The organism is Niallia sp. Marseille-Q9988, assembly GCF_976954375.1.
In genome coordinates, this window is the sequence record NZ_CDRJSZ010000014.1 from 1 (window position 1) to 57,671 (window position 57,671).

At 36.4% G+C, this 57,671-nt stretch carries 51 protein-coding genes and 1 pseudogene (1 of these 52 running past the window's edge); 39 read left to right on the top strand and 13 right to left on the bottom strand.

The annotated features are described in order from the left end of the window. Positions 1-356: 356 nt before the first annotated feature. Complete coding sequence (locus tag ACWNMZ_RS21075; RefSeq protein WP_031540142.1) at positions 357-683, bottom strand: general stress protein; 327 nt, start codon at positions 681-683, stop codon at positions 357-359. 198 nt (positions 684-881) lie between these two features. Here ACWNMZ_RS21075 and ACWNMZ_RS21080 point away from each other — a divergent pair, with 198 nt between their 5' ends. The 7 genes and pseudogenes from ACWNMZ_RS21080 to ACWNMZ_RS21110 all read left to right on the top strand — a co-directional run bounded on the left by ACWNMZ_RS21080 (position 882) and on the right by ACWNMZ_RS21110 (position 5,418). Next, positions 882-1,631, top strand: coding sequence for a DUF4230 domain-containing protein (locus ACWNMZ_RS21080; RefSeq protein ID WP_441132283.1), 750 nt, complete (start codon positions 882-884; stop codon positions 1,629-1,631). A 14-nt stretch (positions 1,632-1,645) separates the two neighbouring features. Beyond that, positions 1,646-2,323, top strand: a complete 678-nt coding sequence (locus ACWNMZ_RS21085) for a uracil-DNA glycosylase (RefSeq protein ID WP_251629982.1) — start codon at positions 1,646-1,648, stop codon at positions 2,321-2,323. A gap of 188 nt (positions 2,324-2,511) precedes the next feature. Continuing rightward, entirely contained in the window at positions 2,512-2,691 is a 180-nt protein-coding gene (locus ACWNMZ_RS21090) for a hypothetical protein (protein WP_031540148.1), read from the top strand. Then, the gene (locus ACWNMZ_RS21095; RefSeq protein WP_449598874.1) at positions 2,688-2,981 is read left to right on the top strand and encodes a YwdI family protein; all 294 of its coding nucleotides are present in this window, start codon (positions 2,688-2,690) and stop codon (positions 2,979-2,981) included. Before ACWNMZ_RS21090 ends, ACWNMZ_RS21095 begins: the two co-directional genes overlap by 4 nt. A gap of 66 nt (positions 2,982-3,047) precedes the next feature. After that, entirely contained in the window at positions 3,048-3,419 is a 372-nt protein-coding gene (locus tag ACWNMZ_RS21100) for a DUF423 domain-containing protein (RefSeq protein WP_441993963.1), read from the top strand. Positions 3,420-3,519: 100 nt separating this feature from the next. Further along, positions 3,520-4,657 (top strand): annotated as a pseudogene (locus tag ACWNMZ_RS21105) (YibE/F family protein). Beyond that, the gene (locus ACWNMZ_RS21110; RefSeq protein WP_441132278.1) at positions 4,654-5,418 is read left to right on the top strand and encodes a YibE/F family protein; all 765 of its coding nucleotides are present in this window, start codon (positions 4,654-4,656) and stop codon (positions 5,416-5,418) included. Before ACWNMZ_RS21105 ends, ACWNMZ_RS21110 begins: the two are co-directional and overlap by 4 nt. Positions 5,419-5,547: 129 nt before the next feature. On the opposite strand, the gene gerQ is transcribed toward ACWNMZ_RS21110, so the two are convergent. Together gerQ and hemQ are read right to left on the bottom strand one after the other, a co-directional pair. Beyond that, positions 5,548-6,015, bottom strand: coding sequence for a spore coat protein GerQ (gene gerQ / locus ACWNMZ_RS21115; RefSeq protein ID WP_441132277.1), 468 nt, complete (start codon positions 6,013-6,015; stop codon positions 5,548-5,550). A 395-nt stretch (positions 6,016-6,410) separates the two neighbouring features. Further along, on the bottom strand, positions 6,411-7,166 hold the full coding sequence (hemQ, locus tag ACWNMZ_RS21120; protein WP_031540155.1) for a hydrogen peroxide-dependent heme synthase: 756 nt from the start codon (positions 7,164-7,166) through the stop codon (positions 6,411-6,413). 346 nt (positions 7,167-7,512) lie between these two features. Here hemQ and pta point away from each other — a divergent pair, with 346 nt between their 5' ends. The 3 genes from pta (at position 7,513) to ACWNMZ_RS21135 (ending at position 10,285) form a co-directional block, all read left to right on the top strand. Then, the gene (gene pta / locus ACWNMZ_RS21125) at positions 7,513-8,490 is read left to right on the top strand and encodes a phosphate acetyltransferase (RefSeq protein WP_251629991.1); all 978 of its coding nucleotides are present in this window, start codon (positions 7,513-7,515) and stop codon (positions 8,488-8,490) included. Between the two features lie 232 nt (positions 8,491-8,722). Continuing rightward, complete coding sequence (locus tag ACWNMZ_RS21130) at positions 8,723-8,965, top strand: hypothetical protein (protein ID WP_031540341.1); 243 nt, start codon at positions 8,723-8,725, stop codon at positions 8,963-8,965. A 474-nt stretch (positions 8,966-9,439) separates the two neighbouring features. Then, entirely contained in the window at positions 9,440-10,285 is an 846-nt protein-coding gene (locus tag ACWNMZ_RS21135) for a lipoate--protein ligase family protein (protein WP_031540340.1), read from the top strand. Between the two features lie 894 nt (positions 10,286-11,179). On the opposite strand, the gene ACWNMZ_RS21140 is transcribed toward ACWNMZ_RS21135, so the two are convergent. After that, positions 11,180-12,019 (bottom strand): RsfA family transcriptional regulator, encoded by an 840-nt coding sequence (locus tag ACWNMZ_RS21140; protein WP_449598875.1) that lies wholly within the window; start codon positions 12,017-12,019, stop codon positions 11,180-11,182. A 184-nt stretch (positions 12,020-12,203) separates the two neighbouring features. Beyond that, the gene (locus tag ACWNMZ_RS21145; RefSeq protein WP_109769466.1) at positions 12,204-13,538 is read right to left on the bottom strand and encodes an MFS transporter; all 1,335 of its coding nucleotides are present in this window, start codon (positions 13,536-13,538) and stop codon (positions 12,204-12,206) included. Positions 13,539-13,823: 285 nt separating this feature from the next. On the opposite strand from ACWNMZ_RS21145, the gene ACWNMZ_RS21150 reads away from it, so the two are divergent. The 3 genes from ACWNMZ_RS21150 to ACWNMZ_RS21160 all read left to right on the top strand — a co-directional run bounded on the left by ACWNMZ_RS21150 (position 13,824) and on the right by ACWNMZ_RS21160 (position 16,129). Further along, positions 13,824-14,048, top strand: coding sequence for a DUF1450 domain-containing protein (locus tag ACWNMZ_RS21150; RefSeq protein WP_031540080.1), 225 nt, complete (start codon positions 13,824-13,826; stop codon positions 14,046-14,048). 231 nt (positions 14,049-14,279) lie between these two features. Continuing rightward, on the top strand, positions 14,280-15,581 hold the full coding sequence (locus tag ACWNMZ_RS21155) for an HD domain-containing protein (RefSeq protein ID WP_449598876.1): 1,302 nt from the start codon (positions 14,280-14,282) through the stop codon (positions 15,579-15,581). 41 nt (positions 15,582-15,622) lie between these two features. Further along, a complete protein-coding gene (locus ACWNMZ_RS21160; protein ID WP_031540078.1) occupies positions 15,623-16,129 on the top strand; it encodes a YwgA family protein in 507 nt (168 codons plus the stop codon). Positions 16,130-16,195: 66 nt separating this feature from the next. Here ACWNMZ_RS21160 and ACWNMZ_RS21165 read toward each other — a convergent pair whose 3' ends face one another. After that, positions 16,196-16,381, bottom strand: a complete 186-nt coding sequence (locus ACWNMZ_RS21165) for a 2-hydroxymuconate tautomerase (RefSeq protein WP_031540077.1) — start codon at positions 16,379-16,381, stop codon at positions 16,196-16,198. A gap of 294 nt (positions 16,382-16,675) precedes the next feature. On the opposite strand from ACWNMZ_RS21165, the gene ACWNMZ_RS21170 reads away from it, so the two are divergent. The 4 genes from ACWNMZ_RS21170 (at position 16,676) to ACWNMZ_RS21185 (ending at position 22,099) form a co-directional block, all read left to right on the top strand. Beyond that, positions 16,676-18,022 (top strand): ISLre2 family transposase, encoded by a 1,347-nt coding sequence (locus tag ACWNMZ_RS21170; protein ID WP_048717475.1) that lies wholly within the window; start codon positions 16,676-16,678, stop codon positions 18,020-18,022. Between the two features lie 462 nt (positions 18,023-18,484). Beyond that, entirely contained in the window at positions 18,485-19,123 is a 639-nt protein-coding gene (locus tag ACWNMZ_RS21175) for a site-2 protease family protein (RefSeq protein WP_031540076.1), read from the top strand. Positions 19,124-19,236: 113 nt separating this feature from the next. Beyond that, on the top strand, positions 19,237-19,746 hold the full coding sequence (locus ACWNMZ_RS21180; protein WP_031540075.1) for a YwhD family protein: 510 nt from the start codon (positions 19,237-19,239) through the stop codon (positions 19,744-19,746). A gap of 424 nt (positions 19,747-20,170) precedes the next feature. Continuing rightward, on the top strand, positions 20,171-22,099 hold the full coding sequence (locus ACWNMZ_RS21185; protein ID WP_031540074.1) for an endonuclease MutS2: 1,929 nt from the start codon (positions 20,171-20,173) through the stop codon (positions 22,097-22,099). Between the two features lie 524 nt (positions 22,100-22,623). On the opposite strand, the gene ACWNMZ_RS21190 is transcribed toward ACWNMZ_RS21185, so the two are convergent. Continuing rightward, a complete protein-coding gene (locus ACWNMZ_RS21190) occupies positions 22,624-24,084 on the bottom strand; it encodes an IS1182 family transposase (RefSeq protein WP_449598492.1) in 1,461 nt (486 codons plus the stop codon). Between the two features lie 527 nt (positions 24,085-24,611). Beyond that, positions 24,612-26,675 (bottom strand): transglycosylase domain-containing protein, encoded by a 2,064-nt coding sequence (locus ACWNMZ_RS21195; protein ID WP_284561755.1) that lies wholly within the window; start codon positions 26,673-26,675, stop codon positions 24,612-24,614. A gap of 387 nt (positions 26,676-27,062) precedes the next feature. On the opposite strand from ACWNMZ_RS21195, the gene speE reads away from it, so the two are divergent. The 6 genes from speE to argS all read left to right on the top strand — a co-directional run bounded on the left by speE (position 27,063) and on the right by argS (position 34,839). Further along, positions 27,063-27,890 carry a spermidine synthase gene (gene speE / locus ACWNMZ_RS21200; protein ID WP_031538968.1) on the top strand — a complete coding sequence of 276 codons (828 nt, stop codon included), beginning with the start codon at positions 27,063-27,065 and terminating at the stop codon, positions 27,888-27,890. 55 nt (positions 27,891-27,945) lie between these two features. Then, positions 27,946-28,818, top strand: a complete 873-nt coding sequence (gene speB / locus ACWNMZ_RS21205) for an agmatinase (RefSeq protein WP_031538966.1) — start codon at positions 27,946-27,948, stop codon at positions 28,816-28,818. A gap of 791 nt (positions 28,819-29,609) precedes the next feature. Then, complete coding sequence (locus tag ACWNMZ_RS21210; RefSeq protein WP_031538965.1) at positions 29,610-30,710, top strand: SH3 domain-containing protein; 1,101 nt, start codon at positions 29,610-29,612, stop codon at positions 30,708-30,710. Positions 30,711-30,943: 233 nt separating this feature from the next. Next, the gene (locus ACWNMZ_RS21215; protein WP_048717475.1) at positions 30,944-32,290 is read left to right on the top strand and encodes an ISLre2 family transposase; all 1,347 of its coding nucleotides are present in this window, start codon (positions 30,944-30,946) and stop codon (positions 32,288-32,290) included. A gap of 423 nt (positions 32,291-32,713) precedes the next feature. Further along, complete coding sequence (locus ACWNMZ_RS21220) at positions 32,714-33,166, top strand: DUF1934 domain-containing protein (protein WP_449598877.1); 453 nt, start codon at positions 32,714-32,716, stop codon at positions 33,164-33,166. Positions 33,167-33,168: 2 nt separating this feature from the next. Then, on the top strand, positions 33,169-34,839 hold the full coding sequence (gene argS / locus ACWNMZ_RS21225) for an arginine--tRNA ligase (protein WP_449598878.1): 1,671 nt from the start codon (positions 33,169-33,171) through the stop codon (positions 34,837-34,839). Positions 34,840-35,312: 473 nt separating this feature from the next. Here the strand turns inward: argS and ACWNMZ_RS21230 are convergent, their stop codons facing one another. Next, positions 35,313-36,470 (bottom strand): ABC transporter permease, encoded by a 1,158-nt coding sequence (locus tag ACWNMZ_RS21230; RefSeq protein ID WP_449598879.1) that lies wholly within the window; start codon positions 36,468-36,470, stop codon positions 35,313-35,315. Further along, the gene (locus tag ACWNMZ_RS21235) at positions 36,460-37,212 is read right to left on the bottom strand and encodes an ATP-binding cassette domain-containing protein (protein ID WP_449598880.1); all 753 of its coding nucleotides are present in this window, start codon (positions 37,210-37,212) and stop codon (positions 36,460-36,462) included. Before ACWNMZ_RS21235 ends, ACWNMZ_RS21230 begins: the two co-directional genes overlap by 11 nt. A 248-nt stretch (positions 37,213-37,460) precedes the next feature. Here ACWNMZ_RS21235 and ACWNMZ_RS21240 point away from each other — a divergent pair, with 248 nt between their 5' ends. The 3 genes from ACWNMZ_RS21240 (at position 37,461) to ACWNMZ_RS21250 (ending at position 39,406) form a co-directional block, all read left to right on the top strand. Beyond that, a complete protein-coding gene (locus ACWNMZ_RS21240) occupies positions 37,461-38,159 on the top strand; it encodes a LytR/AlgR family response regulator transcription factor (RefSeq protein ID WP_341194818.1) in 699 nt (232 codons plus the stop codon). 9 nt (positions 38,160-38,168) lie between these two features. Continuing rightward, the gene (locus ACWNMZ_RS21245; RefSeq protein ID WP_449598881.1) at positions 38,169-39,167 is read left to right on the top strand and encodes a sensor histidine kinase; all 999 of its coding nucleotides are present in this window, start codon (positions 38,169-38,171) and stop codon (positions 39,165-39,167) included. A gap of 62 nt (positions 39,168-39,229) precedes the next feature. After that, entirely contained in the window at positions 39,230-39,406 is a 177-nt protein-coding gene (locus ACWNMZ_RS21250; protein WP_449598882.1) for a XapX domain-containing protein, read from the top strand. A gap of 130 nt (positions 39,407-39,536) precedes the next feature. Here ACWNMZ_RS21250 and cls read toward each other — a convergent pair whose 3' ends face one another. Then, on the bottom strand, positions 39,537-40,739 hold the full coding sequence (cls, locus tag ACWNMZ_RS21255) for a cardiolipin synthase (protein WP_449598883.1): 1,203 nt from the start codon (positions 40,737-40,739) through the stop codon (positions 39,537-39,539). Between the two features lie 602 nt (positions 40,740-41,341). On the opposite strand from cls, the gene rpoE reads away from it, so the two are divergent. Further along, on the top strand, positions 41,342-41,917 hold the full coding sequence (gene rpoE / locus ACWNMZ_RS21260; protein ID WP_449598884.1) for a DNA-directed RNA polymerase subunit delta: 576 nt from the start codon (positions 41,342-41,344) through the stop codon (positions 41,915-41,917). A gap of 427 nt (positions 41,918-42,344) precedes the next feature. Next, positions 42,345-43,949, top strand: a complete 1,605-nt coding sequence (locus ACWNMZ_RS21265) for a CTP synthase (RefSeq protein ID WP_341194813.1) — start codon at positions 42,345-42,347, stop codon at positions 43,947-43,949. Positions 43,950-44,041: 92 nt separating this feature from the next. Here ACWNMZ_RS21265 and ACWNMZ_RS21270 read toward each other — a convergent pair whose 3' ends face one another. Then, positions 44,042-44,572, bottom strand: coding sequence for a DUF2529 domain-containing protein (locus ACWNMZ_RS21270; protein ID WP_449598885.1), 531 nt, complete (start codon positions 44,570-44,572; stop codon positions 44,042-44,044). A gap of 188 nt (positions 44,573-44,760) precedes the next feature. Here ACWNMZ_RS21270 and ACWNMZ_RS21275 point away from each other — a divergent pair, with 188 nt between their 5' ends. From ACWNMZ_RS21275 to ACWNMZ_RS21315, 9 genes are all read left to right on the top strand, one after another. Next, entirely contained in the window at positions 44,761-45,126 is a 366-nt protein-coding gene (locus ACWNMZ_RS21275; protein ID WP_341194811.1) for a response regulator, read from the top strand. Between the two features lie 416 nt (positions 45,127-45,542). Then, positions 45,543-46,400 (top strand): class II fructose-bisphosphate aldolase, encoded by an 858-nt coding sequence (locus ACWNMZ_RS21280; protein WP_341194810.1) that lies wholly within the window; start codon positions 45,543-45,545, stop codon positions 46,398-46,400. 393 nt (positions 46,401-46,793) lie between these two features. Further along, positions 46,794-48,080: a UDP-N-acetylglucosamine 1-carboxyvinyltransferase gene (locus ACWNMZ_RS21285; RefSeq protein WP_449598886.1), complete on the top strand. Its 1,287-nt coding sequence runs from the start codon at positions 46,794-46,796 to the stop codon at positions 48,078-48,080. 802 nt (positions 48,081-48,882) lie between these two features. Then, positions 48,883-50,157 carry a transcription termination factor Rho gene (gene rho / locus ACWNMZ_RS21290; protein ID WP_031538949.1) on the top strand — a complete coding sequence of 425 codons (1,275 nt, stop codon included), beginning with the start codon at positions 48,883-48,885 and terminating at the stop codon, positions 50,155-50,157. Positions 50,158-50,351: 194 nt separating this feature from the next. Continuing rightward, positions 50,352-50,552 carry a 50S ribosomal protein L31 gene (rpmE, locus tag ACWNMZ_RS21295; protein ID WP_031538948.1) on the top strand — a complete coding sequence of 67 codons (201 nt, stop codon included), beginning with the start codon at positions 50,352-50,354 and terminating at the stop codon, positions 50,550-50,552. Positions 50,553-50,877: 325 nt separating this feature from the next. Further along, positions 50,878-51,495 carry a thymidine kinase gene (locus ACWNMZ_RS21300; RefSeq protein ID WP_031538947.1) on the top strand — a complete coding sequence of 206 codons (618 nt, stop codon included), beginning with the start codon at positions 50,878-50,880 and terminating at the stop codon, positions 51,493-51,495. A gap of 197 nt (positions 51,496-51,692) precedes the next feature. Beyond that, the gene (locus ACWNMZ_RS21305; RefSeq protein ID WP_449598887.1) at positions 51,693-52,133 is read left to right on the top strand and encodes a MerR family transcriptional regulator; all 441 of its coding nucleotides are present in this window, start codon (positions 51,693-51,695) and stop codon (positions 52,131-52,133) included. Between the two features lie 38 nt (positions 52,134-52,171). Then, positions 52,172-53,479: a hemolysin family protein gene (locus ACWNMZ_RS21310; protein ID WP_449598888.1), complete on the top strand. Its 1,308-nt coding sequence runs from the start codon at positions 52,172-52,174 to the stop codon at positions 53,477-53,479. Positions 53,480-53,544: 65 nt separating this feature from the next. Further along, complete coding sequence (locus ACWNMZ_RS21315; protein WP_251629627.1) at positions 53,545-54,600, top strand: hemolysin family protein; 1,056 nt, start codon at positions 53,545-53,547, stop codon at positions 54,598-54,600. A gap of 160 nt (positions 54,601-54,760) precedes the next feature. Here ACWNMZ_RS21315 and ACWNMZ_RS21320 read toward each other — a convergent pair whose 3' ends face one another. Then, entirely contained in the window at positions 54,761-55,639 is an 879-nt protein-coding gene (locus tag ACWNMZ_RS21320; RefSeq protein WP_048718863.1) for an STAS domain-containing protein, read from the bottom strand. Between the two features lie 327 nt (positions 55,640-55,966). Here ACWNMZ_RS21320 and prfA point away from each other — a divergent pair, with 327 nt between their 5' ends. Then, complete coding sequence (gene prfA, locus ACWNMZ_RS21325) at positions 55,967-57,040, top strand: peptide chain release factor 1 (protein WP_031538940.1); 1,074 nt, start codon at positions 55,967-55,969, stop codon at positions 57,038-57,040. Then, positions 57,033-57,671, top strand: partial view of a peptide chain release factor N(5)-glutamine methyltransferase gene (gene prmC, locus ACWNMZ_RS21330; protein ID WP_048718865.1) — the 5' portion only. 225 nt of this gene lie beyond the right edge of the window; the window shows 639 of its 864 coding nt (coding positions 1-639); its start codon is at positions 57,033-57,035; its stop codon lies beyond the right edge, outside the window. Before prfA ends, prmC begins: the two co-directional genes overlap by 8 nt.

Here is a 57,671-nt window from a genome sequence, read left to right on the forward strand (position 1 = left end):
CAGCGAGAAAGTCCGAGACCCTGCAGGAGCGTAGCGACGAAGCGGCTCGGCGCTCGCCCCATGGAAAGCAAGTGGTCACCTCGGAAAACAATTTACACATCTAAGTTTAAAAGGCGGTTACGACCAAGCATCAATAGCTATCAGTTTTTCAGTGGTCTCCGCAGCGCAGCGAGGAGGCTCAGCTTCCTCCCCGGCGCATCGACCGTCTGTAGCGCAATGGAACGACTTAGTTTTTACACTTGAATATATTTAAAACCATAAATAACTAATATGAAAAAGTAGCATATTTAAGAGCCAAATTAGAGATTGTTCGTCTTTAAAGATTAGTTATTTAGATTTGTCCCAGCCTCTTTTTCTTATTGTTCGAGCGAACCAACAATAACTAACTTACCTGTATCCAAAACTTCCTCGTATTTAGATGCTTCTGCTTCAGTTAAGCCGACTGATTGCATTTTAGAACGCAATTCGTCTCCTCTTTTTCGGAAAACATTGCTGATAGAATCAAGTAATCCTTGTTCCTTCATGGATACATTTCCTGTTTCTGTCGCATTTGATAAATCTTCTGATCGGTCTTTATCATGTGCGAAAATATAAATATTTTCCTTTTTATAGCCTTGGTTTTCTAACGAATTAATAATATTACTTGCTTGTACACCATTTTCTACTACTTCAACTTTATACATAATGATAACCTCCTATTATAATAGTGGAATTTATCTATGTATTTTATATAGCCTTCTGTAAACAAGATGAAACACCTAATCTATTGGTAATATTTTCATCTTTCGACATTGGGAAATTGTACATAGATAAATATCCCCACAATCGACAAATTTCCTTATATAATAAAAGAAGAGATTAATAGAAACAGGAGGGGTCGAATGGTAAGCAAAAGAGAAAAAGAACAAATTAATCGAGAACTACGAGCAGGAAAAAAGGAGCAAGCAAGTGCAACAATGGAGATAAATAACAGAAGGGGGATTCGTTTTCCCTCATTTGGTTTATATAAAGTAAAGAGAAGGCTAAATAAAAAAATCATGCTTTTTTTAAGTATTTTAATCATACTTTTAATAGTTGGGATAGTTGGATTGTGGAAAATTGCTTTTCCGAAAGAGCCTGTTGTAAAAACAGGAGCGTATTTAGAACAGATGAAAGATTTATCGACATTAGCCACTTCTCAAGCCTTTGTAAAAACGATCTTAGAAAAAGAAGATAATGAGATTTTTGGAAAAGAGATTGAGACAAATATTCCTGGAACAAAAAGAAAGATATTGTTAGTTGTACCGGGAACACTTACAGCAGGAGTCGATTTATCAAAATTAACGGAAGACCAACTTAAAATCAACGAAGAAGAAAAATCGATCACCATTTTATTACCTAAAGCAGCTTTTCTTCAAGATCCTGCTATTAATTTTGATGAAGTAGAGACTTATTCTGTTTCTGGAATTTTTAGAGGAGATGTGGAATGGGAAGAAGCCTATAGTTTAATGGATGAAGCAAAGGAAGTCATGAAGGAAGAAGCAATAGACCAAGGTATTTTAGTGAAAGCGGAGGAAAATGCTGAAAAAATATTGAAGGAATTCTATGGAAGACTAGATTATTCTGTTCAAGTAAGCTTTGAAGGGGAATAAAGGAGGGAGACGGGATGGCTACATCCTGGGAACAGCTATTAGAAAAGGAGCGCCAAAAGGATTACTTTATCCAATTAGAAGCATTCTTAGAAAAGGAATATAGTGAATTCACTATTTATCCAAAAAAGGAAGACATCTTTAATAGTTTATCATACACAACTTATGAAAAGGTGAAAGTAGTCATTTTAGGACAGGATCCTTATCACGGTCCAAATCAGGCACATGGATTAAGCTTTTCTGTTAAGCCAGAAGTGAAAATACCGCCATCCTTAAAAAATATTTATAAGGAGCTATATCATGATTTGGGCTGTCCGATTCCAAATCATGGCTATTTAAAAAGCTGGGCCGAGCAAGGGGTACTATTGCTAAATACGGTTTTAACGGTTCGCACAGGTCAAGCTAATTCTCATCGTGGAAAAGGGTGGGAAAAATTTACAGATCAAGTGATACACATGTTGAATGAGAGAGAGGAGCCAGTCATTTTCGTGTTATGGGGTAATCCAGCTCAAAAAAAACTTGCTCTCATCAACCAAGAAAAGCATGGCATTATCTTATCAACACATCCAAGTCCCCTTTCAGCCCATCGAGGGTTTTTAGGAAGCAGGCCGTTTTCTACCATTAATAGAATGCTTGAAAATAGAGGGAAGACTCCTATTAATTGGTGCATAGATGATTTTTTAGTAAAAGAATAATATAATAAAGGAAATATATAGGCTGTGGATTATAGCACTAGCTTTCAAAAAAAGCTAAAAAAGCCCAAACAAAGAAAGTATGCGGATTTTTGTTGGCTACTTCGTTTTCTGGTTTATTTTAAAGCTGGGATACTTATGTCCCAGCCTCTGCTTGTGTTTTTCTTTAATGGATTAAGAAAGGGTATGGAATGGAAAAGAATAAGGTAAATTGTTATAAATGTAAGTTCTACTATGTAACATGGGATAGTCAGTTCCCTAAAGGATGTAAGGCGTTTCAATTTAAAGGAAGAACGATGCCTTCCGTTGAAGTAAAGAGAGCATCTGGACAAGAGTGCCTTCGTTTCCAGGCAAAAGGAGGGATGAAATGAATATATCTGTACAGCAATTGTTAGCTAAAATAGAGGATCAGTTACTAGAAGCAAAGACAAGCGATTCGGATGCAAGAATAAGGGAAAGAGTTTACGCTATTAAATCCTTATGCGAATTAGTACTTGAACAAGAGGGGAAAGAAAGCATAACCTACCAGCACCCTGTGCAAAAGCCATCCTTCCAAGCTATGCAAGCACCATTAACCATTCCAAAACAACAACCGATACAGACACAAACAAATAAAATAAAGATGGCTGAAGGAAATAGCGATTCTTTATTTGATTTTTAGATCGGATAGTTTTGTAAATGAAGGAATTTCATGATACCAATAATCTGCAAGAAAAAGGAGATAAAAATGAAAACTTTTATCATTATTGGAGCCATCAATGCATTATTGTCCGTTGGTTTAGGAGCCTTTGGTGCCCATGGTCTAGAAGGTAGAATTCCAGATAAATATTTGGAAACATGGAAAACGGGAGTAACATATCAAATGTTCCATAGTACAGGCTTAATACTAATTGGCTTGCTCTTAGGGAAGTTTCCAGCAAGCAGCTTGTTAAACTGGGCAGGGTGGCTAATGTTTATTGGCATTATTCTATTTGCAGGAAGCCTATACATATTGGCAGTTACCCAGATCAAAGTACTAGGAGCTATTACACCAATAGGTGGCGTAGCATTTTTGACCGCGTGGCTATTAGTTATTATCGCTGTATGGAAGTGGATGTAAGAAGATAAATAAAAAAGGATAGGTGAGCAGAAGATAAAATGTTCTTACCTATCCTTTTTTTCTTGATTGAAGGATAAAATTTTTAGTAGAGAGGATGCTCTTGAAACAAATGATTAAAAAATTTACGGAAATAAGCAAAAAAATGAAAGGCTTTATTAGTATCGTTTTACTTACCTTTATAGGCTCGATTATTTTTGTTCATAATAACTACTCTTTTTATGAAAGGCCTATAGTGGAAGTAGTAAAAACGGAACTACTAAACCAAGCTGAAATAAAGGATCATGTAAATAATAAAGATAAATTATTTACACAGCAGATTATTGGAGAAGTAAAAAACGGAGAGGAAAAAGGGAAGCAAATATACCTAACGAATGAATTTACTTCCTCCAAGGCTAATAATGATGAATATCATATTGGAAGCGAGTTATTCGTTCATATCGATTCCGAGGTAAGAGAATGGATACCTCAAAGGAAGTGTTGACGATGTAAAACGGGATAAATATTTGTTGATGATTACGTGGGTTTTTATTTTTTCCTTATTATTTGTAGGTAAATGGCAAGGACTGTTTTCTCTGTTTAGTTTAGTCATTAATGCCATTATATTATCGATTGCATTGGATGTTTATGTAAACACTTCAGAGAAAAGTCTCCTTATAATTTGTAGTATCAGTGTTATTATATTTACGATTATTTCTCTTATACTCGTAAGTGGACGAAATGAAAAAACATATGCAGCGATTATAGCAACCTTATTAGGTACTTTTCTTTCTTTAGCCATTACTTACTTCGTTTTATGGGTAACTTCAGAAAAAGGTCTTCGCTATGAGGAGCTACAATTTATTACTCGTCCTTATAAATTGGTTTTTCTAGCGGGATTATTTCTTGGGTCGCTCGGTGCTGTGATGGACGTAGCTATTACGATGTCTTCTTCCATATTTGGATTATATGAAAAGAATAACAATATATCAGTTAAAGCGCTAATAACATCAGGAAGAGAGATTGGAAAAGATATAATGGGAACCATGACGAATATTTTGCTCTTTGCCTATATTAGTGGAACAATACCAATGCTTATCCTTTATTTTAAAAATGCGTCGCCATTAGGTTTTACACTCTCGATGAATCTATCATTAGAATTGGCACGAGCGCTAGCTGGCGGTATAGGAATTGTGTTAACGATTCCGATAGGTTTATATATAACTATTTTTTTCGTTAACAGAAAGCGAGCAAGCGAATGAATGTATTAGTGGTGCTAGGTATTATTTTATTTATCTTAATGAGCATTATAGGTGGAACGAAGGGAGTAAATTCGTTTTTTGCACTATTCTTTAACTTTAGTGTGGTTATTATTATTACGATTTTCATGACTAACCCAAGCATAAATCCGATTATCCTAACCTTATTTGCAAGTATAGTAATTAGCTGTATCAACCTATTTTATATTAATGGAGTGAATATCAAAACAAAGACGGCATTCTTATCCACCATGATTACGATTATTCTTCTGCTCGTGTTTATTCTCTACCTATCGAATAAAGCAATGATTCAGGGATTTGGGGTCGAAGAATTAGAAGAACTTAGTATGTTTTCCTTTACTATCAGTGTAGATTTTATTAAAATTGGCACTTCTGTAATTATCATGAGTACAATTGGTGCCATTACAGACACAGCCATGGCCATCTCATCGCCAATGCGTGAAATTCATTTTCACAATCCTCATATTAGTAGAGGGGAATTATACAGGGCTGGATTAAGTATTGGCAAAGATATTCTAGGAACAAGTACAAATACATTATTTTTCGCTTTCTTTGGCGGATATATTGCCCTGCTAATTTGGTTTAAGGACTTATCCTATTCAATAGGAGAAATCATCAATTCAAAAATATTCAGTGCAGAAATGATTACAATTCTGAGTGCAGGAACTGGTGTTACACTTGTCATTCCTATTACTGCATGGATAACTGCTTACTTTTTGGTGAAGCATAAAATATCTAAATAGCTTGTATAACGTAAAAAAGGGACTTTTTCCATTCCCTTTTTTATAAGCTGAAAGTATTATAAAACAAAAAAGTACACCACTATATAAGTGATGCACTAATAATATTTTAATAACATAGGCGCTTTTGACTTATCTAGGCGGATATGTAGTTAGATTTGGTGCTGCAACGCCATACGGATATTCATACTCAATTTCTTCGTCAAATGTAACGTAATCCACATATAGCATTGGAATTAAATAGCGAGTTCCTGTTTGTGGATCACTTAAGATAAGATGATCTCGCCCTGCAGCTTCAATAATGCCTTTAAAGATTTTTGCATTCCATTCTCTGTTGTTTTCAAATGTTGCATATACAGTTGCTATTTTCCCTTTGTTTAGGCGTAAAATATTCTCAATATAAGACGCTTCAATTGGCAGCTGTCCTGGCAAGGTAGTAGGTGTTGCACTTGGTGTAGGTGCAGGAGTAGGTGTAGGTACTCCTTGCTGAATCGGTGCTTGTGGCTGATACATTTGCTGATTCCCGTAGGTAGGAATTTGTCCGGGGAAATTCCCGTAGCCCTGCGGATAACCATAGTTTCCATAATTAGATTGACTCATTTTCATCCCTCCATTGTCTTTTATCCAATCTTCACAACATACTTCCAAGCATCGAAGTTGACCATAAAATGTAGAAATTAGAAGTAGACGGTGAATGTTAATTCATTCATAGGTCATCGCTCACTATTTCATCCTATGAGGAAACAGAATAAGTTATGACAAGGAGTTGCAATTTAAATAGAAGAGGTTATTAAGAAGGACTAGGTGAGGAACGTATATTGCCTTTAAGAGGCTTCAAGCAATATGAATTTTAACAATTGCTTAAGGTATATGATATATAGAATGTAGGTTTAAGAAAGCTATATGCGTTAAAAAAGGAGCGTTCTCTAAAAGTTTTGCTCCGTCATAGATTAAAAACTATACAAAGTTAAATTCTTTTAGAGAACTACTCCCATTTATTCATTTACATGTAGATAGTCTGTTATTGCCTCTTGTTTAAGAATGGTTCCTACAAAGAAAGAGCCGAATTCACCATAGCGAGCGCTCACTTCATCAAAACGCATTTCATATACTAGTTTTTTGAATTGAAGAACATCATCAGAAAATAATGTTACTCCCCACTCATAATCATCAAAGCCAACAGATCCCGTAATAATCTGTTTTACTTTCCCAGCATATTGTCTACCAATCATCCCATGGCTACGCATTAAGTCTTTACGATTTTCCATCGGAAGCATATACCAGTTGTCTTCCCCTTGACGACGCTTATCCATTGGATAGAAGCATACATAATTGGATGTCGGAAGGATAGGGTATAATCTTGCTTTCACATATGGATTTTCATACGGGTCTTTATCAGAATCCGATGGTAGATAATTGCTTAATTCTACAACAGACACATAGGAATGAGCTGGAATTGTAAATTCAGCTAGCTTTGTTTTGTTGAATTCTGTTTCTAGTTGCTGTAATTCTTCCATAGTTGGGCGCAGAATCATCATCATAAAGTCTGCTTTTTGTCCAACGATTGTATATAGGGCATGGCTGCCGCTAGTATTTTCCTGAACAACGTTCCATTTTTCCAAGAGTCCTTGAAATTCGTTGATTGCTGCTTGTCTCTCTTCATCAGGTAACATTTTCCAGGTTGTCCAATCTACAGTTCGGAAGTCATGAAGACAATACCAGCCATCTAATGTTTTTGCCGCTTCACTCATTTATATGTTCACTCCTTATTTAATAACGTTTATATGATTTTAACTATATCATAGTTTCTCCAGATACAAACGGAATAAACCTTGAGTAAATTGTGAACAAATTGTGACTGATATAAAAAGAAGTTTGAAATAGCACAATAAAGTATAAGGAAGATAATTATAGGGAAATATCAGATTGTATAAAGGGAGCATTTCATCCATATTTACTTTTATCTCATATGTATGAGGAACGTGAACTAATCGTGTTTTTGGGGGATAAAATTAGAAAAAAGTAAGGAATATTCCTTGAATTTTTACCATGGTAGAGTATCCTAATAAGTGTACATAAAAAGGAGGAAGAAATTTAATGAGTGATTTATTTACAAGTTTAAAAGAAAAAGTAACTGGTCAAAACGTGAAGATTGTTTTCCCAGAAGCATTAGATGAAAGAATTTTAAAAGCTGCTGGTCGTTTAGCAGAAGATAAAATTTTAATTCCTGTTTTAATTGGTGACATAGAAGAAGTTCAAGCTAAAGCAAACAATCTAGGTGTTTCTTTAGAAAACGCTGAAATTTATGATCCAAAGAAATATGCTCAGTTCGATGCACTTGTTGCTTCTTTTGTAGAAAGACGTAAAGGAAAAGTAACAGAAGAAGATGCTCGTAAAATCCTATTAGATGAAAACTATTTTGGAACAATGCTTGTATATGCTAACCAAGCAGATGGTTTAGTAAGTGGCGCGATTCATTCAACAGCTGATACTGTTCGTCCAGCTTTACAAATCATTAAAACAAAACAAGGCGTGAAAAAGACTTCTGGTGTATTCATCATGGTTCGCGAAGACGAGAAATACGTATTTGCTGATTGTGCAATCAATATTACTCCAGATAGACAAGACCTTGCGGAAATTGCTGTGGAAAGTGCAAAGACAGCAAGAATGTTTGACATTGATCCACGTGTTGCGATGTTAAGCTTCTCTACAAAAGGATCTGCAAAATCACCAGAAACAGAAAAAGTAGAAGGTGCTTTAGCGGAGGCTAAATTAAGAGATCCATTATTAGTTATTGATGGTGAATTCCAATTTGATGCTGCATTTGTTCCGTCTGTAGCAAAACAAAAAGCTCCAGATTCTCCAATACAAGGGGATGCAAATGTATTTGTATTCCCAAGCTTAGAAGCTGGAAATATTGGCTATAAAATTGCACAGAGACTAGGTAACTTTGAAGCAGTTGGACCAATTCTTCAAGGACTAAATGCTCCTGTAAACGACCTTTCTCGTGGATGTAACGAAGAAGATGTTTATAAATTAGCTCTAATTACAGCAGGTCAAAGCTTAACGAAGTAATTTTTTAAGAAGGGCGTCTCCTTAAAGTTAGGGAGGCGTCTTTTTTGAGTTTCGCTATTTATCCCTCCCCTTATCCCACTTATGCAGAAGGATCATTATAAAATTTTAAAAAGGAATAATTAATAAAGAGTAGCAACTATGCTTTAAAAAGCTGATATTATTTAAAATAAACATTACCCATAAATAGAGAATCATAAGGAAATTAAGGAAGGGAGTTATAAGATTTATGGAAATAAGATGGAAAAGGGAAGACGTTGTTTTTGAAACATTATGGGAATCAGAAGTGTGGGCAGATTCAATAGCTAATGAGATTTATGGAAGAACTATTGATGGATATATAACTCTTGATTATAAAATAGCTTATGCTCTTTCTTTTTTCTTAGGATCCGTTCCTCATTTTGTTGTACATACCGAAAAAAAGGTATTAGACAATGTTTTTATATACAAAGTTTGGGTAACCCCTGGGCCAAACTAAATGAAAGTCTATCAATTTTTTTACTATTGGAGTGAAGATTTTTCTTCTAGGTTTATTTATAACTGAATTTGTTTATACTGTTTTTTTGAAAATAAACGGAAAAATTCCGTTTAAATGGGGAAATATCCATACTTCCTTAAAAATAAGGGACATTTTTTCGTTTATCGTATCCAAATCTTTGAATTTTGTCTTATTTAGAGCAGTTATTCGGAATATCTCCGCTTATATCTGCTGATTATGCTCGCTCTATATACATTAGCCGGAAATTCTCCGCCTATTTTTTTCATATTACAAGAAAATAAATAATAACAGAGCCTTCTTTTAAAAAAATAGTATGAAAATTACCAACAAAAACGAGAAGATATCTTTTGAAATAGCTCTAATTTCGTTATAATAAATCATTGTGAATGAATAATAAGACTATATCTTTAAAAAAGAGAATAGATGGTTGTTTAAACAAAAAGGAGCTAAGTGATGGTCGGCAATACTAGTTTGTTAAAACAGGATAAATGGAGAATCATCGATCAGTCCACAACAGGTTTACATGTATCAGCACTGCATTCATTTGGAATGGATGATACTTTATGTTCTTCTGTTGGAAGCGGGATAGTACCTGCTACTGCAAGAACTTGGGTACATGATCGGACGATTGTATTAGGGATACAGGATACGAGGCTACCTCATTTAAAAGATGCGTTAGCTTTTTTAAAAGAACAGGGCTACCAATATATTGTTCGTAATTCAGGTGGTTTAGCTGTTGTTTTAGATAAAGACGTGCTAAACATATCTCTTATTCTTCCAGAGCAGGAGAAACGAATTGATATTAACAGTGGCTATGAAACGATGTTCGAATTGATTCAATATATGTTTCAGGATTATGGCAAATGCATGGAAGCAAAGGAAATTGTGGGTTCCTATTGTCCAGGAAGCTATGATTTAAGCATAGATGGCAAAAAGTTTGCGGGAATTTCACAGAGACGCTTAAGAAGCGGAGTAGCTGTTCAAATTTATCTTTGCGTAAATGGAAGTGGGCAGGAAAGAGCGGACATCATCAAACAATTCTATTCTTCTGGTCTACAAGGAGAAACGACAAAGTTTGAATATCCAGAAATAAATCCTGAAGTAATGGCATCTTTAGCAGAATTGTTAGGAGTGTCTTTAACAGTCGATCAAGTGATGACTAAATTGCTACTCGCTTTAAAAGATCATGCCGAGTTTTTATTTGCAGATCAATTACAGGAAGAGGAACTACCGCTATTTGAATCCTATTATAATCGAGTTGTGGAAAGAAACGAGAAAATCATGCAGGCATTTCGATAAAATCAAAAAGAGGATAAGGAAGGGAATTTTAGTGAAAATATCCCTTTCCTTATCCTCTATTTATAATCGAGAATTTGTTGCCATCTCCTATTTCTCTCTTTTTTACCCAGTCCCATTCCGCTTTATAATCAATCCAGCTCTGGCGCCTATCAGCTAGCAAACTTCGGTCTCCTCCCTACGATAAGTCAACATCGACTCACTAGCGTTCGTCGTGTTTCCTTTATCTCAGTCGAAGCCCTCCAGTTTGTACGCTGATAAGCAAGGCGCCTCCGCTTTTTAATCAATCCAGCTCCAAGGGACCAACGGCTGATGGGCTTCTCACCATTTCCCTACGATAAGTCAACATCGGTTCACTAGCGTTCACCGTGTTTCCTTTATCTCAGGAAATGCTGCTCCACCCCACACGCCGCTAAACGGTCCCATTCCGCTTTATGATCAATCCAGCTCTGGCGCCTATCAGCTAGCAAACTTCGGTCTCCTCCCTACGATAAGTCAACATCGACTCACTAGCGTTCGTCGTGTTTCCTTTATCTCAGTCGAAGCCCTCCAGTTTGTACGCTGATAAGCAAGGCGCCTCCGCTTTTTAATCAATCCAGCTCCAAGGGACCAACGGCTGATGGGCTTCTCACCATTTCCCTACGATAAGTCAACATCGGTTCACTAGCGTTCACCGTGTTTCCTTTATCTCAGGAAATGCTGCTCCACCCCACACGCCGCTAAACGGTCCCATTCCGCTTTATGATCAATCCAGCTCTGGCGCCTATCAGCTAGCAAACTTCAGTCTCCTCCCTACGATAAGTCAACATCGACTCACTAGCGTTCGTCGTGTTTCCTTTATCTCAGTCGAAGCCCTCCAGTTTGTACGCTGATAAGCAAGGCGCCTCCGCTTTTTAATTACTCTGCGACTTTTTCGAGGTTTCCGTTTCTGTCCATTTTAAATTTGGTTGGGCGCTCGTCTTCTTCTAGTACTACTAGTTTTCGGGCTCTGTTCATGATTTTCATGAGTGTTTCGTAATCTTCTTGCATTGTTTCTGAGTTATTTTCGATTTGATGTAGTTTTTCTTCTAATTCTTTGTTCCGGCTTCTAATTGTGTCCATTTCTCTTTTTAAACGCTCATTCTCGCTTTTTAAGATTTCTAGCTGTATAGGGGCATTGCGGAAATTTTGTAAGTAGGAAAGAACAGTGTCAAAATTTAGTGTACCAGCTTGGCTATGGTTTCCTGCTGGATAGGCAGGCGCTTTTTTTGTTTCGTATACTGGAATTTGCTGTACTTCTTCCTCTGTTTCCTCTTCTGATTGATAGTTTACAAGCTCTTCTTCTTGTTGACTAGTAACATTTGTATCTAATGTTTCTGTTGTAAATAATGTATCCATAGCATCCATATCCACGTCCATCGAGCCCATTTCTAAGCTTGGGGAAGCAGTAAGAGCTTCGAGATCATCCACTGTTGGTACTGGTGGTGAATATAATAGTTTCTTCTTTCCACCTTGATCTTTTCCTAAAATTCGTTGTCGTTGCTTACGTTGCTTTTTGGCAAGCTGAAGTGCCTTTTCATATTGATGGCGAACGACTGCGTTCCAGCGGAATCCACATGCTGCTGACGTTCTATTTAATTTATCCCCAACTTCTTCAAAGGCGTTTAGCTGTGTGCTTCCTTCTCTAACATGTCTTAAAACCGTTTCTGCTAATAAAAGATCATTTTCTTCAGACCATGCGTCTTGTCTAACTTTCATTTCTAACCCAACTCCCAACTTAATCACGATAAATAAATATTTCTAGTTTCATCATTTCCAGAAAAGTATTTGTTTATACAAAAGAAATACAAGGATAGTAGATTTTTTTATAGTTTAGGAAAAATACAAATAAAGAGGATAAAAAAACAGTCGGCCATCAAGCCAACTGTTTTGAATAAAATATTTACGCTCGCTTCTCAACTAAGGCTCCTTCATTTTGAATGAAGAAGGCAGAAATAAAGGCAAATATACTTACAATAAATCCAAAGAGGAAGAGATGGTGAATACCCTCCATAAAGGTGGAGCCACTATTTAATAAGGAGCCCATAATAGTAACACCAATCGCGGTTCCCATGTTTCTGCAGAACATAAAGAAAGAGGTGGATATTCCTTTTTCATGGTTTCCAACTAATGCTTGAGAGCCGATAACACCAACAGTACTTAGCAAGCCAAATGCTAGTCCCTGAATAATCATTAGGATAAAAACATACCAGAACCCATTTGACTCATTTAATAATACTAATAAAATTCCTGAAAGCAAAAGCAACGTATTTCCGATTATTAATAGAATGCGATAGCCATATTTTAATATCCATTTACCAGCTGGAACCGACATAGCCATCCATCCAATCGACATACCAAGGAGAGAAACACCGCTCCATAAAACAGAGAGCCCTGCCTGATTTTGCAGGAATAAAGGAATATAGCTTGATGTTCCAAACAAAGCTAATGTTCCTACAAATCCGTTAAGAAAAATCCAGGTGATGGTTTTACTCCTAAAAATGGATAATGGAACAATTGGTGAAGCATGTCTTTTTTCGAAAAAATAAAATGTGATTAATAGAAGTATACCAACTATAGCAAAAATAAAAAGATAACTTTCTAGCACGGTAACTAGTAATACACAAGTTATTCCGATTCCAAATAGTGCTGCGCCAATATAATCAACCTGTGCCTTTTTAGGCTGATAGACTTCTTTATATGGAATCAACGTAAGTAGAGCAATAATACAAACTGGTAAATTAATATAAAAAATCCATCTCCAACTCAAAAATTCTACAAAAAGAGAACCGAGTGTAGGGGCCAATACAGCAGATAATGCCCACATGCCAGTAAACAACGCCTGGATTTTCCCTCTTTTTTCAATAGAAAAAAGGTCTCCAGCAATGATTGCAGGAAATGGCATCATGAATCCAGCACCCATTCCTTGCAACGCTCTAAAAATGACTAGCTGAGGCATAGTTGCTGCGATTCCGCATAAGAGAGAACCAATTAAAAAGACAATAATGCCAAAAGCAAACAGCTTCTTTCTTCCAAAAAGATCAGAAAGTCTACCGGCAATTGGCGAAAGAATGGTACTTGCTATCATATAAGCAGCAAAAGACCAGGCATATAATTCCGTACCGCCAAGCTCCTCTGCAATAATAGGCATGGTTGTGTTCATTATGGTCGTATCAATAGAGGCAATCAGCATAGCAAGAACAATGCTGCACATTACTAATATTCTACTTTTATTCATTTCAAAACCTCCCTATATTTCAAGAGAAAATTATAACGTATATTTCCTAAATAATATAGAGAAGGGAAGTGGTTTTAATTTTCGAATAAAAAAATAAGATCTAATAGTCAAGAGATACAAAGCGTAACCGTGCAGTTTTGTTAATAATTCGTCACTTTTTTACAATCTTTTGCATCTTGCATTGCAAGTTCAGAAGGGGTAAAATACCATATAGTAATGAGTGAGAATGTTGTCGATTTGATTGTCGATCACTTTTTTTGAGCATTTATAGAAAGGGTTGTCCAAATGGCAAACGAATTTCGTGTTTGCGACGATTGTCAGGCAGTGAATTTAAAAACGTTAGTACCACGTTTAAAGCAAATAGATCCAGAGGCAAAAATAGATATAGGCTGTCAATCCTATTGCGGACCTGGTCGCAAAAAAACATTTGCTTTTGTCAATAATCGTCCACTAGCTGCATTAACAGAAGAAGAGTTAATGGATAAAATCAATGCGAAGTTAAAAAAATAATAGAAACCTGTCTATTATTTTAACTTTCGATAGCAACAAACTTTACGAACATAGCCTTGTAAAACCAGAGGAGTTTCCACTAGATAGTTATTTTATGGAGAAAAAGATTATTTTTCCCTTTTTAAAATGCTTAAACGGAACCCTCTTTTTCTATCTTTAGAATATGGAGTGTACTCTAAATTACTAGAATAAATAAAAAATAGTCAATAGAACGAAAGAGAGTGAAGAAAGATGCCATATTCGACGGATAAGCTAAACGAAGAAAAAGTATTTAAAGATCCAGTCCATCGCTATATACATGTGCGCGATCGAGTAATATGGGATTTAATAGGAACAAAAGAGTTTCAGCGCCTGCGAAGAATTAAACAGTTGGGCACGACTTATCTTACCTTTCATGGTGCGGAACATAGTAGATTTAACCACTCTCTAGGAGTATATGAAATTGTTAGAAGAATAATCGATGATGTCTTTGAAGGCAGAGAAGAGTGGAATAATAACCAAAGATTGCTTTCTTTATGTGCTGCCCTCTTGCATGATTTAGGACACGGACCTTTTTCTCATTCATTTGAAAAAGTGTTTGATCTTGATCATGAAGAATTTACGCGTAGGATTATTCTTGGCAAGACAGAAGTAAATAAAGTTTTAACAAAAGTGGAAAAGGATTTTCCAAAAAAGGTTGCCGAAGTAATTGCAAAGACCTCGAAAGAAAAACTAGTAGTCAGTTTAATCTCCAGTCAAATTGACGCAGATCGCATGGATTATTTACTAAGGGATGCCTATTTTACAGGGGTTAGCTACGGGAATTTCGATATGGAGCGAATTTTGCGTGTGATGCGTCCCCGTGAAGATCAGGCTGTTATTAAGAAAAGTGGAATGCACGCAGTAGAAGATTATATTATGAGCCGCTATCAAATGTACTGGCAGGTATATTTTCACCCAGTAACAAGAAGTGCGGAAGTAATTCTTACAAAAATTCTACATAGAGCAAAATACTTACACGAGCAGTTCTACCCCTTTAAATATCACCCAATTCATTTTTACTCACTCTTTGAAGAAGAGACATCTTTAGAAGACTATTTGAAATTGGATGAAGCTATTATTCTCTATTATTTCCAAATGTGGCAAGAGGAAGATGATGTCATTTTAAAGGATCTTTGCCGCAGGTTTATGAATCGAAATCTTTTTAAATATGTAGAGTTTGATCCAGCTAAAGAGTATAAAAAACTTCAGGAACTATCTGGTTTATTTCAAAAAGCAGGGTTAGATCCAGAGTATTATTTGGTTGTGGATTCCTCTTCCGATCTTCCTTATGACTTTTACAGGCCAGGTGAGGAAGAAGAGCGGTTACCGATCCATCTCTTGATGAAAAATGGAGAAATCAGAGAGCTTTCCAGAGAATCAGAAATAGTCGATAGTATTTCTGGAAAAAGAAGAACAGATCATAAGCTGTATTTTCCAAAGGATATTCTGAAGGATGACAGTTCCAAAGGGAAAGTCAAAAATCAAATTCGTCAATTGTTAGATATTCAATAGATGCGTGTTTTAGGATTAAATGGAGTAGGAGATGACCCAATTTGTTAAAAGATCATGCCAAAGTAATGAAAGCAATTGCTGCATCGGGCGAAATTATTGGAAGAAAAAAGCTACAAAAAATGATATATATTGCGAAAAAGCTTGATTTTCCTTTTCATGAAAAATATCAATTTCACTTTTTCGGTCCTTATTCAGAAGAACTAACCTTGCGAGTAGAAGAATTATGTAATATGGGATTTTTAAATGAAGTAAAAGAAAAAAAAGGCGGATATTTCCAATATCGCTATACACTCACAGATAATGGTAAAGAATTTCTTACCCTTAATGAAGTAGAGATGCCAAACTTATCTCCTTGTCTAGAGGATATGAATGGCCAAAACTCAAGATTTCTTGAGCTTGTTTCCACCGTTCTATTTTTCGATACTTTATCGAAGGAAGAGGTAAAGGAAAAAGTTTTTACTTTAAAAGCAAAGCAAAAATATACAGAAGAAGAAATTGAGATAGCTTACGCATATATTGACAGTTTAAAAGAAAAAACGATTCATTAAATAAAAAGGCCGTCGAAAGCAAATTATTTCATTGCTTTTTGACGGCCTTTTTTAAGGTGATTGTTATTATTGATCACTTAGGCGCTTGCCAGCTACTGCATAATGGTTTGTTGGCATTTCCTCAATAAAGACAACAACTTTTTCTTTTGATGCACCTGTCGTCTCCACTACTGCTTCTGTTACTTTCTCTACTAGATTTCTTTTTTGATCCTCTGTTCTACCTTCTAGCATCTTTACAGTTACATAGGGCATGGTTAAAATCCTCCTTGGTTTTTGATTGTAGTTTTTCATATTTTTTGGAAAAGTGCAAGTCTCTACTAAAAAATGGTAGGTAAAATAGAGGCTACTTCACTTGATTTTTTCATAGGAGAAAGTATGAGTAAAATGTTTGTGGGTAGAAAATAATTTACCCTCTGGGTTTGGTTGGTGGTCGTTAGACCGCCAACCAAACGCAAGCGCGGTAGTATGAGCAAAAATAAAGAAAAAGGGACTTTCTTTTTGTATAGTAGTGTTTGCGGACAAAACATACAAAAGGAGAAAGTCCCTATGAAACAAAATACCATAAAACTACCTACATTAAAAGAAATAGAAAGTGATTTATTTAAAACATTACAGGAAACTTTTTCGGAAGTTCTCGAGGAGCTGTTAACTGGGTATGACAGAGAAATAGCTGAACAACGAGATAAAGGAAGATATCAACTCAAAGATAAGAGAGCGATTCAGATGGACACCTTATTTGGATCTGTTTCAATTAAGCGAAATTACTATTGGGATCGTATCGGCAACAAATATGTCTATTTATTAGATCAATATTTACAGTTTGAGGGCGGTAAAGGATTTAGTCCAGTTGTGGAAGAAATGGCGATGGAATTGGCGGTTACTGGGCCATCATACAGACATGCATCTTCTACGTTAGAAAAATTACTTGGATACTCTGTAGCTAGTCATGAAGCGATTCGTCAACATTTATTACAAACAGAAGTTGTACCGAGCTTGCCAATCGAACCAAAAAGAAAGGTATTATTTATCGAAGTAGATGGCTTATTTATTAAACGGCAAGGTGGTAAGAAGCGCGGACGAGAAGAAAAGATCGCAGCTATCCATGAAGGTTGGTCTATGAATGGAAAGAGAGCCAGTCTTGTGGGAAAACGGCATTTTATTCATAAAGCAGAAGCACCTTTCTGGGAAGAGTTAGAACAATTTTTAATGGATACGTATCATTACGATCCAACTACTCATCTTTTAGCTATCAATGGGGACGGAGCTAGTTGGATAACTGCGTGCAGAGAGTATTTTCAAAAGAAAGCTTTTTTCACGATAGACAGATTCCACGTAGCTCGAGAAATCCAACGTATTTTTAAAGAACATCCTAGATATAAAGCGATACGAAAAAAGCTAGCTAAGTATGATGGAGAGGGATTATTAGTAGAGTTAAATAGTGCAGTGGCGACCCTGGATACAGAGAAAAAAGAAGAACGATTAGAAGCATTAATTAACCAGCTTTCTCCATATCCCGAGGCACTTGGAGACTATAGAATTTGGTTACAGGAACAAGGAATAGATACGAGTGATATGCGTCCGATGGGCAGCGCAGAAGGAACCATGAGTGTGTTTGCCAAGCGTCTGAAAAACGGAAGGGCATGGAGTGAAAAAGGAATAGATGCATTTATTCGATTCATGGTTGGCTTAAAAGATGGATTAGATATTAAAACACTGATCGGAACAATGACGAAACGATTGGAAGAGAAGGAATCAAATCATATAAAACCAAAATACTACCGTGAAAAACTAACCAAAACAGCAGGACAGGCAACAAGACAAAACATTGCCTATTTGAGTCAAACAACAGGAAAGCCACTATATCATGCGTTAAAAGCATTACAAGGATTTTAAAAAGGATTGTCGACGTTTAACTGTAAACTGTATTCTAAAAGGTTATGGATTTTAACAACATAGAAAACGCAGAGTGGATTGGAGCGAAAGGCACTTGACTCCTGCGGGACATAGAGGAAAGGTCGAGACCCCACAGCCGGAACGGCGAGGAGGCTCGACTTCCTCCCCGCGGAAAGCAAGTGCCTGTAGCGGAAAGGAACGGTCTATTGATCCCAAAAAATTTTACGAAAACAGCCTGACTATAAATAGAGTAAGTATAGAAAGCGTTAACAATAGAGATAGCAAACACACTGAAAAAGAGAGAAATTCCGACGATAAAAAATTTCTCCCACAAATACTTGACTCAAACTAGGAGAAAGAATATTTTCCTTTCCAATTTATAATCATGTATAATTTTAAAAGGAAACATAGAGAGAAAAGAGACGTTTTCCATTGAACTCAGTATAGAGGGGAGCTAATCATTTGTTATTTTCGCAAAATTTGGCGGATTTGCCTTATATTGTTATATCTATTGTAATAGGTTTTACCATCCATGAATTTGCACATGCATTTGTAGCCTATAAATTTGGCGATCCAACAGCTCAAAAGCAAGGAAGGCTGACATTAAATCCCATCGTTCATATTGACCTAATTGGTGCAATTTTTATTTTGCTCGCAGGATTTGGATGGGCGAAACCAGTACCGGTTAATCGTCATTACTTTAAACGACCTAAGCTAGCTGGAGTATTGGTATCATTAGCAGGGCCTTTTAGTAACTTAATACTAGCTTTTCTTGGCTTTATCATTATTGCAATCTTAATAAAGTTAAATGTACCTATAGGAAGCAACTTTGATTTATATCCGTTTTTTCAAATTTTTATTTATATGAATTTATTACTCTTTGCATTTAATTTAATCCCTCTACCACCACTTGATGGTTACCGAATTATTGAAGATTTGGTTTCCTCTCGAGTGAGAGCGCAAATGTCAAAATATGAGGTATATGGTTCTATTTTATTTATTGTATTAATTGTTACAGGATTATCGAGCTATACGATATTCCCATGGATTGAGTTTGTACGAATCTTTTTTCTCAATCTGTTTAATCAATTATTATTTTAATCGCTCTTTTTCACAGAATGAAAAAGAGACGTTTTTTATACACCAGAATTTATTGACCTCAAAAGGAGAACGAAAACATAGCAGCTAATAAATTTGCAGGAGGAGTATGAAAAGTGGAAGGAAAAAAGAAAAAGACAATAGGTTTTAATATTATTAAAAATGACCCGACCGATGGGCATAAAGGCTTTGGAATTGGCAGTCTTAGTTTAGAAAATGTCTCTCCTGTTATTATTGATGTGGAAGAAGGAGAAGCAATCGTCGATATCGGTGCAATGCACGCAAGAAGTGCAGTAGAGCGTGGTATCAAATTTTTGAAAACGAAAGAAGAAGTTCCAAATGGTAAGCCTTATTGGCTAGTGTGGGTAACGATTGACCGCAAGCAAGAAGGACCATATTATGCTGGGGTGACAGCGTGTGAAATGACAGTAGACCGTTCCATTCGCAGAGGGTATAAGTCACTTCCAGAACATGTGAACAAGATGGATAAAAGTATGAAAAGACATATTATGGTCGATCATATGGATGATAAGTCCAAAAAGGTGCTTGCTGATTTCTTAAAAAAACATGATCAGCAACTATGGGATAATTCTTTAGACCAATTGAAAAAGGATTTAGCAGATTAATTTTTTGAAAATGTTGACAATGGAAAAGAAAAATGGATAAACTAAAAGGGAGTAAAAATAAAAAGCCCTTTTAAGGAGATTGTTTTATGAGTGTGAGTGTTCTTAACTAACCGTTAATTTTATACGGCCTTGAATTTTGTTAAAAAATCGGACTTATACCGGTTTATTTAGCATGCAAATTTCAAGGAAGGTTAAGAATAAGCCTCATAGCAAGCAATAGATGGTATAAGCTATGGCATATTTGTCATAGCTTTTTTACTTTATTGCGAAGGATTTCCTCATGCCGCTTAAAGCGGATAGGTCTACCCCTGAAAAAAGCCAGTGAGCGTTTGTTCATGCTGGCTTTTTTTATTTGGCTGTGGTCGATCGCCAACAAACTTTACGAAAAAAGTCATTTATTTAAAGAAAACAGGAGGTTATAAAAATGAATCAGCAGACATTTGAAGTACTAGGATTTCATAGGATTTTAGAGGAAATAGAAACTTTTGCGAAAACTAATTTAGCGAAAGAAACAATCCAGAAAATTCGCCCAATGCAGGATATAAGAAGAATGGAACAATCGTTAAAAGAAATAGAAGAGGCCATGAAAATATTAGAAATATCAAGCAGTGTGCCCATTCATACACTAGATGAAATGTCCCTTTATCTTAATCAGGCGAAGAAAGGAATCTATATTCGAGCAGATCAATTCCCGTTTATCATTTCCTTTTTAGAGCATTGTACAAAGCTAAAGCAGTTTATGCGTGATAAAGAATATGTCGCGCCGAATGTCTCTCTTTACGTTCAATCCATCCCTGATGTTCGAGAGCTTACAGAAGAAATAGCGAGATGCATTAGACACGGGAATGTCGATGACTATGCCTCCGGTGACTTAGCATATTTAAGAAGACAGCTGTCTATCTTAACAGACAGAGTAAAAGAAAAAGCAAATCAACTTGTGAAATCCAAAAAATATGCAGGCTATCTGCAAGATAAAATAGTATCAGAACGTAGTGGTCATCTAACTCTATCCGTAAAAAGAGAATATCGTACGAAAATCCAAGGTAGTGTATTGGATACCTCAGCATCAGGAGCAACACTTTTTATCGAACCACTCGAATTAGCAGATATGCAAGCAGAAATCGAAACATTGAAACTTTCAGAAGAGTATGAGGTTGAGCGGATTTTATATGAATTAACGGAAAGACTTTTAGGCGAGGAAAAGGCAATTCAATTAGCCATCGAAACAATGCATTATTATGATGTTTTATTTGCGAAAGCAAAATATAGCAGATCCATTGAAGCAAAGTCACCTGTTTTAACAGAAGACTATACGATTCATTTAAAAGAAGCCCGCCATCCAATGCTTGGTGAGAAGGCTGTTCCTTTAACCATCTCATTTGGAGAAGAGCATCGGGCATTAGTAATAACCGGTCCGAATACAGGGGGAAAAACGGTAACATTGAAAACGATTGGTTTATTGACAATGATGGCTCAGTCAGGTTTACTTATTCCTGCAAAAGAAGGCAGTAAAATAGCGGTCTTTCAGCATATATTTGTGGATATTGGCGACGGACAAAGCATTGAACAAAATTTAAGTACGTTTAGTTCCAGACTAGTGAATATTATTGATATTTTAAGAACGACCAATGATCGCTCTCTTGTATTACTTGATGAGCTGGGATCAGGTACAGATCCTGGAGAAGGGATGGCACTGGCGATTGTTATTTTGGAACAGCTTTATCAAAAAGGGGCAACATTATTTGCCACAACTCATTATAGTGAAATGAAAGAATTTGCAGATCAAACAGAAGGTTTTTTAAATGGAACGATGGAATTTGATATCGATACTCTGCGACCGACGTATAAGCTATTATTGGGGCAAAGCGGAAGAAGCCAAGCATTTGAAATTGCAAGCAAACTAGGTTTACACCCTAAACTTATTGAAAAGGCCCATGAAATAACCTATAAAACACATCGGAATTTTCAACAGGAACAACGGTTAGACGATGCGGATTATAAACAGCAAATCGTTGTTAATAAATACGCTCGAAATACATTGGGGAAGAAAACGGTTGATATCCCTCTTTCTCAGGAGCCGATTTTTGAACAAGGAGATAATGTAATTCTTACAGAGACCATGGAGATGGGAATTGTTTACAAAGGGCCAGATGCACAAGGAAGATATGTAGTACAGGTTCGCCAGGAAAAAAGAACAGTTAACCAAAAACGATTAAAGCTATATATAAAAGGAACAGAGCTCTATCCGGAAGATTATGATTTTGATATTCTTTTTAAATCAAAAGAATATCGAAAAATAAGCAAACAGCAAAAAAGAAAATATGTGGAAGACGTATGGCTGGAGGAGGAATAAGAGGGAGATTGAGTTAAATTGTCTGAAAGGCAGTTTTGGCAAAAAGAAGACTGTAGAGATGATAGAGAAGGTAAGTCTATGCCTGCCGAAGCGAGAAAAGGGAAAACGGGGTAACAGAGAAGTCACATCTAAGCCCATCAAAGCAAGAAAAATCCCGCTAAGGTAATACTGAGAAGTCTCACTATATTATTAATATGAACAAAAAGAAGCTGGGACAAAACTAAATAACTAATCTTTAAAGACGAACAATCTTTAATTTATCGCTTAAATAAAGCTACTTTCTCATGATGGTTATCTATGTTTTTAAATCTAGATAAGTGTAAAAACTAAGTCGTTCCATTGCGCTACGGACGCTCGATGCGCCGGGGAGGAAGCTAAGCCTCCTCGCTGCGAGGGCACTGAAAAACCGATGATTTTTAAATCCTAAAAATCATCGGTAAATCTGTTTTCTAGTTTTTTATGTCTTATTTCCACATATCTCCATATATGAAAGGTGAATTTCCTAAATCCTTCAATTCCTCCCCTTATTTTTCGTTCATTAACTTTAGAATTCTTTTTAAATTCACCGCAAATATGGTGGTGGCCCCTTGAATCTGCATACCAAATAAACCCGAGGAAGTTGCTTTTTTCAACCCGTGTCTGTTCTTTAATTCATTATTTTTCGCTTCTATTTTATATCGTTCTTTTGCCATTTTTTTGAATTCTTCTGTCTTTTGGAATGCCTCTTGTTCCAAATGAGTATTGGATTTAATCGTAACGGAAAACGACTTTGTTTTCGCTCCTTCTTTATAACACCCATTTTTAAATGGACAAACTTTACACTTCTCAACATCAAAAAAATATTTTAGTTGCGGATTTCTGTTTTCATCTTTTTCTCGTTTCTTTTTTCCTTTTTTAATGGCTAAGTGACCAGCGGGACAGGCATACATATCGGCATCTTTGTTAAATTCAAATCCCGTCTTACGATGAGGTTGTCCATTGGTTATTACTGGGTGTAATTTTGAAACAAGCTGCATGTTATTTTCCTTGGTATATTCTAAATTTTCTTTTGCAGAATATGCTGTATCTCCTAAGATAGTTTCTACCTTCATTCCTGCTTCATTTGTCTTTTCCACTAGCTCTTTTAAATACTTTCCATCTCCTTGTTCTCCAGAGGTAATAACAGCGGCAGTCACAATACGTTCATCAGACATGGCAATATGCGTTTTATAGCCGTGAAAGGCATGGTCAGCGGATTTATAACCTGTTCTCGCATCTTCATCACTGGAATAAGACGACTGTTCCTGGAAATCTTCTATTATTTCCTTTAATCCATTTACTTTTTCACGTACAGCTGGAATGTGTACGACCTTTGCCTCCTGTTCTATTACTTCTACTAATGCGGAACAATAGGCAAGCTCCTTTTCTACTTCATTCGAAGTAGGTTTGGCCGGAAATTTTTCCTTTATCGATTCATCGAACGAATAAATTAACTTTCGTACTTTTTTGGCTTTCTCTTGTAAATATTCTTTCGGTGATTTATTTCGATAACGGGAAAGGGTATGGGTGGCGTCTACGATAATCGTTTTACTCGTGATTATCTTCTTTTCCACTGCGATTTCTACTGTTTTCCCAATTAATAAGTCTAATAAAGCAATATCTTGAAGCCGCATTCTCCGAAATTTCGTTAGGGAGCTTGGATTGATCACTGGATCTTCTGGAGCCATATCTAAAAAATATTTAAAGGACATATCATACTTAGAACGTTCCACCACATCGATATCGGATAAATCAAAGATTACCTTTAAGAGTAGGTATTTAAACATACGGATTGGTGGGATAGCGTTTCTTCCATTATCCAAACAATACTTGGATGTTAGTTCCTCCAGGATAAAGGAAAAGTCAACCAAATCATTTATTTGGCGAAGCATGTTATCTTTCGGAACAACTAAATCGTAGATAAACATATATGGACTTAAGTTTAATGTCTCTTGTTTTTCAAGCATAAAATACTCCCCACCAACGTTTTTTTCCATTATATAAGAAAAAGGGGGAATATGGGGAGAAATTCCGCATATCCCCCCTTTTTTTGGGAGTTTTTCCAAATTAAATAAGAATTTATTTATTTGAAAGCGAATATTAAGTTGGTTTGGAGAGGTGACCGCTTGACTCCTATGGGAGCAGCGAGAAAGTCCGAGACCCTGCAGGAGCGTAGCGACGAAGCGGCTCGGCGCTCGCCCCATGGAAAGCAAGTGGTCACCTCGGAAAACAATTTACACATCTAAGTTTAAAAGGCGGTTACGACCAATCATCAATAGCTATCAGTTTTTCAGTGGTCTCCTCGCTGCGCTGCGGGGTCTCAGCCTTTCCTCTATTTCCCGCAGGAGTCGAGCGTCCTCCGCTCCATTTCACTTCGTTTTTAAACCTTTTTCTAAAAAACAAACACGAACTATAATATAATTAAATTACATTATAGTTCGTGTTTGTTGTTGATTGAAATACTTATGTCCCAGCCTCTTTTCAAACTTTATTCCTACCAAGGCAGAATCCGTTTATACCAGGGCACTTTTTCTTTTGTTTTTTCATTGTTTGCTGGTTTATCACTAGAATCGTCTTTTGGTAAATCAGCGCAATATTCTGTTGGAACAGTTTCTTTTGTAAAATACATCATTCTTTTTGTTTCACAGGCATCTGTTGCAAGTTTTCCGCTCTTAGGATCGATGTACACTCCAACAGTACCTTTTGTAGGAATAAAGCCCTTGATTGGTTCCTCTTTTAAGCTTTGTTCCATAAATTGCACCCACACTTTTTTGGCATAGGTTTTATCAGCAGTTAACGTAATTGGTTCCCCTTGATCATAACCAGTCCAAACAGCTGACACTAGTTGTGGGGTATAACCAATCATCCAGCTGTCTGATTCAGTAGAACCAGATTTGCCGGCATAAATTCTTGTTATCTCATTTTTAACAGTACTTCCTGTTACAGATGCATAGCCATTCAGATTAGGATCAAACATGCCTGTCATCATTTGGTTCATCACGAACGTTAAGTCCGTGTCTAAAACCTTTTCCTTCTTCGCCTTCTGTTCATAAAGTATCTGCCCGTCATTTGTCTCGATTTTTGTAATGAAAACTGGAGAAACACTATTTCCTCCGTTTGCAAACATACTATAAGCATTTGTCATATCGATTACGCGAACATTGGATGTTCCAAGAGCGAGAGACGGTACCTCCTGTAAATCGGTTGTAAGTCCGAATTTTTCTCCTGTTTTTACTAATGTATCTTGACCTAAAAATAGATGGGTTTTAACCGCATAAACATTATCGGAAACCGCTAGCGCTTGGGCCATTGTTATATTGCCATCTGCATATTTATTATTAAAATTATGCGGAGTATACGGATCCCTTCCATCATCAAAACGGAAGGTTGTTTTCTCGCTGCTCATCATCGTAACAGGAGTAAAGCCGTGTTCAAGTGCTGCATAATATAATAAAGGCTTTATCGTAGAGCCAGGTTGACGAGTCGCTTGAATGGCTCTATTAAAAGGGCTTTGTTCATAATCTCTGCCACCAACCATTGCTTTAACAAACCCAGTAGATGGATCCATGGCAACAAAGCCTATTTGTATATCGCTATCCTTATCTATCGTGTGGCTAATTGTTTCCTCTGCAATTTTTTGCTGTTCCGTATTCAAGGTTGTATACACCCTTAAGCCACCTAATTCGATCGTTTTGTCATCCAAGTGAAGCTGGTTTTTAAGAATGTTTTTAACGGCATCTTGAAAATAAGGAGCTGTTTCCATACTAGCATTTGGAAACTTTCCTACGAGAGAGAGCTCTTCATTAAAAGCGATTGTTTTATCCTCTACTGTTATATAGTCATTTTCAATTAAAGAATTTAGGATGATACCTTGTCTTTTCTTCGCATTTTCCATTGATGCAAAAGGGGAATAAAGACTTGGTCCCTTTGGTATTCCAGCAAGCATGGTTGCTTCAGCTAACGTAAGCTCTGATGCTTCTTTTCCAAAGTAATATTGACTTGCTGCCTCTGCTCCATAAGCTCCATGGCCATAGTAGATTGTATTTAGATATCCTTCAAGAATTTCATCCTTTGTATAAAATATTTCTAGACGGAGGGTGTAAAAAGCTTCCGCAATTTTTCGCGTCCATGTCTTTTCATGCTCTAAAAATAAGTTTCGGGCGTATTGCTGAGTAATCGTGCTTGCCCCTTGTACCTTTGCCATTGCCTTAATATCAGCTAAAATTGCTCCACCAATCCGTTTATAATCAAAACCATGATGGGAATAAAAATTCTTATCTTCAATAGAAACAGTAGCATCCACTAAATAGGGACTAATATCATCAATGGACACCCAATATCTTTTTTGCCCATTACTGGTTTCTCCAATAATACTGCCGTTATCTGAGTAATAAATGGTAGATTGAGAAACGGCTAGAGGAGGAGGTCCTAATGTACGAGCATATACATATATACCAATAAAAATGATGCTTGCGGTTATCATGAAAAGGAGCCCTAATATGATGAATAAGCGTAAATACTTACCAGAGTTCTTTAATTTATTTACAATGACCTCCAAGTGCATGACACCTCCTTAGGTTGATCTTCCTTCTTTTTTTATCGTTTTCCACGAATCAATAAATAGATAGCACTAGTATGTGGTAAAGATTGGTGTTTTAAACATTTTTATCATGGAATATAAAAAAATTTCTTTGCATTTTTGTAAATATCCACTATACTTTTTTCGTGTTTGTTATTTGTTTGATTGGGAAGTATAAAAAGAAGGTTGTTTTCATAAAAAGTGTTTTTTAAAGGTATGCCTTACTAGTCTTTAGTTGGTTGGAGCAGAGGTTATTGACTCCTGTGAAAAAGCAGTATGGGCCATAATTGGAATGAATCACAAAAGACAATGAATCTTCTAGATTATAAGTACTTTAACCAATCAAATGAATGGAGGATATGAAAAATGGGAATTTGGTTTACGGAGAAGCAGACAGATCATTTTGGTATCACGATGAAAATCAAACGTACATTACATACAGAACAGACACCGTTTCAAAAGCTAGATATGGTAGAAACAGAAGAGTGGGGGAATATGCTGCTATTAGATGATATGGTAATGACATCTGTTAAAGATGAATTTGTTTATCATGAAATGGTAGCCCATATTCCGTTATTTACACATCCAAACCCTGAGAAAGTTCTCGTTGTTGGTGGCGGTGATGGCGGTGTCATTCGAGAAGTTTTAAAACATCCAAGTGTCAAAAAGGCGACGCTTGTTGATATTGATGGTAAAGTAATTGAATATAGTAAGAAGTTTTTACCAGAAATAGCAGGGAAGTTGGATGACCCGCGCGTAGATGTCCAAGTAGGCGATGGATTTATGCATATTGCCAAAAGTGAGAAGGAATATGATGTGATTATGGTCGATTCCACCGAACCAGTAGGGCCAGCTGTTAACCTCTTTACAAAAGGTTTCTATGCAGGGATAGCGAAAGCATTAAAGGATGATGGTCTTTTCGTTGCTCAAAGCGACAACCCATGGTTTAAAGGAGATTTAATTCGTTCTGTACAAAGAGATGTAAAAGAAAATTTTCCAATAACCAGATTATATATCGCCAATATTCCAACATATCCAAGTGGCATGTGGGCGTTCACGATTGGTTCCAAGAAATATGATCCATTACAGGTACCAGAGAGTCGTTTCCATTCTATAGAAACAAAATATTATACAAAAGAACTACACAAAGCAGCCTTCATTTTGCCAAAATTCGTTCAGGATCTTTGTGAGTAGGGGACAGCAGCTTATTGTTCGAGTTGTCTGGGAATAGAAAAAGGAGTGATTACTAATGCGTTTTGATGAATCGTATTCAGGAAATGTATTTATTAAAAGTTATCCAAATTATGAAGAAAGCCAAGTAGTATTATACGGAATGCCAATGGATTGGACTGTTAGCTTCCGTCCAGGTTCACGTTTTGGTCCTGCGAGAATTCGAGAGGTGTCTGTTGGGTTAGAAGAGTACAGCCCCTATTTAGATAGAGAGCTAGATGAAGTAAAATACTTTGACGCAGGTGATATCCCGCTTCCATTCGGAAATCCGCAACGAAGCTTAGATATGATTGAAGAATTTGTGGACAAAGTAATCGGAGATAATAAATTCCCACTTGGAATGGGTGGAGAGCATTTAGTATCTTGGGGTGTATTCCAAGCGATGTATAAAAAATATCCAGATTTAGCAATCATACATATGGATGCTCATACAGATCTTCGCGATGAATATGAAGGAGAGCCACTTTCCCACTCTACACCAATCAAAAAGGTAGCCAATCTAATTGGTCCAAAAAACGTTTATTCCTTTGGTATTCGTTCAGGAATGAAAGAAGAGTTCCAATGGGCAAAAGAAGTAGGAATGCATATTTCGAAGTTTGAAGTATTAGAGCCATTAAAAGAAATCCTGCCAACACTTGCTGGCAGACCAGTATATGTAACGATAGATATTGATGTTTTAGATCCAGCACATGCACCAGGTACTGGTACAGTAGATGCAGGTGGAATCACTTCTAAAGAATTACTAGCGTCTATTCATGAAATTGCTCGTTCTAATGTTCAAGTAGTTGGAGCAGATTTAGTAGAAGTAGCGCCAATCTATGATCCATCTGAGCAAACAGCCAATACAGCAAGTAAATTAATCCGTGAAATGCTTTTAGGATTTGTAAAATAAGAAATCTTACACAGTAGCCGAACCTAAATCAAGGGAAAGCTAACTGCTTAAAATGAGGCCGGGACATAAGTATTCCAGCCCAGGTGAAAGCCAAACAATTACACGAAATTTCGTATGATTGTTTGGCTTTTTAATTAGCTTTTTAAAAAGCTGTTTCAGTTGGATCACCCGCAGCCTGAATACACTCCGCTTTCCGTGGGGCTCACGCTGAGCCGCGGTCTGCCTTTGGCCTGCAGGGTCTCAGGCTGTCTCGCTAATCCCACAGGAGTCTACGTGTATTCAGGCTGCTTCATATCTCCTACTAATTTATTTTTATTAAAAAAACAATATTTTTTTAGGAAATTGCCTTTAATAACGGAGTGGAATGGAGCGGAAAACACTCGACTCCTGCGGGAAATAGAGGAAAGGCTGAGACCCCACAGGCGAAGCCGAGGAGGCTCAGCTTCCTCCCCGCGGAAAGCGAGTGTTTGTAGCGCAATGGAACAAAATAGTTTATACACCTGACTATATTTAAAACATAAATAACCATTGTATAAAAGGAACCTTTATTTAAGCGCTAAATTAGAGATTTTTCATCTTTACAGATTGGCTATTTAGTTTTTTTTCAGCCTCTTTTTTATCTCCTCTACCATATAAATCACAACAATATCCCTCTAAACATTTCCAACGTAAAATCAGATTTGATATGTTAAGATATAGAAAAATTGAAAGGTTTAAGCAACTTTTAGAGGGGATGAATCTGGAAAGATAGATTAGAACATAGCATCATTTTGATAAAGCGAGGGAATAAAATGGGAAAGAAGATTTTTGTTCTATTAATTGGAGTATTGATTTTATTTACAGGATTTCACACGGCAAATACTGCCCAAGCTGCCAGCAAAAAAACGAAATATGTCACAGCAAGCACGCTTAATATAAGAAGTGGAGCAAGTACCTCGCACAAAGTAGTCACGATGGTAAAGAAAAATCAAGCAGTGACAGTGACACAAACAAAAGGTTCTTGGGATAAGGTGACCGTAGGAAAGAAAACGGGATGGGCGTCCAATAAATATTTAACAACAAAGAAGCCGGTAGCAAAAGCAACAACTGCAACGAAAACAATGTATGTGACAGCAAGTACATTAAATGTGAGAAGTGGTGCAGGTACTAAGTACAAAATAGTTACGACAGTTAAAAAGAATCAATCATTAAAAGTAACCCAAACAAAAGGAACGTGGAGCAAAGTAACGGTTGGAAAGAAAACCGGTTGGGTATCAAGTAAATACCTAACAACGAAAAAACCAGCAGCTCCCAAAAATTTAGCTGCAGGTTTAAAAACAGTAGGGAAAAACAAGCAATTGATTCTTGTCACATCAAATGGCTATAATACATCCACTGCTGAAATTCGTACATTTGAAAAGAATGCTAAAGGGGAATGGGTTCCAGTTTTAACTATGGCTGGACATATTGGTAAACTTGGCATCACCTCTGATATGAAGGAAGGCGGAAAAAAATCACCTATAGGGAAATTTACAATCGGAACTGCCTTTGGAACAGCAAAGAGCCCTGGAACCAAATTACCATATCGGAAAATTACTAATGATGATGTGTGGGTAGATGATCCAAAATCGAAGCTATATAATACATGGCAATCAAAAAAGAAAACAAAGGGTCAGTGGAAGAGCGCAGAAAACATGAATGTACCAGCCTATAAATATGGATTTGTTATAAACTATAATACCAAACGTATTCCGAATAAAGGCAGCGCAATCTTCTTCCACATTGCAAATAGCTATACCCTCGGATGCACAGCAACTTCCGAAGCGAACGTTGTGAAGATTCTTAAATGGTTAGATCCTTCGAAAAATCCAGTAATTATTCAAACACCGATTCAAGAGTTAAACAAATATTAAAAGAAGAAACCTACAGGACTCCCTGTAGGTTTTTTAGTTGTAGTTCTTAAACATTTGACGGTATGAGTAAAATGTTTGTGGGTAGAAAATAATTTACCCTCTGGGTTTGGTTGGTGGTCGTTAGACCGCCAACCAAACGCAAGCGCGGTAGTATGAGCAAAAATAAAGAAAAAGGGACTTTCTTTTTGTATAGTAGTGTTTGCGGACAAAACATACAAAAGGAGAAAGTCCCTATGAAACAAAATACCATAAAACTACCTACATTAAAAGAAATAGAAAGTGATTTATTTAAAACATTACAGGAAACTTTTTCGGAAGTTCTCGAGGAGCTGTTAACTGGGTATGACAGAGAAATAGCTGAACAACGAGATAAAGGAAGATATCAACTCAAAGATAAGAGAGCGATTCAGATGGACACCTTATTTGGATCTGTTTCAATTAAGCGAAATTACTATTGGGATCGTATCGGCAACAAATATGTCTATTTATTAGATCAATATTTACAGTTTGAGGGCGGTAAAGGATTTAGTCCAGTTGTGGAAGAAATGGCGATGGAATTGGCGGTTACTGGGCCATCATACAGACATGCATCTTCTACGTTAGAAAAATTACTTGGATACTCTGTAGCTAGTCATGAAGCGATTCGTCAACATTTATTACAAACAGAAGTTGTACCGAGCTTGCCAATCGAACCAAAAAGAAAGGTATTATTTATCGAAGTAGATGGCTTATTTATTAAACGGCAAGGTGGTAAGAAGCGCGGACGAGAAGAAAAGATCGCAGCTATCCATGAAGGTTGGTCTATGAATGGAAAGAGAGCCAGTCTTGTGGGAAAACGGCATTTTATTCATAAAGCAGAAGCACCTTTCTGGGAAGAGTTAGAACAATTTTTAATGGATACGTATCATTACGATCCAACTACTCATCTTTTAGCTATCAATGGGGACGGAGCTAGTTGGATAACTGCGTGCAGAGAGTATTTTCAAAAGAAAGCTTTTTTCACGATAGACAGATTCCACGTAGCTCGAGAAATCCAACGTATTTTTAAAGAACATCCTAGATATAAAGCGATACGAAAAAAGCTAGCTAAGTATGATGGAGAGGGATTATTAGTAGAGTTAAATAGTGCAGTGGCGACCCTGGATACAGAGAAAAAAGAAGAACGATTAGAAGCATTAATTAACCAGCTTTCTCCATATCCCGAGGCACTTGGAGACTATAGAATTTGGTTACAGGAACAAGGAATAGATACGAGTGATATGCGTCCGATGGGCAGCGCAGAAGGAACCATGAGTGTGTTTGCCAAGCGTCTGAAAAACGGAAGGGCATGGAGTGAAAAAGGAATAGATGCATTTATTCGATTCATGGTTGGCTTAAAAGATGGATTAGATATTAAAACACTGATCGGAACAATGACGAAACGATTGGAAGAGAAGGAATCAAATCATATAAAACCAAAATACTACCGTGAAAAACTAACCAAAACAGCAGGACAGGCAACAAGACAAAACATTGCCTATTTGAGTCAAACAACAGGAAAGCCACTATATCATGCGTTAAAAGCATTACAAGGATTTTAAAAAGGATTGTCGACGTTTAACTGTAAACTGTATTCTAAAAGGTTATGGATTTTAACAACATAGAAAACGCAGAGTGGATTGGAGCGAAAGGCACTTGACTCCTGCGGGACATAGAGGAAAGGTCGAGACCCCACAGCCGGAACGGCGAGGAGGCTCGACTTCCTCCCCGCGGAAAGCAAGTGCCTGTAGCGGAAAGGAACGGTCTATTGATCCCAAAAAATTTTACGAAAACAGCCTGACTATAAATAGAGTAAGTATAGAAAGCGTTAACAATAGAGATAGCAAACACACTGAAAAAGAGAGAAATTCCGACGATAAAAAATTTCTCCCACAAATACTTGACTCAAACCATTTGACGAACCATCTTGCACTTCCCCTATAAAAAATTTATACTTATAAAGTTACACAGTAAATGAAAAGGAAGTGTTGTCGTTGTCTCAAACATCAGCGCAACAGGTGCCTGTAAAATTACAAGTTACAACACATATATATAATGGGAAAAATAAAGAAAGTATTGAGTGGATTGGGTTTGGTCGATACTTAGAAAAAGATACTAATAAGTATATAAAATATGAAGAAATCATAGAAGAAGGCACCATAAAAACAATTATTAAAGTTACCGAAAAGGAAGGTTTAATCCTTCGAAGCGGGGCAGTGAAAATGCGCCTGCCTTTTCTGATTAATAAACAAAAAATTGGCAGCTACGAAAGTCCGTACGGTGTCTTTCAAATAGTAACAGATACAAAGAGGCTTGCGTTAGAAGTAGAAGAGCAAGCAACAACAGGATCATTAGATATTTTATATGATTTAAAAATGCAAGGCAGCAATAATGGAACCTATCATATGACAATTTCGTTTAAGGAGGAGACAGAGTAAGAATGAATATTGTAGATCAAATAAAGGACAATTTGAAAGAAGAAATTAAACAAAGTGTGATAAAAGCCGGCTTAGCAACAGAAGAACAAATTCCAGAGGTAATATTGGAATTACCAAAAGAAAAAGCACATGGTGATTATTCTACGAATATGGCGATGCAATTAGCAAGAGTGGCTAAAAAGGCACCAAGAATGATTGCAGAGGCTATTATTGAGAACTTTGATCAAACAAAAGCTTCTATTAAAAAAGTAGAAATTGCAGGACCTGGTTTTATCAATTTTTATATGGATAACAGTTACCTAACAGATTTAATCCCAACTATTCTTCAAGCTGGAGAGCAGTATGGACAGACTACTGTCGGAAATAAAGAAAAAGTACAAGTGGAGTTTGTTTCTGCAAATCCAACTGGAGATCTTCATTTAGGACATGCTCGCGGGGCAGCAGTAGGAGATTCTCTTTCTAATATTTTAGATAAAGCGGGTTATGATGTATCAAGAGAATACTATATTAATGATGCTGGTAACCAAATTAACAACCTAGCATTATCTGTAGAAGCACGCTATTTCCAAGCGTTAGGTATAGAAAAAGACATGCCGGAAGATGGCTATCATGGTGCAGACATAATTGGAATCGGAAAAAAACTAGCAGAGGAATTTGGCGATAAGTATGTAAATGTTTCAGAACAGGAACGTTTTGACTTTTTCCGTGATTATGGTCTGAAGTATGAAATGGCTAAATTAAAGCAGGATTTAGAAGATTTCCGTGTGAAGTTCGATGTATGGTTCTCTGAAACTTCTCTTTATCAAAATGGAAAAATCGATGTAGCGCTAAACGCATTAAAAGAAAATGGTTATATTTTTGAACAAGATGGAGCTACTTGGTTACGTTCAACTGATTTTGGTGATGACAAAGACCGAGTACTTATCAAAAATGATGGTTCTTATACGTATCTATTACCAGATATTGCTTATCACAAGGATAAGCTAGAAAGAGGATTTGAAAAGCTTATTAATGTTTGGGGAGCAGACCATCACGGCTATATTCCACGTATGAGAGCAGCTATTCAAGCATTAGGCTATAACAAAGAAGCCTTAGAAGTGGAAATTATTCAGCTTGTTCATCTTTACAAAGACGGCGAAAAAATGAAGATGAGTAAACGTACTGGAAAAGCTGTTACGATGAGAGATTTAGTAGAAGAAGTAGGCCTAGATGCAACTCGTTACTTCTTTGCTATGAGAAGTGCTGACACGCATTTAGATTTTGATTTAGATCTTGCTGTGTCACAATCCAATGAAAACCCAGTTTACTATGCACAATATGCACATGCACGTATTTCAAGTATCCTTAGACAAGGAAAGGAACAAGGAATCGAGCTTGCTGATGAACTAAATGTAGCGTTAATCACTGCAGAAAAAGAATTTGACTTATTGAAAAAACTAGGAGAATTCCCACAAGCAGTAGGAGAAGCGGCATTAAAGAGAATGCCACACCGTATTACAAATTACATTTACGATTTAGCATCCACTTTCCACAGCTTCTATAACGCGGAGAAAGTATTAGACGCTGACAATCTAGAAAGAACAAAAGCACGCTTAGCATTAATCCAAGCAACACAAATAACATTAAGAAACGCCCTTGCCCTAATCGGCGTATCCGCACCAGAAAAAATGTAATGAGACTGGGACAAAAGTGTTCCAGGCATAGATACACCCGAACAACCACAATTGCATATGGTTGTTCGGGTGTTTATTAGTTTTATAAAAGGCTGTTTCAGTACAGTTAGTGTTAATATCCGCAGCCTGAATACACTTCGCTTTCCATGGGGCGAGCGCCAAGCCGCTTCGTCGCTACGCTCCTGCAGGGTCTCGGACTTTCTCGCAGCTCCCATAGGAGTCTACGTGTATTCAGGCTGCTCCATTTTTCTTACTAATTTATTTTTTCTTGGCAAAAAATAAGTTTTTGGGAAATTTCCTTTAAAAACGTAATGGAACGAAATTAGTTTTTAGACTTGACTATATTTAAAGACATAGATTACCAATATAGGAAAGGAACCTTTATTTAAGATCTAAATTAGAGATTGTTCGTTTTTACCGATTAATTATTTGCTTATGTCCCAACCTCATCCTTATTCAAGTGAAAATACCCCTTAATTAATAACCCATTTATCCTTCATAAACAGCATTCTTCCAATCAAAAACGCAATAATGATAAACAATAAATTAGATCCCAACGTAATCAGGATATGCTGATAGATAATCTCACCGAATATTAATTCCTTTAAAATACTGAATACATTAATAACAGGTATAGCAAAATGATTAAAGGTTAGTTCATTTAAACCCGTAGTAGATAAAAACATCATTGGAAAAACAGTCAGCATCAGTATTGGCGTACTGTAGCTCTGAGCTTCTTTAATTGATTTACCAATAATGCTAGTAATCATAAGTAAGGAAGCAATAAGCATCGAGTAAAGAACGGTTATCAAGATAGCAAATACAATAATTAAGGCGAAGTTATCATGAATAGGTACAGCGTTTTTTAAGTTTTCCGTAAAAAAAGCTATCTCCAGAACAACAACAAGTAAGGTAATCAAGCCAGTCAATACTCCGATTGTAGAAATTGTTAACCATTTAGAAATTACTAAAGTAGAGCGTTTTACTGGAGTCATTAATAATGCTTCCATCGTTTTTTTCTCTTTTTCCCCAGCAAAAAGATCTGCTGCAGCTGGAGAAGAACCGACTCCTACAGCCAATGATAGGATCAGTGGGATAAGCATCGCTACTAAATTAATGGTTGGATTCTCTGCTGAAAGCTCTTGCTGTACGATGGAAAATGGTTGAATAACTGAATCTTCTACCCCTAATTTACTTAATCGGTCGGATACCACTGTCTTTTCGTATTCGTTTAAAGCGTTCATAACAATAGAAAGCAAGGCAGAAGAGTTTTCACTAAAGGAATCTCCTATAAGGACTATATTAGTGTTTTCCCCTTGGAGTACCTTTTCTCCAAAATTATTCTCTAAGAGGATTGCTGCTTGTGCATCGCCATCCTTTACTATTGTTTCCGGATCGTCGGAAACAAGTAATTCAATATTTGTGTGAGCTGCTAAATCTGCTTTCATTTCTTCATTTATCGCAGAAGAAATCGCTAGTTGGTAGCTTTCTCCTTCACTGCTAGATACTAGTTTCTCATAAAAAAGAGTTAAGCCAGTCATCATAATAATAGGCAGGAATACGGTTAATAATAATGTTCGTCTATCACGAAATGAATCCTTTAGTTCCTTCAGATATAATTTAAATAACATATTGGTCTCCTCCTCTAACTAGTTTGCTCATAAAGATATAGTTTAGGTCCTTGCTTCCTTCTGCTTTATATAAATCGTCAAGCTTTCCATGATGGACAAGCTCTCCTTTATGAAACATTGCAACACTATCGCATAGCATGGAAACCTCTTCCATAATGTGACTGGAAAACACAATTGTTTTTCCTTCTTTCTTCAATTGATGGACAAGCTGGCGGAATACATTAGAAGAGGTAATATCTAATCCTGTTGTTGGTTCATCAAAAAGAATAATCTCCGGATTGTGAATAATCGTTCGAGCAATCGCCACTTTCTGACGCATCCCTTTGGAAAAACCACCAACCTTGCGATCTAAATAATCTTTCATTCCGAACATTCGCGAAAGCTCATCAATTCTTACCTTTGTTTCATGCTTCCCTAAACCGTATAGATTTGCGAAGTATTCCAAATTCTCTCTAGCAGTTAATCGCTCATAAAGACCTGTTTCTCCACCAAATAGAACACCAATTTTTTGTTTAATTTCCTTTGGATTTTTCGTCGTATCAAAATTATCCACGATAATGGTTCCTTCAGTTGGTTGAAGGAGGGTGGCGATGGATCGTAATAGAGTCGTTTTACCGGCACCATTTTCTCCAAGTAAAGCAATGGTTTCCCCATTTTTTATGGAAAATGACACATGCTTAAGTGCGGTAATGGAAGTTTTTTTATCTTGAAATTTTTTCGTTACTTTTTGAATAGTAATCATGTATTTTTCACCTCATATTGATTTCGTTACATTTATCATATAGGGTGAACAATTCATTTTCTGCCATCCTGTCATGAAAGTGCCGTATCATGTCGTGAAAAGGGAAGGTTTTTCTTTTTTGAACATTTTAGTCTATCAAAAAAGCTATAAACCATCGTTGTGTATATAAATCATGGTAAAATAAAAGGGGAAAAGGGCAATTTCTGCCAATTGAGATTTCTCAGGCATTGGGAAGGGAGAAAGAAAAGTTGAGAGTTGGTTTAGTGGATGATCGTGTTATGGATTTGGATAAATTAATAGGGATTGTTTCCAGTATTCCTGAAATGGAAATCATCTTTTCCACTGTTTCTGCGGAGGAAGCCTATGCAGAGATAAAAAAGGAAAGCATTGATTTATTAATTGCGGATATTGAAATGCCTGGTTTATCAGGGTATGAATTAGCGGACATTATTCATTCTCATGCTTTAAATATTTTGGTCATTTTTGTAACTGGAACTAGTGGATATGCAGTGCATGCATTTGAGCTGAATGTCCATGATTATATAATGAAGCCTTATAATAAAGACCGTCTAACCCAGTCAATACATCGGGCAATTGAAAAGACAAAGTCTACGGAGATTGCAGGAAGACTTTACATTAAACAAAAGAGTGAAATCCACATTATACAAAAGAAGGATATTGTGTTTATTGAAAGGTCGGGAAGATCGACAACTATTTACACAAAATCAGAAACAATAAAAACATATCAGACACTAAATGAGTTAGAAGGAGAGCTGAGGGAAAGAGACTTCATTCGCTCACACCGTTCTTTTATAATCAATATACACTATGTTAAAAATTTCTCTCTTTATGCAAAGAACTCCTATGCCGTAGCATTTGAGGGGCTAGAGGAAAAGGCGATAATCACCAAGGAGAAGGTGGATTTTCTCCAAGCTAATTATTTCTAAGGGGTAATTATGATTAATAATAAACATTTCTATTGGCTAATAATTGCAGTTTATAGTACTATCCATAGCAAAATAATAATGGAGCATATGGGATTTGCTGTGCCATCTTATCTGTTATTTCTCCTTTTTGCTGCAATATGCTTTGTTTTTTCGGTGTATTCACCAATAAATGGTAATGCTAGTCCTTCCAAAATAGAGGCGCTTCTCTGGTTTATCCAGTCATTGATTCTAATTTTACATATACAAGTTGTATTTACATCCTGGAGTATACTTTTTTTCCTTTTGTTTTTATTAATAGAAGTGGCGCGTTTTATGGTAGGTTGGAAAATGATTCATCTTAAACAAGAAAAGGAATCCTATGAGGACGAAATAAAACAATATAATGAGCTTTTTCAAGTAATCCGTAGTGAACGGCATGATTTCCTCAAGCATATCTCAGCCGTGCATTTTATGTTGGAAGAGGAAGGTTCATCAAACGCTAAAGCCTACTTAGATGAGCTTGTTGAAGGGTATGAAGAAACAAATCTATCGATAAAAGGGGAGAATGGGGCAGTAGCCTCGATATTACATAGAGTTTATAAGCAGGCGATACTGGATAATCTCGAATTGAAATACGACTTTGATGTACCTTTATCAACATTACCAATGAAAGAAAAGGATATTGTAAGCTTAGTAGGTAATTTGTTGTTTAATAGCCTAGAGGCAAGTCAGGAATGGGGAAAGAAGCATAACAAAAAGCCGCATATCACCATACGTTTATCAAAACGAAGCGGTCTGTACTTACTTACATGTAAAAATAACTGTTTGCCTATTCCTGCCGCTATTCTAGATTCCATGTTTAAGAAATTTGGACAATCAACGAAGGCAGGAAAGGAAAGAGGGTATGGAACGAAAATCATTCAAACTATCGCAAGCAAGTACCATGGCTATCTGGATTACACCTATAAGGATGAAACATTCACGGTGAAACTAAAAATCCCTGCCATAAAAACCAGCAAAGATGATTAAGGAATCCTCGGATATTTCGAACTAATTTTTCGAATAATAAAGGCATCTACTTTGAAGGGGAGATGCTTGTGAAATTAGTGATATTAGCTTTAGTAACTGGATTTCTAACTGGATTCATTTTTGGTCTTTTGAAACTTCCAATTCCAGCCCCAGGCGCATTTTCGGGTATTGTAGGTATTTTTGGAATATATGCTGGTTACCGTGCGTTTGAATGGATTAGTGTCTTATTTCAAAGATAAGATATCTCAGCTTCCTCTTAAGTAATACTCTAGAGGAAGCATAGGAGCATTTGAGGAAGGTCCCTGTCTGTCAAGGTCCGAATCGTTTAACTTAACTAATCAGTGGGAGACCTCTCCCACTGATTAAAGCTTATAAAAATGGAGCAAAAAGACGGGAAAGCCATTCTTTTAGTGTACTCCATGCAGTTATTTTTTTCAAATCCAAAAGAGATAACTTCTTAGCTTGCTGTAAATCCATCGTTGTTATTTTATTCATTCTTTCAATAAACACAGGGTCATAAATACAGCAGTTTAGCTCGTGGTTCAAAAAGATACTGCGTCTATCAAAATTGGACGAACCAATAATAATAATTTCATCATCGACATTTATTAATTTTCCATGGAAGAACCCATTCGTATATTGAAAAACGCTTGCCTCATTCTTTAATAGTTTACGCAAATAGGGAAAAGCGGCCTCCTTAACAAGCATGTGATCGGCTTTGTTTGGGATAAGGATAGTAAGGCTAACGTTTCTATGTAATGCCCTTAATAATTCCACTGTTATTCGCTGGCTAGGAATGAAGTAAGGGGTAGCAATGAAAAGACTCTTTTTGCTGTTTTTAATCAGATTACATATTATTTCTTCTAAATAAACTCCTTGAGTAGGTATTATTTGATGTCTAGTTTCCCCGTGTTTCTGTTTTGGAAAATATACTCGGTTTTGCAGTAAATTAATTTTAGAGGATTTTAACCAATCAATTAAAAATTCTCGCTGTAAATCATCGACCCCTTCTCCAATCAATTGAAGATGATAGTCACGCCAAGGGCTTAATTTGAAGTTGGCATGAATATAATCTTTTCCGATGTTAAACCCACCCATAAAACCAACTTTGCCATCAATGATAGCGATTTTTCGGTGGTTTCTTACTTGTAAAGAATAAAAGAGATAAGGAAATGTTGGAAGTTGGCAAAAAGCAAATTGAACACCAGCTTGCTTTAAATTTTCTCTGATTTTTTTTCTGATTTTTATACTACCTAACCAATCTAAAATTAGGCGTACTTCCACCCCTTCATTTGCTTTTGCTTTTAAAAGATCTAGAAACTCATTGGAAATGCTGTCTGTTTTAATGGTGTAGAAAAGGATATGGATATGATTGTTCGCCTCTTTAATTGCTTGAAACAGGGCTGGGAAAAGTTCTGTTCCATCTGCATAGATGTGAAAGTCTGTATATCTAAAGGGATGATTTTTCCGTTCTATTTGTTTTTGCTGTGCTCTCTTTCCTAACTGAAAATCAATATAGAGAAGGAAAATAAGTATTGCAATACTGCTTATGATAATCAAGAATGTCTTCATTTATAATTCCCTCCTTAAAAGGATAGTATTGCCGATATCCTATTCCTTTCATACCTTTCCTCTTCCATGTCGATTTTTAAGGGGAATCATTCATATTTTGGAAAATAGCAAATAAATAAAAAAGAAACTTGCGTGTCGCTTCATACAGTCGTTATTCTAAAAGGAGAATAATCTATTATTTTTAGTTAGGGTGGATTAACAGTGCGGAAAATATTGATTTTAATTGGAATACTCCTATATTTAGTTTTGTTTTATATCTTATATAAGCATCAATTAGGTTCTATCGGCTTTTTTCTTTTATCCCTTCTTTTTTTTAAACTCGCTAAAAATAAGCAAGCCAAGCAAAAAAATAATCATAAAAGAGCAGGAAAACTTCTATTTCAAAGAAAAGTTAAATAAACCTTAACTAGAACTAGCATATTCACCTAAAATTTGTTTATAATGGAGAATATGTATTTTTACTATATTAGTTAAGATTGGTCTCATAAGATCAACAAGATGTATAAAAATAATAAACTCCCGAAACGTGAAACTTCCACCTGAATTTTGGTCCAAGCTTTCAGGACGGGGATAAGAGTAGATAAGAAAGGAAGTGCGAAAGAATGAGTGTTGACAAATACACAAAAGAAGAACTAAAAGAAATGGCGCTAATTGATGTAGCATATGAAATTATGAATGGTGGCAAAACACCTTACGCGTTTAATGAACTAATGAATGAAGTAGCGAAATTAGTAGAGTTAACGGAAGAAGAAGTCAATGAAAAAATTGCACAATTCTATACAGATGTTAATATCGATGGTCGCTTTTTATCATTAGGAGACAATCGTTGGGGACTTCGTTTATGGTACCCTGTAGATAAATCAGAAGAAGATGTTGTAACAGTAACAAAACCGAAGAAGAAAAAAGCGAAAAAAGCTGCGGATGATGACTTCGACGATTTTGATAGCATAGATGAAGAAGATGATTTTGATGACTTCGATGCAGATCTGGATGATGAAGAGCTTCTAGATGAAGATGACGATTTAGATGAAGACGAAGACGATGATTTATTAGATGATGACTTATCGGAAAGTGAAGATTTTGATGAAGAAATCGAAGAAGATTATGATGAATTAGATGAAGAAGATGAAGAAGACGAAGACGACGAATTTGATGAAGACGAGGATGAGGATAAATAATTCCCCCTAGTCTTGACATTTACAGTCGTTGCTAGTAAAATCTTTTTTGGGCTCCTTAAAAGAGGAACGAACTTAAATTCGCTAAATACAGCGCTCCCTTACTTGTAGAAAGTAAGTGGAGCGCTTTTTATTTTTTAGTAATGCTGTTTTCTAAAAGATTGTTGTTTTTTCAATAGGAAAAATAAAAAATTTAGAAATATTAAAGCAGCTTAGATATACGTAAACGCCATGAGATAGCAGGCAAAAGTATAAGTTTGCTAAGGAAAGCGTAGCGTATTCGGGCTGCGAGTAATTGCGACAAACTTTACGGAAAACAACCTTTAGTAAAGAAGCAAACAGCAATCGTTTCATACCCCTCAAAAAAATTAGTTAATTCGTCTTAAATAAAGAGGAATTGGAGCAAACTTAAATCAAGGGGGATCATATAATGACAAAATATATTTTTGTAACAGGTGGAGTAGTTTCTTCACTAGGAAAAGGGATTACAGCAGCTTCTCTTGGTCGCTTGCTGAAAAACCGTGGAGTAAGTGTAACCATTCAAAAGTTTGACCCGTATATCAACGTGGACCCAGGTACAATGAGTCCTTATCAGCATGGAGAAGTATTTGTAACAGATGATGGCGCGGAAACGGATTTAGACTTAGGTCACTATGAGCGTTTTATTGATATCAATTTAACAAAATATAACAATGTTACAACAGGGAAAATCTATTCTACTGTATTAAGAAAAGAGCGTAGAGGAGATTATCTTGGCGGAACTGTTCAAGTAATTCCACATATCACAAATGAAATTAAAGAGCGTGTATATAGAGCTGGTCGTGAAACGAATGCAGATGTTGTTATTACAGAAATTGGTGGAACAGTTGGAGATATCGAATCATTACCGTTCTTAGAAGCGATTCGCCAAATTAAAAGTGATATCGGTCGCGATAATGTTATGTATATTCACTGTACATTGGTGCCATACATCAAAGCTGCAGGAGAAATGAAAACAAAACCAACACAACACAGCGTTAAAGAACTGCGTAGTTTGGGGATTCAACCGAATGTTATTGTAGTAAGAACAGAAAAACCTATTTCAGAAGATATGAAAGACAAAATTGCTTTATTCTGTGATATAGACAATAAATCAGTTATTGAGTGCCGTGATGCGGATACACTTTATACGATTCCTTTGGCATTACAAGAGCAAAACCTAGATCAAATTGTATGTGAGCATTTAAAACTTAAGTGCCAAGAAGCAGATATGACAGAATGGATCGAATTAGTTGATCGCGTGCGTAATCTTTCTAAAACAACAAAGATTGCCCTTGTTGGTAAATATGTAGAGCTGCAAGATGCTTATATTTCTGTAGTAGAAGCATTAAAGCATGCAGGTTATGCATTCGATGCGGATATCGATATCGATTGGATTAATGCTGAGCAAGTAACAAAAGAAAATGTGCAAGAATTGCTACAGGACGCAGATGGAATTCTTGTACCTGGTGGATTCGGAGATCGAGGGATTGAAGGGAAGATTTTAGCAACACAATATGCACGTGAACAAAAAGTTCCTTTCTTTGGAATTTGTTTAGGAATGCAGGTTGCGTCTATTGAATTTGCTCGTAATGTTTTAGGTTGGGATGATGCACACTCTTCTGAAATTAACGAAAAGACTACACATCCAGTTATCGACCTTTTACCTGAACAGAAGGATGTAGAGGATTTAGGTGGAACACTTCGCTTAGGATTATATCCATGTAAGCTAAAAGAAGAAACAAGAGCATATGAAGCATATCAAGACGAAGTAATTTACGAGAGACATCGTCATCGTTATGAATTTAATAATCAATATCGTCAAGAGATGGAAAATGCAGGATTTATTTTCTCAGGAACTAGCCCTGATGGCCGTTTAGTAGAAATTGTAGAACTAAAGGATCATCCTTGGTTTGTTGCTTCACAATTCCATCCAGAATTTATTTCTAGACCAACTCGCCCACAACCACTTTTCCGAGAGTTTGTTGGTGCGTCTATTCGCTTAGCGGAAAAATAATAAATTAAATGAATGAAAAAGAGGTTATTCTAGTAAGTGAATAACCTCTTTTTGTGAGTTTTTGTAACATATAATGTTATCTTTCTTCCTATTTATATGTCGTATTCCTTTAAAATTTCATCAGTTGTAAATTTAATGCCGTGATAAATAAAAAGGGCAGCAATCAAGGAAGGATAGCCGTATCGATTTCCTACATCATCAGGCAATAAGCCTTTAGAAAGTTTTAAATCGATTGGGACATCTGCAAAGTCCACTAATGATTCAATTTCCGTATTTGTAATGGAACAAACAGAAATAAAAGAAACTTGAGCATCGTATAAGTTCTTAGCAAAAGTGTTTATCTCTTCCTCCTCATTTGTACGGGAGAAAAGAATGAAACGGTCGTTAGAAGTTATCGTTTCAAGGGAAGCGTTTGTCCATTCCTCTGCATTTGGCATTGGCTCCATTCCTTTAGTAGCTTCTGCTATTACGCCAGCCATTTCCTTTGTTGCATAGAAATAAACTTTTCCGTCACTTACGATAGCTTGTGCTAATAATCTTGAACTGTCTTCGATTGCTTCTTCTTCTTTTTCATGCAATCTTTTAAATAGTCCACTTAATTGAGTGGAAAACATTTTAAGCACGTGGAAAAACCTCCATTGTTATAAAAATTAACAGTAAATCACATTATATAGTAGTTAATTATAATTAAATATATGAAAAAGGTAAAATTTAAGGGAATTAGCAGGAAAAGTTGACCAAATAGTAGAAAGATAACTATGATAAAAACGTGAGCATACATAAAATATCTAGACTTAGAAGGGAAGGTTTAATGATGAAAGGAAAAATACTAATTGTTGATGATCAATTCGGTATAAGAATCCTTTTGAATGAAGTTTTTCAAAAGGAAGGATATAAGACGTTTCAAGCTGCAAATGGAAATCAAGCGTTAGAAATAGTAACAAGTGAATTTCCAGACTTAGTGTTGTTAGATATGAAAATTCCTGGGATGGATGGAATTGAAATATTAAAACGCATGAAGAAGCTTAACCAGGATATTCGTGTTATCATCATGACAGCTTATGGTGAACTAGATATGATTCAGGAAGCAAAAGATCTAGGAGCACTTACTCATTTTGCAAAACCTTTTGATATTGACGATCTCAGAGATGCTGTTAAAAAATATATTAATGTGTAATCTTTCAAAAAATACATATATAATTAAGCGTTTGTTACATATCCCCAAAAAAGAAATGCCAGTAGGAATATAATGATTTTTTGAAAAGTAATCTGTGATATTTTATACAAAGAAAGAAAACCACCAATCGGAAGTTGGGATTAGTGGTTTTTCTATTGATTACTTTAAATGGTAAAGATTCCTTTAGTTTAATGCAAGTGTTTGTCAAAAGACAAAATGAAATTGTGACAAAATAGAAAAAAAAGCTCGAACGATAGCATTTCTTGTTTTATTTTGGTATGATTACAATTGAGTTTAAAAGGAATGATTCGTTTTCGTTTACATGAGGTATTATATACATATTCAACTTTCCTTTGGGAAATTTAATAAAGATTCTCTTGTAACAAAGAACGATCATTAAATAAGGAGGAAGAAATATGCCTTTAGTTTCAATGAAAGACATGTTAAACAAAGCAAAAGCAGAAGGCTATGCTGTTGGACAATTTAACTTAAATAATCTTGAGTTTACTCAAGCAATTCTTCAAGCTGCAGAAGAAGAGAAATCTCCAGTAATTCTTGGGGTTTCTGAAGGTGCAGCACGCTATATGGCTGGTTTCAAAACAGTTGTGAAAATGGTTGAAGGTTTAATCGAAGACTATAATATCACTGTTCCTGTTGCTATTCATTTAGATCACGGTTCAAGCTTCGAAAAATGTAAAGAAGCAATTGATGCTGGTTTTACATCTGTAATGATCGATGCTTCTCACCATTCATTTGATGAGAACGTGGAAATCACTTCTAAAGTAGTAGAATATGCACATGCTAAAGGTGTTTCTGTTGAAGCAGAACTTGGTACTGTTGGTGGACAAGAAGATGACGTTGTAGCTGAAGGCGTAATTTATGCTGATGCTAACGAATGTGTGGAACTTGTTAAACGTACTGGTATCGACACTCTAGCTCCTGCTTTAGGATCTGTTCACGGTCCTTACAAAGGTGAGCCAAACTTAGGTTTCAAAGAAATGGAAGAAATTGGTAACTTAACTGGTTTGCCATTAGTATTACACGGTGGTACTGGTATCCCAACAAAAGATATCACAAAAGCAATTTCTTTAGGAACTGCTAAAATCAACGTTAATACTGAAAACCAAATTGCTTCTGCAAAAGCAGTTCGCGAAACTCTTGCTGCTAAACCAGAAGAGTACGATCCACGTAAATATTTAGGACCAGCTCGCGATGCGATTAAAGCAACAGTAATCGGCAAAATCAAAGAATTCGGTTCTTCAAATAGAGCTTAATTTTAAAAAAATGAAAGAGGATATCTTTTTAAGAGATATCCTCTTTTTCTATGCCTTATTTTTTCAGGGACAGTATGAAACCCACTGAATAAGTAGATTATCTAATATTATTTGCATTTGTTTTGAAAAGAAATGCAAATCTGTCATTTTTTAAAACTTCTTTTCAAACAGTTTCTTACTGATTGAAGTCTTAGTTTATAGGTAATACTAAAAATGTTTGTACTTAATCATTGAATAAGAACAAAAAGTTCATACATATATACTTTTCCATTAAGTCTTAATATTTGGTATAATAAGTAACAGTAATTCAAACAAGATTCTACATCCAAGCCTCATCTTGATTAACTTATAGCAGAACTTGTACTTTTGCATTGGCTTAGAAGGGAGCTAGAAATGGAAAAACTTATGATTGCAGGTGGATCTCCATTAAAAGGAACAGTTAGGGTTAGTGGTGCAAAAAATAGTGCCGTTGCACTCATTCCAGCAACCATATTAGCTGAATCTCCAGTAACAATTGAGGGATTGCCTGACATTTCAGATGTTCAAATATTGAAAGAAATTATGGAAGAGCTTGGTGGAACGGTATCTATATCAGATTCTGATATAACAATAGATCCCTCTTCTATGATTTCTATGCCTATGCCGAATGGGAAGGTAAAAAAATTGCGTGCTTCTTATTATTTAATGGGAGCAATGTTAGGGCGATTTAAAAAGGCAGTTATTGGATTGCCTGGAGGATGTCATCTTGGACCAAGACCAATAGACCAGCATATTAAAGGGTTTGAAGCACTTGGTGCACAGATTACAAATGAACAGGGGGCCATTTATCTTCGGGCAGATGAGTTAAGAGGAGCAAGAATTTATTTAGATGTAGTAAGTGTCGGTGCAACAATCAATATTATGCTTGCGGCTGTACGAGCCAAAGGGAAAACCATCATTGAAAATGCAGCAAAAGAACCGGAAATCATTGATGTAGCAACGCTCTTAACCAATATGGGTGCTAAAATAAAAGGTGCAGGTACGGATGTCATTCGTATAGAAGGGGTAGATCATTTACATGGCTGTCGCCACACAATTATTCCTGACCGCATTGAAGCAGGCACTTATATTATTATTGGAGCTGCAGTTGGAGATGGAGTCCTTGTCGATAACGTAATCCCACAACATTTAGAGTCTCTGATTGCGAAATTGAGAGAGATGGGAGTTTCAATCGAATCAAGTGATGAACAAGTGTTTGTGAGCTCGAACAATTCGCTGAAACCAGTCGACATTAAAACGCTTGTATACCCAGGTTTTCCAACAGATTTACAACAGCCATTTACGTCTTTATTAACAAAGACAAATGGTACAAGTATGGTTACAGACACAATCTATGGTGCTAGATTTAAACATATAGATGAACTACGTCGTATGAATGCAGCGATAAAAGTGGAGGGGCGTTCTGCGATTATAAATGGACCTGTTCACTTGCAAGGTGCAAAAGTAAAAGCAAGTGATTTACGTGCCGGAGCGTCCTTGGTTATAGCAGGGCTTATGGCTGATGGAGTAACGGAAATAACAGGACTAGAGCATATAGATAGAGGATATAGTCATATAGTAGAAAAGCTTACTGGTTTAGGAGCAACAATCTGGCGTGAAAAAATGACGGAAGAAGAATATGAACAAATAAATAATGGATAATGCATGTTGATTATTTATTTGAAAAGGATTATCTGTTCTTGAGCAAAAAGAAAAGTGGGGGATGATGCTCCCCCTGTCATAAGTAGAAATTAACCTCCTAAGCCCTTTTCATAAAGCATACGGGGAAGGTAACAGGAGACCCCTCTTTGCCCAAAGAATAATGCGGAACAAGAAGAGAATTTTACCTGGAATAGGTATAATTAATCCATACATTCCGATACTTATAAAAAAGTATACTTGCACAATAAAGGATGTCGGGACCATCCTTTTCATTTGCGTTGACGAAAGAATCGATATTCTCAAAAAACGAGAATATTCACTAAGCATCCTCACCTACCTTCCTTTTCGAGCGATCCTAAAAAAAGAAGGATCATAAGAGTCTTCATCCATATTTTGCTTCCGCTGATGAGTAAACAAGGAGATAGTAAAAAAATTCTTGTTGCACATTTTTCCTAGATGGAGGTAAAATAGAGAGTGCTTTTGATAGATTTCTCGAAAGAAGCATTAGAAACATGAAGGATAAAATAAAAACTCCTCTTAAGATAAATTTTTATTCGTACAATGGCTTATTCTTCTTTATTAATAAACTACTTATGAAGTGAGCCTTAAAAAAACGGAAGTGTACGATTTATCGATAGTTGGAGAAGAAGTAGGAATCTTCTTTTCCATCCTTCACATTAATTATTTCTCGCATCAAAATTTCTCTTCACAAAAAGCGTTCGCCTCAAACAGAAGATTAGCCTTCCCACATTTCGATAAAAAATGGTCGGGATAACTGAAAATACAAAAGAGTGGTGTAAAAATGGGATTAAATATATCTAGTTTAGAAAATATGAAATTAAAAGAGTTGTATGAGTTAGCTCGAGAATACAAAGTTGCCTACTATAGCAAGTTGACAAAAAAGGAACTGATTTTCTCGATCCTGAAGGCAAGAGCAGAGCAAGAGGGCTATTTTTTCATGGAAGGTGTTCTTGAGATTATTCAGTCAGAAGGGTTTGGCTTCTTAAGACCGATTAATTATTCTCCAAGCTCACAGGATATTTATATATCTGCATCTCAAATTAGAAGATTTGATTTAAGAAATGGGGATAAAGTTTCTGGAAAAGTTCGTCCACCAAAAGAAAACGAAAGATATTTCGGTTTACTACAGGTAGAAGCGGTAAATGGAGATGATCCGGAGACAGCGAAAGAAAGAGTTCATTTTCCAGCTCTAACTCCTCTGTACCCAAATCGACAAATACATTTAGAAACAACACAGCGAAATGTTTCTACTAGAATTATGGATGTATTAGCACCTGTTGGTTTTGGACAACGTGGGTTAATTGTGGCTCCTCCAAAAGCTGGTAAAACAATGTTGATTAAGGAAATAGCAAATAGTATTACGAATAATCATCCGGAAGCAGAATTAATAGTCTTACTAATTGATGAAAGACCAGAAGAAGTTACCGATATTGAAAGATCAGTAAGTGGAGATGTTGTAAGCTCTACTTTTGATGAGGTTCCAGAAAACCATATTAAAGTTGCTGAATTGGTTCTAGAAAGAGCGATGCGTCTTGTGGAGCATAAGCGTGATGTTATTATTTTGATGGATAGTATTACAAGATTAGCCCGCGCTTATAACCTGGTTATTCCTCCAAGTGGAAGAACATTATCAGGGGGGATCGATCCTGGTGCGTTCCATCGCCCAAAACGATTCTTCGGTGCAGCTCGTAATATAGAAGAAGGAGGTTCCTTAACCATATTGGCAACAGCGTTAGTCGATACTGGTTCACGTATGGATGATGTTATTTATGAAGAGTTTAAAGGTACTGGTAATATGGAACTTCATTTAGACCGCGCACTAGCAGAAAGAAGAATATTCCCAGCTATTGATATTAGACGCTCTGGAACACGTAAAGAAGAACTATTGATTCCGAAAGAACATTTAGACAAGCTATGGGCTATTCGTAAATCAATGTCTGATTCACCAGACTTTGCTGAAAAGTTCCTAAGAAAATTAAGACAAACAAAAAGCAATGAAGACTTCTTTGCCATCCTAGGAGAACAAATGAAAGCTGGCACTGCTAAGCGATCGTAAGCCCTGAAGGATACAAGTGGAGGAAATGCTTTAAGTAGTTTTCAATATTTGGTAATTAATGCATTGTTAATAGTGTTGCAAAACAAGAATGTCCTTGATATAATATACTCAATGTGTTTTTGAAATTACAGTGCTTCTGGCATTGTTTTATAACTCTGTTTCGAAAGTTGCAGGGCGGAAGGAGATGAAAAGAAATGAAAGCAGGAATTCATCCAACTTATAACGAAATTACGGTGAAATGTGCTTGTGGTAACGAGTTCACAACTGGTTCAGTTAAAAAAGAAATCAAAGTTGAAACTTGTTCTGAGTGCCATCCGTTCTATACTGGACGTCAAAAATTTGCTGAAGCTGGCGGACGTGTTGATCGCTTCAACAAAAAATACGGCCTTAAGTAATATGGAATATCAAGAACAGGCAAGAAGTTACTTTCTCCTTGCCTGTTTTTTATTTTGACTTATAGTAGGATATTTAATAATGAAAGTAATTATTATCGCTTTTATTCTTAAGTATCTTAATGCATTTATTGATTAGTTATCTATTGGAGATGCTGTTAAAAATGAAGTTTGAGTCGAATATATTATTTCAATCAGCCTTAATAGCTGTTAAAGTAGGTAAGAGAGAATGTTGGATGTATATATTCACACCCTGACGATTGAAATAGAAAAAGTAGAATAGAGTAAGAAAAGAGAGAAGTTGTTTATATTAGGAAGGAGCGGTTTCATGTATGTAATGAAACATCATGGATGGGTTGAAGTTATTTGTGGAAGTATGTTTTCAGGAAAATCAGAAGAACTCATCCGTCGTGTAAGAAGGGCGAAATTTGCTAAGCAGAAGTTTATCGTGTTTAAACCAAGTATTGATAATCGCTATAGTGATGAATCAGTTGTATCACATAATGGAGCAACGACTAATGCGATTCCTATTAGTAAATCAGCCGACATTTTTGAATATGTGACTTCCGATATAGAGATAGTTGCAATAGATGAAGTACAATTTTTTGATGATGAAATTATTGGTGTTATTCAGCATTTGGCAAATAGTGGCCATCGTGTCATTTGTGCAGGTCTGGATCAAGATTTTAGAGGCGAGCCATTCGGAAAAATGCCGGAATTAATGGCAATCGCAGAATTAGTGACAAAGCTTCAAGCTGTTTGTGCAGTCTGCGGATCACCAGCAAGCAGAACACAAAGATTGATTAATGGTTCACCGGCTTGCTACGAAGATCCGGTCATTTTAGTAGGAGCATCTGAGTCTTATGAACCTCGATGCCGCCATCATCATGAAGTGCCTAGAAGTACAGAGAAAGCAAATAAAGATAATACATCAACAGCTTTATAAGAAAAGAGCTCTTGTTAGGAACGGTTTTATCCCTCTTAGCAGGAGCTTTTTTATGTGACAAGGGAGGGAGTTTTGCAGGGGGAAAATGGAAAAGGTGACAGGCCCCCATACCAGCACCATAATCCTGTCCAAGTTAGTATGAAAAACTAAAACCTAAAACTATAACGTTGTACTGTACGGATTTTCCTTTCTATGCTATGATAAAAATATCTTATAAACTAAAAGGGGGTTTTTTCATTGGGAAGGCGTTATTGCGAATTGGCCAAGTGGCGAAATTAAGCGGGTTGTCAACAAGAACGATTGATTATTATACAAGTAACAAATTGCTTCCTGTAACGCGATCTGATTCCAATTATCGCCTTTATTCGGAAGATGTTCTTCATACATTGGAACGAATCAAACTTTTGAAAAAACAACGGATGTCCATTGATGAAATTCGTAAAGTTATTCAATCAAGAGAAGAGGATGAAATAGAGCCAATTATGAATGACGTACAGAATGAAATTGCATGTTTGCATAAAAAGCTGGCATCATTGGAAGAAAGATTGAAAGATGCGCCGCAGGAAGAGAAAAAGAAAGTGTATCATACACTTGAAAAAAAATTATTAGACGTAATGAAATTACTGTCTTTAATGTAACTATTCCTGGAGGTGAATCCCTCAAAAGAGGGAAATAATTGGACATAATAACGATAACAAATTTATTTTTACTGGTACTATTATTAGTACTGACAGCTTTCTTTGTTGGTTCTGAATTTGCTGTAGTTAAAATTCGGATGTCACGAATAGAACAGCTAATTGCAGAAGGAAACAAAAAGGCAATTGTCGCGAAGAAGGTAGCGGGTGATTTAGACTACTATCTATCGGCGTGTCAACTAGGTATTACTGTCACAGCACTGGGCCTTGGTGCCTTAGGGAAACCAGCAATTGAGCAACTATTATATCCAGTATTTAATTTAATGAATGCTTCACCATCTGTCGCATCTGTTGCCTCGTATGCTATTGCTTTTGCATTGGTTACGTTTCTGCATGTTGTAGTTGGAGAAATGGCTCCAAAAACACTTGCCATTCAATTTTCTGAGAAACTAACCTTAATGTTAGCACCGCCATTATATTGGTTTGGAATAGTGATGAAACCATTTATATGGGCATTAAATGGATCTGCACAAGTAGTGCTTCGTTTAATGGGGGTAAAATCTGTTAAGCATGAACAGGCTTATTCGGAAGAAGAATTAAAAATAGTAATGGCACAAAGCTATCAAGGTGGAGAAATTGACCAGACAGAGCTTGCCTATATGGAAAATGTCTTCTCCTTCGATGAAAGGGTAGCAAAGGATATTATGGTTCCAAGAACAGAATTTGTTACGCTAAATAAAGATATGTCATATGACGATATCGTGAAAATCTTGGATGAGCACAATTATACTCGTTATCCAGTAACAGAAGATGGGGATAAGGATCACATCCTAGGTGTTGTTAATGTAAAGAAAATGCTGACACAGATGGCTTGGGGAAGAAATCGCGAATTAACAGAATTTCTCCGTGATCTTCCGGTTGTATTGGAAGTAACAAGCTTGCAGGATGCCCTTCTGAAAATGCAGCAAGAAAGAGTGCATATGCTGTTAGTTATCGATGAATATGGTGGTACGTCTGGTATTCTGGCGATGGAGGATATTTTAGAAGAACTAGTTGGTGAAATCCGTGATGAGTTTGATGCAGATGAAGTAGCGGATATCCGGGAGTCGGGAAATAAGTATTTTATTAACGGCCGTGTATTGCTAGATGAACTGGAAGAACGTTTTGGGATGCCTTTTGAGGAAAGCGAAGAGCTTGATACAATAGCAGGCTGGATTCAATATAAGCTATTGGATACTGCTAAGATTGGAGATCAAGTAGAGCAAGGAGACCGCTTATGGATGGTAACAGACATGGATAACTACCAAATTAAAGAAGTGTGTCTTACTCAAAACGTTGTGAACAACTAGCTAGGATGAAAAAATGCTTTATCTATAATCATGGAGGTGAATCCCTCAAGGCTAGAGGGAAATAATTGGACAGTATTATTCTATTAAATTTGTTTTTAGTAGCAGTATTTATTTTATTGACAGCATTTTTTGTAGGTGCTGAATTTGCGATATTAAAAGTAAGGATGTCAAGACTGGATCAGTTAATTGCAGAAGGCAATAAAAAGGCGGTAGTAGCAAAGAAAGTTGCCCACGAGTTGGATTATTATTTATCTGCCTGTCAGCTGGGAATAACCATTACTGCATTGGTTTTAGGAGCGTTAGGAGAACCGACTGTGGAAAAGATGCTCCATCCTTTGTTTGAAAGGTTTGATGTACCAGGTGCTTTATCAACCGTTCTTTCTTATGCGATAGCTTTATCAGTAGTTTCCTTTTTGCATGTAGTAATTGGAGAACTTGCTCCAAAGACACTAGCAATCCAATATGCTGAAAAAATGACTTTAATGCTAGCTCCTGGATTATATTGGTTTGGAAGAATTACGAAGCCTATTATCCATGCATTAAATGGCTCATCACAAGCAATCCTTGGATGGTTTGGCATAAAACCAATTGGGCATGAAACAGCTCACTCGGAAGAGGAATTAAAGCTTATAGTGAATCAAAGCTATGAAAGTGGCGAAATCAACCAGACTGAATTAGCGTATTTAAAGAATATTTTTGCTTTCGATAATCGAATTTTGAAAGAAATTATGATTCCGCGAGAACAGATTGTGAATGTGGAATTAGAAATGTCTTTTGAAGAGGTTTTGACACTGTTGGATAAACATGAATATACGCGATATCCTGTTACCAAAGATCAAACAAAGCTAGTAGGCTATGTAAATACGAAAGAGATGCTAACAAATGTTGTAGCAGGAAGAGAAACAAAAATGGAAGAGTTTATTCATGAGATGCCTATTTTTCTACAAAGCGCACCTATTAAAACAGCTCTTCTTAAAATGCAGCAGGAAAGAGTGCATATGGGATTAGTAAAGAATGAACGAGGGGTAATTGTTGGTCTTGTCACAATGGAGGATATATTAGAAGAAATTGTTGGCGAGATACGTGATGAGTTTGTTGTAGGGGAAAAATTACTGAATTAATTCGCTTAACCATTTTACTAGTTTAATAGATAAATAATTGTAATAAAAACTCCGATAGTCTCTTATTTCTCTAGTTCCTATTGAGTGAATAAGTAGAAATTATCGGAGTTTTTTTAACGAATTTGTTATTATGTAGATCGATATGGATGACAGAATAATGTTAATCTACCGATATTACTTTTACATTCAAAGCCTTTTGAACGGGCGTCTGTTCAAAAGATAACGCTTGTTTCAGTGTACTATAGGTAGGGACATTTCCTAAACTAATTCCTAGCGTAGTAATCTGCTGGGCCGTGTCAGGACTAAGTCCAGAAATGGTTGCTTCAATGCCAATGAAGGAAAGGATTTTAGTTAGTTTCATTAGTTCATGCACCACCTTTGTATCGATAGAAGAAATACCAGATAAATCAATGAACAGATGATTAATCCCTTCCTCTTTGCATTTAACAGGAACAACTTCAAGAATAAATTTTGCTCGTAAGCTATCGATGTCTCCGACTAATGGGAGGACCCCAATTGATTCTGTAATCGGAATAACAGGGACGCTTAATTGTTGGATTAATTCCTGTTGAGAATGAAGCTTTTGCTTTGTGAAAGCGTGATACATGGTTGTGAATTGATTCGTTAGTCGATCAAAAGTAAAGTGAAATTTTGAACTCCATTGTAATATTAATTCAGTTGGTATATTTTTTTGTTCAAGGATAAACTGTTCAATAGAGTCCCATATAACTTGTCTAGTGATACTTAATGCCTGCAAAACTTCGTGAACTGGTGTGCCTAGTTCTACTCTACTTTTAGCTACCTTATTTGCCCAAAGCTCTAGATTTTCAGCAAAAATGCTCTCATCTTCTAGAAAAGCGCTCATAACAGTTTGGATTGTATACGTATGCTGTTTGGTTAATAGCTCTGCAACAGATGAGGAAGTATTCTTTGAATAAATAGATCCTGCTTCCCCGTCTTTAATGGAAAACCAAGTCTTTGTGATGGATGGAGCTTGCTCCATCACATATTCATAAACGGATTGATTGGTAAGGGACATTCTGTTGTATCCTCTCTTTTTAGTGTTAACTCTATTATAATAGATAAATGGAAAATTGACTCTGTAAAAATTCTTGTGGTTATTGAGCAAAAGGGAGCGTTTATTTTTTCTTGAAAATTCATAGGTCTTATTGTTAGAAGAGGTTATGTTCTTCTGAAACAGGAGACACTCGACTCCTGTGTGAAGGAAGAGGGGCTGTGAAAGCAATGGGCTTTATGAGGAGTGAAAATAAGCCATAAATGCCATTTTTCATAAGAAATTGGTTTTGACGGCGAAAATAGCCTATAATATAATGAATACGTTATGGATAAAAACGAGGTGAATAGTGTGTTTGATCGTCTTCAAGCTGTAGAGGATCGTTATGAAAAGCTTAATGAATTATTAAGTGATCCTGAAATTGTGAATGATACAAAAAAACTGCGTGACTATTCGAAAGAGCAATCGGATATTCAAGAAACAGTAGAAGTTTATCGTGAATATAAAGAAGTAAAAGAACAGCATACGGAAGCTAAAACGATGCTGGAAGAAAAGCTAGATCCAGAAATGCGCGAAATGGTGAAGGAAGAGCTAGATGAAACGGCTGCGCGTATCGAAGAATTAGAAGCGCGTTTAAAAATTTTGTTGATCCCTAAAGATCCGAATGATGATAAAAACGTTATCATGGAAGTAAGGGGAGCAGCTGGCGGAGATGAGGCTGCTTTATTTGCAGGGGATCTTTTCCGGATGTATAGCCGTTTTGCTGAGGCGCAAGGGTGGAAAATGGAAGTCATTGATGCAAGCTCAACAGGTGTTGGTGGCTACAAAGAAATCATCTTTATGATTAACGGAAAAGGGGCATACAGCAAATTGAAATTTGAAAATGGTGCCCACCGTGTACAGCGTGTCCCAGAAACAGAATCTGGCGGTCGTATTCATACATCTACTGCTACAGTAGCGTGCTTGCCTGAAGCAGAAGAAGTAGAAATTGAAATACATGAAAAAGATATTCGGGTTGACACATTTGCATCTAGTGGACCTGGAGGACAAAGTGTTAATACAACGATGTCTGCAGTCCGTTTAACCCATCTTCCAACAGGCACTGTTGTTTCCTGTCAGGATGAAAAATCACAGATTAAAAATAAAGAAAAAGCAATGAAAGTATTACGAGCACGTGTTTATGATAAATTCCAGCAAGAAGCACAAGCGGAATATGATCAACAACGTAAATCAGCGGTGGGAACGGGGGATCGTTCAGAGCGAATTCGGACGTATAACTTCCCGCAAAATCGTGTAACAGACCACCGTATTGGATTGACTATTCAAAAGCTAGATCAAATTCTTCAAGGAAAAATGGACGATATTATTGATGCGCTTATTTTTGAAGAACAATCTAGTCGTTTGGAAAGTGCTTCCGATGTGTAAAGTATTCGAAGCCCTAAAATGGGCTTCTTCTTATTTAAAGGAGCATGACAGGGAAGAATACGCAGCGGAAATCTTACTTAGGCATTCATTGCAAGTAAGTAGATCAGAAATGCTCGTTAAATTTCGTGAAGAGATGGAAGAAGAACAACTGGAAAGCTTTAAAAAGCTGATTTATTTACATGCCCAAGGACGGCCAGTTCAATATATTATTGGACAGGAAGAATTTTATGGACGAGCCTTTACTGTAAATAAAGAAGTACTTATTCCTCGTCCAGAAACTGAGGAGCTTGTTCAATCTGCGCTTGCACGGATAGACAGGCTGTTCGGGAAAAAAGCAGCCTTAAAACTAGTGGATGTCGGAACAGGAAGCGGTGCGATTGCAGTAACAATGAAGCTTGAAAATCCTTCGTTGCAGGTAATAGCTACAGATCTATATGAAGTTTCGTTAGCTGTAGCAAAGCAAAACGCTGAGAATTTAGGCGCGGATTCTATTGAATTCATACAGGGAGATCTTTTGCAGCCATTTATTGCAAAGGGGCAAATGGTTGATGTTGTCCTCTCCAATCCTCCATACATTCCAAAAGGAGACATCGTGACAATGTCTGATGTTGTTACCGAGCATGAGCCACAT

What these genes read in the sequence shown, in the direction of transcription:
- ACWNMZ_RS21075 (WP_031540142.1), bottom strand. Translation starts at nt 683, where the DNA reads ATGTATAAAGTTGAAGTAGTAGAAAATGGTGTACAAGCAAGTAATATT.
- ACWNMZ_RS21080 (WP_441132283.1), top strand. Translation starts at nt 882, where the DNA reads ATGGTAAGCAAAAGAGAAAAAGAACAAATTAATCGAGAACTACGAGCA.
- ACWNMZ_RS21085 (WP_251629982.1), top strand. Translation starts at nt 1,646, where the DNA reads ATGGCTACATCCTGGGAACAGCTATTAGAAAAGGAGCGCCAAAAGGAT.
- ACWNMZ_RS21090 (WP_031540148.1), top strand. Translation starts at nt 2,512, where the DNA reads ATGGAAAAGAATAAGGTAAATTGTTATAAATGTAAGTTCTACTATGTA.
- ACWNMZ_RS21095 (WP_449598874.1), top strand. Translation starts at nt 2,688, where the DNA reads ATGAATATATCTGTACAGCAATTGTTAGCTAAAATAGAGGATCAGTTA.
- ACWNMZ_RS21100 (WP_441993963.1), top strand. Translation starts at nt 3,048, where the DNA reads ATGAAAACTTTTATCATTATTGGAGCCATCAATGCATTATTGTCCGTT.
- ACWNMZ_RS21110 (WP_441132278.1), top strand. Translation starts at nt 4,654, where the DNA reads ATGAATGTATTAGTGGTGCTAGGTATTATTTTATTTATCTTAATGAGC.
- gerQ (WP_441132277.1), bottom strand. Translation starts at nt 6,015, where the DNA reads ATGAGTCAATCTAATTATGGAAACTATGGTTATCCGCAGGGCTACGGG.
- hemQ (WP_031540155.1), bottom strand. Translation starts at nt 7,166, where the DNA reads ATGAGTGAAGCGGCAAAAACATTAGATGGCTGGTATTGTCTTCATGAC.
- pta (WP_251629991.1), top strand. Translation starts at nt 7,513, where the DNA reads ATGAGTGATTTATTTACAAGTTTAAAAGAAAAAGTAACTGGTCAAAAC.
- ACWNMZ_RS21135 (WP_031540340.1), top strand. Translation starts at nt 9,440, where the DNA reads ATGGTCGGCAATACTAGTTTGTTAAAACAGGATAAATGGAGAATCATC.
- ACWNMZ_RS21140 (WP_449598875.1), bottom strand. Translation starts at nt 12,019, where the DNA reads ATGAAAGTTAGACAAGACGCATGGTCTGAAGAAAATGATCTTTTATTA.
- ACWNMZ_RS21145 (WP_109769466.1), bottom strand. Translation starts at nt 13,538, where the DNA reads ATGAATAAAAGTAGAATATTAGTAATGTGCAGCATTGTTCTTGCTATG.
- ACWNMZ_RS21150 (WP_031540080.1), top strand. Translation starts at nt 13,824, where the DNA reads ATGGCAAACGAATTTCGTGTTTGCGACGATTGTCAGGCAGTGAATTTA.
- ACWNMZ_RS21155 (WP_449598876.1), top strand. Translation starts at nt 14,280, where the DNA reads ATGCCATATTCGACGGATAAGCTAAACGAAGAAAAAGTATTTAAAGAT.
- ACWNMZ_RS21165 (WP_031540077.1), bottom strand. Translation starts at nt 16,381, where the DNA reads ATGCCCTATGTAACTGTAAAGATGCTAGAAGGTAGAACAGAGGATCAA.
- ACWNMZ_RS21170 (WP_048717475.1), top strand. Translation starts at nt 16,676, where the DNA reads ATGAAACAAAATACCATAAAACTACCTACATTAAAAGAAATAGAAAGT.
- ACWNMZ_RS21185 (WP_031540074.1), top strand. Translation starts at nt 20,171, where the DNA reads ATGAATCAGCAGACATTTGAAGTACTAGGATTTCATAGGATTTTAGAG.
- ACWNMZ_RS21190 (WP_449598492.1), bottom strand. Translation starts at nt 24,084, where the DNA reads ATGCTTGAAAAACAAGAGACATTAAACTTAAGTCCATATATGTTTATC.
- speE (WP_031538968.1), top strand. Translation starts at nt 27,063, where the DNA reads ATGGGAATTTGGTTTACGGAGAAGCAGACAGATCATTTTGGTATCACG.
- speB (WP_031538966.1), top strand. Translation starts at nt 27,946, where the DNA reads ATGCGTTTTGATGAATCGTATTCAGGAAATGTATTTATTAAAAGTTAT.
- ACWNMZ_RS21210 (WP_031538965.1), top strand. Translation starts at nt 29,610, where the DNA reads ATGGGAAAGAAGATTTTTGTTCTATTAATTGGAGTATTGATTTTATTT.
- ACWNMZ_RS21215 (WP_048717475.1), top strand. Translation starts at nt 30,944, where the DNA reads ATGAAACAAAATACCATAAAACTACCTACATTAAAAGAAATAGAAAGT.
- argS (WP_449598878.1), top strand. Translation starts at nt 33,169, where the DNA reads ATGAATATTGTAGATCAAATAAAGGACAATTTGAAAGAAGAAATTAAA.
- ACWNMZ_RS21230 (WP_449598879.1), bottom strand. Translation starts at nt 36,470, where the DNA reads ATGTTATTTAAATTATATCTGAAGGAACTAAAGGATTCATTTCGTGAT.
- ACWNMZ_RS21235 (WP_449598880.1), bottom strand. Translation starts at nt 37,212, where the DNA reads ATGATTACTATTCAAAAAGTAACGAAAAAATTTCAAGATAAAAAAACT.
- ACWNMZ_RS21245 (WP_449598881.1), top strand. Translation starts at nt 38,169, where the DNA reads ATGATTAATAATAAACATTTCTATTGGCTAATAATTGCAGTTTATAGT.
- ACWNMZ_RS21250 (WP_449598882.1), top strand. Translation starts at nt 39,230, where the DNA reads ATGCTTGTGAAATTAGTGATATTAGCTTTAGTAACTGGATTTCTAACT.
- cls (WP_449598883.1), bottom strand. Translation starts at nt 40,739, where the DNA reads ATGAAGACATTCTTGATTATCATAAGCAGTATTGCAATACTTATTTTC.
- rpoE (WP_449598884.1), top strand. Translation starts at nt 41,342, where the DNA reads ATGAGTGTTGACAAATACACAAAAGAAGAACTAAAAGAAATGGCGCTA.
- ACWNMZ_RS21265 (WP_341194813.1), top strand. Translation starts at nt 42,345, where the DNA reads ATGACAAAATATATTTTTGTAACAGGTGGAGTAGTTTCTTCACTAGGA.
- ACWNMZ_RS21275 (WP_341194811.1), top strand. Translation starts at nt 44,761, where the DNA reads ATGATGAAAGGAAAAATACTAATTGTTGATGATCAATTCGGTATAAGA.
- ACWNMZ_RS21280 (WP_341194810.1), top strand. Translation starts at nt 45,543, where the DNA reads ATGCCTTTAGTTTCAATGAAAGACATGTTAAACAAAGCAAAAGCAGAA.
- ACWNMZ_RS21285 (WP_449598886.1), top strand. Translation starts at nt 46,794, where the DNA reads ATGGAAAAACTTATGATTGCAGGTGGATCTCCATTAAAAGGAACAGTT.
- rho (WP_031538949.1), top strand. Translation starts at nt 48,883, where the DNA reads ATGGGATTAAATATATCTAGTTTAGAAAATATGAAATTAAAAGAGTTG.
- rpmE (WP_031538948.1), top strand. Translation starts at nt 50,352, where the DNA reads ATGAAAGCAGGAATTCATCCAACTTATAACGAAATTACGGTGAAATGT.
- ACWNMZ_RS21300 (WP_031538947.1), top strand. Translation starts at nt 50,878, where the DNA reads ATGTATGTAATGAAACATCATGGATGGGTTGAAGTTATTTGTGGAAGT.
- ACWNMZ_RS21305 (WP_449598887.1), top strand. Translation starts at nt 51,693, where the DNA reads ATGATAAAAATATCTTATAAACTAAAAGGGGGTTTTTTCATTGGGAAG.
- ACWNMZ_RS21320 (WP_048718863.1), bottom strand. Translation starts at nt 55,639, where the DNA reads ATGTCCCTTACCAATCAATCCGTTTATGAATATGTGATGGAGCAAGCT.